Origin of the sequence: Microbispora sp. NPDC049125 (assembly GCF_040802045.1) — a bacterium.
Lineage (GTDB): Bacteria > Actinomycetota > Actinomycetes > Streptosporangiales > Streptosporangiaceae > Microbispora.
Genome location: NZ_JBEZDW010000050.1, coordinates 1 through 54,062 on the forward strand (window position 1 = coordinate 1; position 54,062 = coordinate 54,062).

A 54,062-nucleotide genomic window follows, 5' to 3' on the forward strand; every position below is an offset into this window, starting at 1 on the left:
CGACCCCCCGTGCGTCGGCCTGGCCACCCACGTCCCGTACAAGGTGTTCGTTGTACGGGACGTGGGTGGCCTGGCCGACCCGTTCGGGAAGCCGTCGTAGAAGGACCTGGGGGCGAACTGCGCCCACAGCCCTTGGTACAGCGCCGCGCCGGCGAGCAGCAGCAACGCCACGCGGGCGACAAGCCTCCGCGTCGGACCCACGCTTCCGATCCGGGCGGACGCGTCCTCACGTGAGGCGCCGGATGTTCTCGGATGCTCGCTCATCTCGGTATTCCTCCCCCCGATCCTGGGGCGGCCCATGCGATGACCTCGGAGATGCGCCGCGCCATGGGCCTCGTCCCGCAAGGCGTCGCCCCCTGCCCAGGACCAAAGTCGTGGCCGCCCTCATCCTTCGAGCGGCGGCGGCATCCCGCGTGCACCACTCGACCCGTACAGCCGCCGAAGCCGAATCGCCATCCGGATCTCGGGTGTGATCGAACAGGTGCCTTCGCCGTACGCCTTATAGCCACTATGCGCGCATGATCCAGCCTGAGACAAAGTTCTCGCCTGGCCGCCGCAGTCTCTGTTGCGAGTACGGCCGGCCAGGCCCGTCGCCGGCATGCCGCCGTAAGGCGACGTAGCCCGCCCCCGGCAGGTGGCCGGGGAGCGACACCCCACCGGCGAACCGGCGCAGGTAGGCGCGAGCTTCGGCGTAGGCCCGTCGGTGAGGCCGGTGGATTATGTTGCGAGATATGCCCGCCTTACCCACCGCGTTCCTGGTGTCGATCTTCTGCTGGTCCGCGTTCGAAGGGGGCCTCCTCGTACGTGACCTTGTCCGGCGGAAGGGTCGCCTGGGCCGGGACCGTGGCACCCGCGCGATCGTCTCCCTCTCTCTTGGGGGATCGATCTTCCTGGGGATCGTCCTGCGAGGATGGGTGCCGGCGCTGGGAACACCCGCGCCGCACGTGTTCGCCGCGGCGGGAATCGTCGTGATCTGGGTGGGGCTGGCCGTGCGGGTCTGGGCGGTGCTGACGCTCGGCGGGGCCTTCAGCACCTTCATCCAGGTCGACGCCGACCAGGTCGTGGTCACGCGCGGCCCCTACCGGTGGGTGCGGCATCCCTCCTACACCGGCCTGCTGCTGATCGCCCTGGGATTCGGCCTCGGCGCGGGCAACTGGCTGTCCTTGGTGATCTGCGCCGTCCTTCCGCCGTTGGGGCTGTTGCCGCGCATCGCGGTCGAGGAAGCCGAGATGATCCGGGTGCTCGGTGAGCGGTACCGCGGCTATCAAAAGACGACACATCGCCTCGTCCCGGGCCTGTGGTAGGCGGCCGAGCCGTCTCCCTTGATCCGGTTGGAGGTGATCGTTGCCCTCGCCACGAGGCCCGTATTCAATAACCGGTCGATGCCGATTCCAGCGACGCGTCTACTGGTCGGCCTGTCCGACTCGTTCACCCCACGTACTTCCAGTCACGTGCAAGTCGCGGGCCACCGGGCGGACCGCTGGAATTGTTCCATGGGGATGACCTCGGCCACGACCTGCTGCTTTTGATCGTAACGTTGGACGAGGACTTTACCGGGCTTGAGCTTCGCCGCGTCGCCGGCCTCGAAGCTGATGCTGCCGGTCGCGGTGGAGGCATCCCCATTGCCGCCGACGGCCGTGTAGGTGATCGCCGGGGTGAGTTTCGGCGGTCCTATGGTGGCCGTCCAGCCTCCCGACGGGGCGTCGAGACGGATTGTCCCGGATCGGCCTTTCATTTCAGGCCCCTCATAGCGGGCATCCCTAATCTCGTCGGGGGCGCTGCCGGACTGGCGGTCGTGGTAGACAACCGCAGAGCTCGGCCCCCTTCCGCACCAGGCGAAGACCAGGAGAAGGCGCCCCGCCTCGTCGACGCTGATCCCAGCCTCCCCGTTCACCTGCGGCGTACAGCCCAGCACACCCGCCGCCAGGACCCCTCCGAGCGCCACCCGCGCCGCTGACCTCGCCAGGACCGTACGCCGACGGGGTCGTCGGCCGAGGGTGACAGTCACGGCGCCGACCAGCGACGCTGGACGCGGCAAGTGAGCACAGCGGTCACCAAGGCCGGCCCAGAATCGATGGCTCCTACGCATAGGTCGTCATTCATCTCACGCCCTCTCGGTCGATGGTCTTCGTAGAGGATCCAAACTTCGTTCAGCCGAAGGTACTCAGGAAGAATCACTCCTCGGCCACGATTTCGACCGTGATTTCGGAAACAGCCGGCTCACGTCCTATCATGGCGATGAGCATCTGGTTCTTGACACGTTTCTTCAGCGCCATAAAGTTCGGATTACGTCTCGCCTCTTGCCCGGCGAACGGCTCCCAGTGATCCGATCTCATCTGGTCTGACACTTCGGTTACCGACCGGACGTTTTCCCCCATTGCTATGAGGACTGACGGATCATCCCAAGAGTCACAACCCGAAAGCTCATCTCTGTAGGGCGCCTCGCCTTCGCCGAACGAGTTCCTCGTCGCCTGGTCGACCAACGCGTAGAATTTCTCAGCCGAAGCGTTACAGCTGCCCGAACAACCCCCGCAGACGACGGCAATCGCCACACCGATCAAAGAGGTTAGGTAGACAGAGGAAAACGGACGCAAGCGACCTCGATCTGTTCGGCATCCACGATGTCGCTCGCATCATAGAGGATGTATAGGCCACCGAAAATCCCTCGCCGATCACAGTTCCAGAGGCACTCTGATCCAGCTCATGAGATGTCACACTACTTTCCGTACCATCGCTATCTGGACAGGTTCCCGTTTGCCGACAGTTTGACGATGTCGGCATCCCCCTCAACTGATCGCCGGTCGTTCGCGGTTACCTGACGCTCAGCTGACCAGCTCAAGCAGCCGATCCGCCTGCCGGTCCAGGGTGCCGTAGGGGTTGCGCTTGGAGAAAAGCCCGCCTGGACCGAGCGTGCACAGCCAGGTAAAAGCGAGCAGGCGCCGCAGGTCCAGGACTCGGGCCGCCTCCGCCACGGTCAGCTCGGCGTACGCCAGCAGCGCCGCCCCGTCGAAGACGCCATCGACGCGGGAGATGTGCTCCATGACCTCGGCGAGCTCGAAGGCACGGTCGCTGCGGCCGGAATCCTCCCAGTCGACCATCCGCACACGCCTGCCATCCCAGAGGTAGTTGGCCAGGTTGCCGTCCGACAGTCCGAGCACCGGCGTGAAGTCCGTCGCGGTCAGCCTGCCGAGTGGATAACTGTCGAGCCATTCGGCCCCTGCCGCGAAGGCCCGCTTCACCAGCGGGCCTTCACCCAGATCAGGCTCTTGCGCGCGAAGCCGCCGAGCCTTGGCCACGGCCACGCCCGGGTTCCAGGGAGAGGGAGCCATGCCGTCCAGCACGGACGCCGGGACCGACTCATGCAGGGCCGTGATCGCCTCGGCCATGGCTTTGACCTGCTCGGCGGTGACCGTCTGGCCCCTTAGTGGGACGCCGTCCAGCCGGGACATCGCGACGACTGGGGGCTCGGCGTACATATCCGCTTCCAGAGGGCGCGGTCCAAGATCGGGCGCGTACCGCGCGAGCAGATTCAGGGCCCGCCATTCCTGCTCGTGCTCGCCCCGGCTCCAGGAGGCATAGGTCTTGACGACCCTGTCGGGCAGCATCGTGACGACGTGGGTGCTCGACTGGCCGGCCATGTCTTCCTCCCACGATCCAGCCCGCGATCCAGAGCGCGCGGTGCTGACGCACCCCGGCGTCGCTCTTGCAGTAGGGTGCCATCGCGCTCAGCTCATCGGCCAGCACATGGCGACCATGGCCGCGGCCATCAGGGCATGGGGGAGGTGGGAGACCCGCTCGGCGAAGCCGGGAGCCGCGCCGCCCGAACCGCGACGCACGCCGCGATAGAGGAACCACAGGCCCATGACCGCGAAGACGAAACTCAATGGGACGGACTCGATCATTCCGGGGACTCCCGCGTAGGGGGTGGCGCCCCCCCGGTGGGCGCCACCCGGGTGCTCAGTGGTGCGCGTGCTGGTGGACGGGTGCCACGCCGCTGTCATAGGTGTCGTGGTAGGGGAACTCGTTGACGTAGCGCCGCCGGCCCAGGCCGACGATCGAGGCGGCGAAGGTTCCGCGCTGGTATCGGGAGACGTAGCGGGTCAGTGCGCGCAGGGGTCGCATGGTCATCACCTTGCACGAGCATCGGTGATCCATCATGAGTCCAGGTACTCAGATGGCGATGACTCGGCGAATGCCGGATAGCACAGGTTGACACCGCGGAGTGCGAGTGCGGCCGTCCGCCGCGGCGCCCCGTCGCGGCACACGCCCCGGAGGTCAGCCTCTGTAGGGAGGGGCCACACCCCAGCCCCAGTGCGGCACGGGAGCCTCTCGCATGGGCTCCGCGTCCGGCTGTGAATTCGCCAGCGCGAGACGCGTCCCCCACTCGATGTAGCCCGTGAACGCGGCGCGGAACTCGGGATCGGCGGGCAGCCCGACATCGTCGGCCGCGTCCATCAGCAGGCTCACCCACCGGCGTCGCATGGGTTCCGTGATGGCCTTGCCGAGGTGCATGGAGAGCATGTGCGAGTAGCCGCCCCGCTCGCCGGTGTAGCGAGCCGGGCCGCCGAAGACCTCTCCCAGCCACATCGCCACATAGCGCGGGTGATCGGGATCCATGCCCTTGAACAGGGGCCCGATCAGGTCATCTCCCGCGACGAGATCGTAGAACCTCTCCGTGAGCCGTTCGAGCGCACCGGTGCCGCCGGCCCAGTCGTACAGCGAGGGAATCGAACCGCCCGCTCCGTGCACCGCCGTGCGCTCGTAGTGACTCATCTCCTCGATGTCGTGTACGAACGAACCGATCGCCGCGTAGAACTCCTGGAACAGATCGCTGCGCCGGAACCCGTCCAGGTGATCCGCCACCGATGTCCACGTGATCCGCAGGATGTAGGACTCGGGCCGTTCGGCACTGCGGGCCAGCTCGTAGTCCACACACTGCGGGGCGCGGGACAGACAGCCGGCGGCCTTGCGGTAGGCCGCCTCGAAGTCCTCGCCGCGCCCGTCCGGGATGCGATAGCGGATGTACTCAACGATCACAAACGATCAACCCCAGGTTCGATACGGCCTCATCGTTGGCTCTCTCAGACATCCTGCCATATTTGTAATCATGTAATCGGTCGACTCTCTGTGAGCGCCTTACCCACATCGTCCCGAGCTGTGCACAGGATGTGGACAAGTGTTCGGCAGGTGCTCCGGCTGAGGCCTCATCTCGCGCCGGAGAGGCCGGCGACCCCGCGGCCCAGCACGGCCAGCAGGCACACCATGACCACGCCGACGGCCGCCAGGCTGGCGCGGTCGGCCGCTGTGTCGGTGTTGGAGATCAGGCCGAAGGCGGTGTGGGCGATCAGCGCGCCGGAGGCCAGGGCGAGGCTGTGCCGATCCGTCCACAGACCGCCGGCCGTCCAGCGGCGCAGGAGCCACGCGACGGCGACCGCCAGAACGACGGCGGCCGACATCGGCACGACCACCCATCCGCCGTGGGTGAAGGCGGGCTGGGTCGCGCCGCCGAAGGGGAACAGCGACGCCAGGTATGCGAAGGCGGCCACGGCGCCGAACACCCCGGCCATCGCGGGGGCGGGCGGCCTGATCGGGGACATGCCCGGGCGGGACTTCAGCCGCAACCCCGCCGCCGCCAGCAGGACCACGGCGACCGCACAGCCGGCCAGGATCGCCGGTGGCGCCTCGTACCCGGGGTCGACGGTCGTCACCACCGTCACCCGCAGCAGCAGTGCGCCGAGGACGAAGACCGCGCCGGCCAGCCAGGTGCCGAGCCTGCCCAGGTAGGGCCGGTCGCGCAGGGACGGGACGATCAGGTCGGTCAGGAGGATCGGGATCGCGGCGCTGAAGACCGCGTGATAGGCGATCTGCAGCTCGGCGTAGGCGCTGTTCAGGCCCAGGATCCGGGGCGCCCACCCGGCGGCGCCGTAGATCGTGGGGCTGCTCAGCGCCTGCAGCGCCAAGCCCTCCTCGACGATGCCGTAGGCGGCGCCGAGCAGCAGCACCCCGGTCCAGCCCGTCCCGGCCCGCCGTACCAGCTCGCGCACCAGGACGACGCCCGCGCCGTAGATCGGGATCCACAGCAGCAGCAGCCACGCCATGCGCAGCGGCGGGTTGCCGAGGGTGAACTCGGCCACGAGCGGTGTGATCACCGCGAGGAGCAGTGCGGCCCGGCGGCCGCGCGTCTTGTTCGCCGTCATACGGCCAGCGTGTTCTCCACTCACCACCCACGCTTCCGCCCCGGGTCCTGTCCGTGGCAACCCAGGTGGGCAACCCGGCGGCGACTTTGGTTGCTGCCGTCGGCGGGCCCGCCGTCATTACGCTGGGCGTCCGTGACCGCAGACGTACGGCCTGGCCCTGCCACGACCCGGCGGGACCGGTCGATCCGGGTGGGGGGCGTCGCCTGCGCGCTGACCGCGGCGGCGGTCGTCGTGCGAGGCGACCTCGGCGCGGCTTCCGGCTGGTACCTGGTCGCGGACGTGGCCGGCGGCGCGGCGGCGTGCGGGGCGCTGTGGCTGTCGCGCCGGTGGCCGGCCACCACAGCGCTCGCGGCCGTGGTGCTGGCCGTGCCCGCGGCCTCGGCGTCGGTTGCGGCCGGCATCGCCACGCTGATGACCGCCCTGTACCGGCGCTCGGTCGTCGCGGTCGGTGTGGGCGCGGCCTGGGTGGCCGCGATGCTGGCCCGGTTCTGGCTGCGGCCGCCGGGGCTGGCGCCGTACCCGGTGTGGGCGCTGGTCGCGGTGCTGTCAGGAGTGGCGCTGACCGGATGGGGGATGCTGGCACGGGCCCGCCGCCAACTGGTGCTGTCGCTGGCGGAGCGGGTCCGCAGAGCCGAGGAGGAGCAACGGCGGCGCGTCGAGCTGGCCCGTAACGCCGAACGCCTGGCCATCGCCCGAGAGATGCACGACGTGCTGGCGCACCGGCTGTCGCTGCTGGCACTGCACGCGGGAGCGCTGGAGTTCAACGCGCGGGCCGACCCGGCGGAGGTGGTCGAGGCGGCCGCGGTGGTGCGCTCCAGCGCGCACCAGGCGCTGCAGGAGCTGCGCCAGGTCATCTCGGTGCTCCGCGAGGCGCCCGTCCTGGCCGAGCTGGACCTGCGCACCTTGGTCGAGGAGGTACGGCGGGCGGGCATGGAGGTCGAGATGCACGACGGCGGCGTACGCCTGCCCGACCTGCCTGGCGCGACGGCGCGGGCGGCCTACCGGATCGTCCAGGAAGGCCTCACCAACGCCAGGAAGCACGCGCCGGCCAGGCCGGTGACCCTCCGCCTCGACGGCAGGCCGGACCGGGGGCTCGCCATCGAGGTGCGCAACCCCGTGGCAGGCGCTCCCGGGGGTGAGGGCGCCGGCCTGGCGGGGATACGGGAGCGGGCCGAGCTGGCGGGCGGCCGGGTGGAGCGGGCCGGAGTGGAGAACGGCGAGTTCCGCCTGGCGGTCTGGTTACCATGGCCGCTGTGAGCGCCGTACGCGTGCTGGTCGTGGACGACGACCCGCTCGTCAGGGCGGGTCTGACGCTGATGCTCAGGGGCGCCGACGAGCTCGTCGTGGTGGGCGTCGTGGCCGACGGCGCCGGCGTCGGAGCCGCGGTCGACGCGCACGCGCCCGATGTGGTGCTCATGGACATCCGGATGCCGGGCCTGGACGGGATCGACGCCACCCGGCTGCTGCGGCGGCGGCCCGACCCTCCCCACGTCATCATGCTGACCACGTTCGACGCCGACGAGCACGTCTTCGGCGCGCTGCGCGCCGGGGCCAGCGGGTTCCTGCTCAAGGACACCCCGCCGGAGGGCATCGTCGACGCGGTCCTCCGGGTCGCGGCGGGCGAGCCGATCCTTTCGTCCAGCGTGACCCGGCGCCTGATCGCCCACCTGGCGCCGGAGGCGGCCGACCGCCGCCGCGACGACGCACGCAGGCTGCTGGCCAGGCTCAGCGACCGCGAGCGTGAGGTCGCCGCCGCGGTCGGCCGGGGAAGGGCCAACGCGGACATCGCGGCCGAACTTCACATCAGCGTGGGCACGGTGAAGAGCTACATCTCCCGCATCCTCGCGAAGACCGACTTGGACAATCGCGTCCAACTCGCTCTCATCGCCCACGATGATCCGCTCTAGCGGGCCGGATCGATGACGAGTTTGCCGGTGGTCCTGCGGTTGCGCAGCTCGTCGTGGACGCGGCGGACCTCCGACATGGGGTGGTCCCCGCCGTGGACCACACGCAGGTCGCCCGCCATGACCTTGGTGGCCAACTCCGCGTATGCCTTGTGCAGCACCGCCGGGTGCGCGAAGGCGTGCATGAGCCAGAAGCCGGCGACTGTGGCGGATCGGCGCTGCAGGGTCCGCGGCGAAACCTTCGAAGGCTCGATCAGGCTGGCCATTCCGTAGAAGGCGAGCCGGCCGAAGGGTGCCAGCGCGTCGAGGCTCTGGTCGGTGACGCGTCCGCCGGTCATCTCCATCACCACGTCGACCTGGCGGCCGTCGTTCGCCTCGGACAGCGCGGCGGCGAGGTCCTCGGTCGCCGGGTCGACGGCGGCGTCCGCGCCGAGCTCGAGGGCGAGGTCGCGCTTCTGCGGCGTGCCGGCCGTGGCGATGATCCTGCCCGCGCCGCGCAGCTTCGCCAGTTGTACCGCGAGGGAGCCGACGCCGCCGGCCGCGGCATGCACCACCACGCTGTCGCCGGGCTGAACGTCGGCGGTGCGGTTGACCAGCCACCAGGCCGTCAGGCCCTGGGCGAGCAGCGCGACCGCCTCCACGTCGTCGATCCCGTCAGGTACGGCGAAAGCGGTGTCCTGCGGGATGACGGCCCGCTCCGCGTACCCGCCGTTTGGAATCATGGCGGCGAGCCGCCGACCGTCCGGGGCTCGGCCGACCACCTCTCCGCCGGGGATCAGCGGCAGCGTGGCCGCGGCGATGTAGGCGTTCTCCCGCAGCAGCGTGTCGGAGAAGTTCACACCGCAGCGCGCCACGTCGATGAGGATCTGCCCGGCCGACGGCACGGGCTCGGGCACCTCACGCACCTGCACGACCTCAGGCCCGCCGAACTCGGTGATCTGGACTGCTCGCATCAAGAACCCCTTTCTGGTACTCAATACTGAAGTGGTACGCAGTACCATACAGGTATGCTGATCGCGTGTCGGACTCCCCAGCGCGCTCGTTGCGTGCGCGCAATCAGCAGCGGGCCCGTGACGAGATCGTCGAGGCCGCCTACCTGCTGTTCGCCGAGCGCGGCTACACGGAGGTGACGGTGCCGGACATCGCCGAGCGGGCCGGGGTCGGGCGCACCACGTTCTTCCGGTATTTCGGCGACAAACAGGAGGTCGTCTTCGCCGGCGAGGAGGAGTGGCTGGAGACGGTGGGGCAGTGGCACGGGCAGTGGCACCGGGAGCGGACCGTCGCCGAGTCGCCCATGCCGCCGTCGTTGCCGGAGGCGCTGGCACTGGTACGCGAGACCGCGATGAGGATCTGCGCCAAGGTGACCCAGGACCCGGCGCGCTACGTGGTGCGGGAGCGGCTGATCGACCAGAACCCGGAGTTGGGCGACCGTGCGGCCCGTAAGCAGCGCCGGTTCGCCGAGACGATCGGCGAGATCCTCCGTGAGCAGGGCGCGTCGGCGCAGACCGTGGCCCTCGCCCCGCAGCTCGCGCTGGCCTGCTACAACGCCGGCCGTGAGATGGCGGCGGGGGATCCGGCGAAGCTCGGCCCCAGCGTGCGAGCCGCATTCGACCGGCTTGAGGTGGCCCAGGCCGGAAACAGTGAAGCGTCAGAATGAACCGGCCGGCGCCTTCCGTTGTGCGCTCCTGTTGGCCCGGTGGATCCCGATGTCTCCGTGCTACACGCGCCACATGGAGGCGAGTTGTCGCGTGGCGAGCCGCCGGGGCACCGCGCGCAGTGCGGCGTCGCGCAGCCACGCGGTGGCGCCGGTTCGCGACATCAACCACGCCTGCCGGGACGACGCCGCCATGAGCCGGCTGGTACGGGGCCGGCGTTCGGCGTCGTAACGGAGCAGCCGCTGCTCGACATCCGCCGGTCCCGCGCCGGCCAGGTGCCGGGTGACGGCGGCCGCGTCCTCGAAGGCCTGGCTGGCCCCCTGCCCGAGATCGGGGGTCATGGCGTGCGCGGCGTCGCCGAGCAACGCGACCCTGCCGATCGCGAACGACGGCAGCGGTTCGGCCAGGCAGGCGATCGCGTCGACGTAGATGTCCGTGGGTGAGGTGGCCTCGATCAGCGCCGGGACGGACGGGTGCCAGTCGGCCATCAGGGACAGCACATCCCGGCGCGCCTCATCGGCCTCCGGCGGCGCTCCGTGCAGTGCGGAGTCGGTGAACCAGTACAGGTGATCTCCGCCGACGGGGAAAAGGCCGAACATCGCCCCGGTGCGGCGGTCGATCATGATGCCGGCCAGTAGCCCGGTCACGTCGGGACTCGCGGGTCTGGGCAGCATGCCGCGCAGGTCCAGCCGGCCGACCCGCCGCAATCCGGGGTGCCGGGGAAACAGACGGCCGCGTATCGTGCTGCCGATTCCGTCGGCCACGATCACGGCATCGGCCTTGGTCAGAAGGCGGCCGTCGCCGATCACCGTCACTTCGGTGCGGCCGGGCCCCAGCCAATGGACGGGTGTCGCGGTACGCACCGATTGGGCGGGCAGCGGGGCGCGCAGTGCCCGGTGCAGCTCGGCCCGGCTCACGGCCACCGACGGCCCGACCGTCTGCTGCGCCTGCGCCACGTCCGTGACCAGCAACGGCCGTCCGCGCCAGTCTCGCAGTCCGCCGCTGACGGCGGGCATGGTCTGGCCGCGGACGTGGTCGCTCAACCCCAGCGCGTCCAGTGCCCGGACGCCGTTGGGCATGACCACGACGGCGGTGCCCGCCTCCCGCAGTTCGGCGCCGCGTTCATACAAGGTCACCTCGTGACCTTGCCGATGCAGCCCTACCGCCGCCGCCACCCCGCCTAAGCCGGCGCCCACCACCACGACTCGCATGACGCTCATCCACCTTGCCCGGCGGTCCCTATTCACTACAATCGTTCTACTACGCCTACCGTCATACCATGGACGCGTGCCGCCCACCAATCCAGCCCGCCGCCGAGCCTTGGCCGATGCCGCCATCGATCTGCTGGCGGCCTCCGGAGTGCACGGCGTGACCCACCGAGCGGTCGAGAAGGCCGCCGGACTTCCGTACGGAACGGCCTCGAACTACTTCCGCAGCCGGGAGGCGCTGCTCGTGGCCGCCGCGGAGCGCATCGTCGAGCTGCACCACGCCGACATGGACGAGGCCGCTCGGCAGTACAAGACCACCGCGGCGGACGTGGCGGGCACTCCGGCGCAGATCGCCGGACACTTCGTCGATCTGCTGACCGAGTCACTGCTCGGAGCGGCGACCACCTTGCGTACCCGCTATCTGGCGATCTTCGAGCTCCGGCTGGAGGCGGTACGCCGGCCGGTGCTGGCCACGGCTCTTGCGGGGCTGCAGGACAGCTCGATGAGGTTCACCACCGGTCACCACGCCGAGCTCGGCCTCTCCATACCCCGCGAGAGCGTTTCCGTCCTGGTCGCGCTCTACGGTGGTGCGCTGTTCACCTTGGTGACCGCACCTCCCGGCAGCGTCACCAGGGAGGTCGTCCAGGGTGTCGTTCACGCCATGGTGCACGGCGCGCTACCCGGCTCGGACGGTGCTCCCCCGGAGGAGCCGGAAGGCCGGTGAAGGGGGCACCAGCTGCGGCACCGGGCCCTGCTCGCGGTGAGATCATCGCGTTCACATCGCCTGGGCCGACGTGACGACCTATCTGTCGCCGCGGCCGGCGAGTGCCGCTCATGGAGGTCCGGCCCTGCCCGCTGATCGGCCTGTTCGCGGGCTGAGCGTGGCGGGAAGGGCCGGTCCTCGGTGCGGCGCGTCGATCAGCCGGTGACGCTGGCCTCTCCGGTCTCCAGGTGGCCGGTGAACCGCTGCGACCAGCTCGCGTCGCAGTCGGCCGTGACGGTCACGTCGTACCAGCCGCCGCTGACCCCCAGCGGGCTGACCGCCCACGCCTCCTTGCCGTGCGCGCCGACCTTCACCGTCTGCGGCCTGTCCGAGATGTAGTTGTTGTGCGTGATGGTGAACGTCACGGGCGACTGCCCGTTGTTGCGCAGCCAGAGCTTCAGCTTCGGCCGCGCGGTCGACTTGCCGTCGTAGTAGGCAGCCTCGACGACGAGGTCCTTGCCGGCGGCGGCGAGGTCACCGACGAAACGGCGCAGGAACCGGTTCGGCCCGGTGACGGTGAGGTCGTACGCGGTGTCGCCGGCCGAGGCGCCCACGGGGCCGGTTCCGGACGCCGTCGCCTTCGCCGCGACGGTGTACTGGCCCGGGAACGCGGCCGGGTACTGCGCCAGCGACGGGATCCCGGCCCGGTTGTTGTACACGGCGAAGTGGCTGGCCTTGGTCACGAACGGGGCCACGTTGCTGAAGGTCAGGTTGGCCACCGCGCCGGACGGCCCGCCGGTGAACCCGGCCAGGTTGGCGTTCGGCTGGTACGGCAGCGGGCGCGCCCGCTTGGTCCCCGCCTCCTGAGCCGGCATCGTGTTGTCGCCCGGCAGCGGCGTGTACCGGACCTCCGGGACGAGTGCCCCGGTGTCCGGAAGGTCGGGAAGGCCGTAGACCGGCTTGGTGAAGTCGAAGGCGGCCGTCAGGTCGCCGCACACCTTGCGCCGCCATTCGCTGATGTTGGGCGAGATGGCCGGCGTGCCCAGCGCGGTGGTCCACTTCTCGATGAACTGGATGACCGAGGTGTGGTCGGACACCTCCGAGGTCACCCAGCCACCCCGCGTCCAGGGCGAGATGAGGATGAGCGGCACGCGGAAACCGAGCCCGACCGGCAGGGGAGCGGTGACGCCGTACGCGGCCATGGTGCCGGAGACGAACTCGTCGGCCTCGCCCGGCGCCGGAGCGGGCGGCGGGACATGGTCGAACTGGCCGTCGTTCTCGTCGTAGTTGATGATCACCAGGGTCGAGTTGAACACGTCCGGGTCGGCGTTGAGCGCCTCGAGGACGCCGCGCAGGAAGTACGCGCCGTTGCTCGGCGCCGTGACCGGGTGCTCGGAGAAGAACTGGTTGTTCACGATCCAGCTCACCTGCGGCAGCGTGCCGTTCAGCACGTCGGCGCGGATCGCGGCGGTGATGTTGTCGGCGTTGCCCGACAGGCCGGTGACCGGCTCGGGGACGTTCTTCACGCCGTTGTCGTAGTAGACGTTGCCCGGAGCGGCCGTCCCGCCCTGGGTGGGGTCGAGCTTGGCGAAGGTGTTGAAGTACTCCAAGCCGTTGTCGCCGTAGTCGTCGGCGCACTGGTAGACCCGCCAGCTGACGCGCGCCGCCTGGAGCGTCTCCGCGTAGGACTCCCAGGGCAGGAACTTGCCGCGCTCGTCACCGCCGTCGTAGGCGGTGAAACCGCCGTGCCTGTGGTCGGCGTTGATCGTCCCGCCCCACAGGTAGGTGCGGTTGGGGCCGGTCGCGCTGAGCACGGAGCAGTGGTACGCGTCGCCGATCGTGTAGGCGTCGGCGAGGGCGTAGTGGAACGGCATGTCGTGACGGTCCAGATAACCGAGCGTGGTCGGCCCGCCCTTGGCGTAGTACCAGCCGTTCATCAGCCCGCCGTACCAGGCGCCGTGCTGGTCGGTCCAGCCGTGGCTGGTGCCGCCGTAGTTGGCGGCGCCGAGCTCGGGGCTGGGCGGCGTCGATCCACTCCAGGTCTTGGCTCCGCTCAGCCGCCATGGGTACTGCGTGGCGGCACCCGCCGTCAGCGACACCGGCTGCTCCCAGACGGTCTTTCCACCCGGGAGCAGGATGGTGGAGCGGTCACCGAAGCCGCGCACTCCCTTGAGGGTGCCGAAGTAGTGATCAAAGCTGCGGTTCTCCTGCATGACCACGATGACGTGCTTGATGTCACGGATGTCGCCGTGCGGCTTGCCGGACGGGGCAGGCTTGTTCTGCGGGAGAGCCGCGGCGGCGGCCGCACCGGGCAACGCGGCGCCGACTGCGGCCGCTCCGGTGACGGCGGCGGCGGTGCCGAGGAAATTCCTGCGAGACAGTTCAGACATGGCTCAAGACCTTCAGGTGCGGGGATGTGCCGCACGATCATGGCCTTATGACCTTGCCCGAAAGCGACAATAAGCCGAAGCCGAAATTGCCGGTGGCGCAAGACCTAGGGGGCCGGGGGTACCGGCCACCGGTCGCGGAGCGTGGCAACGACCCCGGACCGGACCCCGCCGGACCGGTGCGTGAGACCTGGTCCCTGAGGCGCGGGCGGTGGTGAGCCCAGGGGTGCGCCGCGGTTGCCTCCGCTTGACCGCCACGGGGCCGGCGACGACTTCGGCGACCCGTTTTTTGCCTGCGGTCTTACGATTCAAGAGCGCCGTCAGCCCTGACGTCCGTCGCGGTCGGGCTCCGAATTACTTATGTACGAGATCGATCTCCACACGGCATTCCATAATGCCTTCTTCTCTTGCGCGAAACTTTGGCAGAAGAATGGCCTTTAGCCGGTTAGCTCTCCGGCCCCCAATGCGACCGGGAGGAATCGGCGCTCCACGGCGACGTGCGTGTTTATCGATCGCAGGCGCGGGGACGGTTCCCGTCGAAATCGCCCATTTCGGGCGAAACGACAGATTCGGGAGGCGCACATGAGTGGATACCTACCGTATCGCGAGACCGGTCCGGCAGCCCGCGTGGGCGGCGTACGCGGCTGGCAGGCGGACATTCTTCGCGGCGAGTCGTAACTGAGCGAACCGAGGTGCTGCGGTGCGTCATGGCCGCAGTGCCTCTACACGTCGCAGGTGGGGCGATGCATCGGGGGGCGTTCGTGGCGCGACTGTCTTACCCTGCCGCCTGGCGGGGCGACGCGGAGGAGAACCTGTTCGGTCTCCCGGTTCCCGATCCTTACCGGTGGCTGGAAGACGCCGACGACGTGCGCGTACGGGACTGGGCCGAGGCCCAGGACGATCTCTTCCGTGCCCACCGCGCCGAGTGGCGTGAGCGGGGGTCGTGGGCGTCTCTGGTCGATGAGGTGTCATCCTTCGGCGTGTCGGAGCCTCCGATGGCGCGGGGCTCGGTCATGTTCCTCGCCGAGCAGTCGCGTGGGGACGAGCAACGGCGCCTGCTCGTCGTCGACGCCGCGGGGAACAGGCGGGTGCTCGTCGATCCGGTGGAGATCGATCCTTCCGGCCATACCGGCCTGTTCGCCTGGTGGCCATCGCGTGAGGGCGAACGTGTGGCCGTCCAGATGGAGGTCGCCGAGCAGCCCGGCAGTGACATCACGGTGCTGGACGTCCGTACGGGTGAGACGGTCGACGGGCCGTTGCCGCGTGCCCGTAACACCTCGCTCGCCTGGCTGCCCGGTGGGGACGCGTTCTACTACGTCAGCCGCGTTCCCGACGAGGAACTGGCCCCCGGCGACATGCGCCTGCAGCGGCGGGTGAGGTTGCATCGGATCGGTTCGCCCTGGCAGGCCGACACGCCGGTGTTCGGCGGGGACGACGCCCCGGACCACTACTACGGGCTCACGGTCAGCGCGGACGGCCGGTTCATGGCGGTCACCGCGACCGCCGGTCCCGCCTCGCACAACGATGTGTACGTCGCCGAGCTCGTCGATCCGCGGGCCCCGCGATTCGTCAGGCTCGTCGACGGGAGCACTCTGGGCGCCCGCGTTCTCCCCCGTTTCCTGGCGGACGACAGTCTGCTGCTGGTCACCGACTACCAGGCCCCGTGTGGCCGCATCTGTACGGCGAACCGGCACGACACCGACCCGGCCGCGTGGCGCACGCTGGTGGCCGAAGACCCCCATGCCCCCTTGGACGAGTGCCTCGTCCTGGACGATCCCGCACTTGAGCGGCCCCTGCTGCTGGTGGCGCGCTCCCGCCACGGCGCCTCCACCGTCACCCTGCACGACCTGGCCGACGGCCGGCCGCTCACCGGCCTGCCCCTCCCCGGCGCGGGCGTCGTGTCATCCCTGCGCACAAGGCTTCCGCACGGACATCGCGCATGGTTCAGCTACTGCGACGCGACCACGCCTCCCACCATCTACCGCTACGACGCCACCAGCGGGAGGACGGAACCGGAGACCGGCGCCACGACAAACGGGCACACTCCGCGGATCCGCAGCCACAGCGTTCGCTATCCCGCCGCCGACGGCACCGAGATCACACTGTTCCTGTTCACCCCGGCCGAAGAGCATCAGGGCCCTCGCCCCACTCTTCTCTACGGATACGGCAGCTTCGGCATGCCCATGCGTCCATGGTTCTTCCCCATGGCGGCCGCATGGGTCGGCGCCGGCGGCACCTACGCGGTCGCCTGCGTACGCGGAGGCGGCGAAGAAGGCCGGCACTGGCACGACGCCGGACGCGGACCACACAAACACCGCGCGATCAGCGACTTCAACGACGCCGCGGCCTGGCTCATCGACACCGGCCGCACCACCCGCGGCCAACTGGCGATCTTGGGTCAGTCCGCCGGCGGGCTGCTGGTGACCGCCGCCGCCGTCCAGCGGCCCGACCTGTACGCCGCGGTCATCGCCGAAGGCCCGCTCTGTGACATGGTGCGCTACGAACAGTTCGGCCTGGGATGCACATGGACCGACGAATTCGGCACCGCCTCCCGGCCCGAACAACTTCAATGGCTGCTCGCATACTCCCCGTACCACAACGTCACGCCTGAAACCCGTTATCCCGCATTCCTCTTCGCCGGTGCGGTGACCGATATGCAGACCGGAGAGGCCCACGTCACCAAAATGTGCGCGGCCCTCCAACACGCCACCGGCGGTGAACGGCCGATCCTCATGCGCCGGGAACCGGACACCGCCCACGCCGCCTTCTCCGCGAGCAAAGAACGCGCCCTGACCATTGACATTCTGGCCTTCGCCGGAAAATACACCGGCCTGTCGCCGCAGGAGGCGACCACGCCTTTTCGTGAGACCGTGGCGGAGCCACAGTGAGCCGATCTCCCGCGAGCAGGAGGTGAAGCCGCCGAGAGCACGGGAAGGGCACCGGTTGGTTCCCCACGGGTGCCTACCGTCGTCGCCATGAAGATCGGTGCAAGTGATCTGGATGTGTCCGCGCTGTGCCTGGGGGGCAACCCCTTCGGCTGGACCGCCGACGAGAAGACCTCGTTCGCGGTGCTGGACGCCTACGCCGAGGCGGGCGGCAACTTCATCGACACGGCCGACATGTACGGGCGTACGGCCGCGGACGAGGGCGGTGAATCGGAGCGGATCATCGGCCGCTGGCTGAGGGCCCGCGGCAATCGGGACCGGATGGTGATCGCGACCAAGGTGGGCGCGCTGCCGGGTATGGCCAACCTGGCACCTGACACGATCCGGCGTGGCGCCGAGGGCTCGCTGCGGCGGCTCGGCGTGGACCACATCGACCTGTACTACGCCCACCAAGACGACCCGGGAACGCCGCTCGCCGAGACCCTCACCGCGTTCGACGCGCTGGTACGTGCCGGCAAGGTGCGGCACCTGGCGGCGTCCAACTTCACCGCGAGCCGGCTGTCGGCGGCGTTGGAGACCTCGGCACGGGAAGGGCTGGCGGCGTACGTCGCGGTGCAGCAGGAATACAACCTGGTGCAGCGCGAGGGCTACGAACGGGGCATGGCCTCGACCGTGGCCGAGGCCGGTCTGTGCTGCCTGCCCTACGTTTCGCTGGCCCGTGGCTTCCTCACCGGGAAGTACCGCCCAGGCGGGCCCGAGGTGAACAGTCCCCGCGCCGGCCGGGCCCGTGCCCACCTGGACGGCAACGGCCCCGCGGTGCTGGCGGCGCTGGACGAGGTCGCCGCCGCGCACCACACCACCCTGGCCGCGGTCGCGCTGGCCTGGCTCGCCGCCCAACCCACCGTGGCCACTCCGCTGGCCGGCGCCCGCAACCCCGCCCAGCTCGCCGACCTGCTGCCGTTCCTGACGCTGAGACTCACCGCCGACGAGGTCGCCCTGCTGACCGAGGCCGGCGCCCAGCTCGTACGGCCGGCCGTCCCCGGTCCTGAAGGTCCAACCGGCGGCTTGCCGGCTTTCCGACCAGAACGCCAGCTTCCCTGATGATCCCCCACGTCTGGAGGTTCCTTGTCCCGCGTATATCCGCGCAGCTCAATCCTCTTCACAGTCATCGCGGCAGTCCTGCCCTTCGCCTCCCCCGCGCAGGCCACCGGGTCGCTCGTCACACAACCTGCGCATGTCCGGCCCCAGGCCCGCGTACGGATCTCCACGGCGTACGAACTGCCCGGCGATCGGGTCTACCCCGAAGGCATCGCGGCCGACCCCCACTCCGGCGACCTCTACTGCGGGTCGTACGTCGACGGAACGGTCTTCAAGATGACGCCAGGCAACCGCGCCGCGGAGGTGTTCCTGCCCGCGGGCGCCGACGGGCGAAGCAAGGCCCTTGGGCTGGAGGTCGACCGTGCCGGACGGCTGTGGGTGATCGACGCCGACACCGGAGTCACGGTGTACGACATCCGCAGCCGCCGCCTGCTGGCCCGATTCGACGTCCCCGGCCGGGACCCGCGTCTGGTCAACGACCTGGCCGTCACCCCGGACGGCAGCGTCTACCTCACCGACAGCCTGCGCGCGGTGGTCTACCGGGTCACCCCGCGGCAGCTGGCCCAGGCCCGCACACAGGGCGGCCACGCGCCGCTCACCCCCGCCTTCGACCTGACCGGGATCCTGGAGCCGCATCCACCCGGCACGGTCACCCTCAACGGGATCGTCGCCCACCCCTCGGGGCGATACCTGCTGACCGTCGACATGAACGGCGGCGACCTCTACCGCATCAACCCGTCCACCGGTGACGTCCACAAGGTCGGCCTGCGCGACCACGACATGTCCCAAGCAGACGGGATGGAGCTGCGGAACGGCACGCTGTGGGTGGCGCATCCCATTCCCGGCGCCAACGCCATCAGCCGATGGCGACTCGACCCCGACGGCGGCGCGGCCCGGATGGAACGGCGCCTCACCGATCAGGCGCTGCGACTGCCGACAACCCTGATACGCAGACACGGGAAGCTTTACGTCGTCCGCTCACAGTTCGACAAGGGCGGTCCGGTAGGACCGGGGACACCTCAGACCCCTTTCACCATCGCATCCGTAGAGGGCATCTGAGACGTAAGACGACGCTCCCGCCGAGATCGTGGATCTCGGCGGGAGCGCTGTGAGAGTAAGGGCTCTTCGGTGGGCGTCAGTAGGGACCGGCCGGCGCCCTTCCCCGCGCTCTCAGTCGCCGGAGCCGCCGTCGCCGAGCTCGTCCGCGTGCTCCTCGGCCCAGCGGGCGAGCACCGACACCGGCCCCAGGAGGCTCTCCCCCAGGGGAGTCAGCCGATATTCCGCGCCGGCGGGGGCGGTGGACAAGGCACGGCGCGTCACAAGGTTGTTGCGCTCCAGCTTGCGCAGCGTCTGGGTCAGCATCTTGTTGCTGATCCCGCCGATCCTGTCGCGCAGGTCGTTGTAGCGCCGCGGGCCGTGCCCCAGTCCGAACACCACGACGACCGACCAGGTGTCGGCGATCAGATCCAACGTGGTACGGGCGGGACAGTCGGCGAGGAACACATCGTGGTCAGTCATAACAGCCCCATCTGTCCGACGGAACGCCGAGCCCAGTCTGTCTCATGAGGTCCTCCCGTCGCTCCCGGCAGCCCGCCGGCACAGCGCCGCCGATTCCCGTACGGGTGCGGTCACGTGTGAGTGAGCCCACTATGCCGGGATTGAACGAAATACCTTAGGGGGGTATGGTGTTCGGACAGCTGGCCCGTGATCGATCTTTCTCGGAGGAGAAGCGCCATGACAACCGCCACCTACACCGTCACCGGCATGACCTGCGGCCACTGCGTCAGCTCCGTCAAGGAAGAGGTCGCGGAGGTGCCCGGTGTCACCGGCGTCGAGGTCGATCTGGCCACTGGACTGGTCACCGTGCAGAGCGACGGCCCTGTCGAGGCGGCCCGGATCGAGGCCGCCGTCAAGGAGGCCGGATACCAAGTGGTGAACAAGCCGTGAAGACCCCATTCAGGCTGGGGGCCTACCTCCTCGGTCTCGCCGTGGTCTTCGGAGGGGCGTTCAGCGCCGGCGGTGCCATCGGCGCCACCAGGCCCGCACCGGCGGACATCGGTCATCCGGCTCACGTGAACCCGTCCCAGGCCGAGCAGAAGACGGAACACCTGCCGGGAGGGCTCCAGGTCTCCCAGGACGGCTACACCCTGAATCCCGAGCTCACGACCGTCACACCTGGCGAGCAGGCCGAGTTCCGGTTCACGGTGAACGGCCCCGACGGCCGCGCGGTGACCGGCTACGAAACCGAGCACGACAAGAAGCTGCACCTGATCGTCGTCAGCCGGGACGCGACCGCCTTCCAGCACGTGCACCCTGAGCTGTCCGCCGAGGGGGTCTGGTCGGTGCCGCTGACGTTGCCCGAAGCCGGCGCCTACCGGGTCTTCGCCGACTTCGTCCCGCACGGGGGTGAAGGGCTGACCCTCGGCGCCGAGCTCTACGCCCCGGGCGACTACACGCCCCGGCCGCTGCCGGCGCCCAGCCGTACGGCGACGGTCGACGGCTACACCATCCGGCTGGACGGCGCTCTCACACCGGGCACCGTGAGCAGGCTCACCGCCGAGATCAGCAAGAACGGCGAGCCCGTCACCGACCTGCAGCCGTATCTGGAGGCCTACGGCCACCTGGTCGCGCTGCGCGTGGGCGACCTGGCCTATCTGCACGTCCATCCCGACGGCGTCCCGGGCGACGGTGTCACCCCCGCCGGCCCAGGCATCACCTTCTACGCCGAGGTCCCCAGCCGCGGCGACTACCGGCTCTTCCTCGACTTCCGGCACAAGGGAGCCGTCCACACCGCCGCCTTCACCGTACGGGCGGAGCAACCGGCGGCGGCCCCCACCGCGACCGCGGACCACGGATCCGGACACTCCGCATCGAACCAGGCACGGTCATAGCGTCAGCGCGCAATCAGCTCTCGCGTGATGTCATGAAGGCGTTGTGCGTCGTGCCGGTCGAATGCGCGGCCGGTCAGCGGCAGCCGGCGCTTCTGCCAATGCGCGGTGAAGGGCTCGGCCGGCGGGTCGTCCAGGAGCGCGGTCATAGGCGCTGTCGCCCTCGGCACCGATGTGGCGAACAGGGTGAAGAACGCCTTTGTCGCAGCACGTAGCGGTTGCGGCAGGCTCGCAGGCATGCCGGTGGAGACCACGCCGGGGTTGTAGCCGATGTAGGAGACGCCGCTGCCGGCATGCAGAACGCCGAAGGCGACCCCGAGGAGATCGTTGGCCCGGAAGGACTGCAGGGTGGCCCTCGTCCCGCTGTAGCTGCGCGTCAGCTGCAGGTCATCCCAGTGGATGCGGCCCAGCGGCACACCGGGCGTGCTCACGTTCATGATGACCGGACGGCGGGCGGCACGCAGCGCATCGTGAAGGCCGTGGCTCAGCATGAAACGGCTGAGGTAGGCGAGCGCGAAGCTGTGCTCGAAGCCCTCGCCGGTGGTCACGCGGCCGCCGAGAAGCCGGTATCGCTGGGCGCAGAGAATCAGCTTGTCCACGACCGGATGATCCTCGGTAAGGCGTTTGACGAGATCCCGGGTGGCGGCCACCGAGGTGAGATCGGCACGCACGAAGCCGGCCCGCCCGGACGGCAAGGCTTCGGCCTCCGCGAGCAGGGCCTGCCCCTTTTCCGCGGTGCTGCCGACGGCGATGACGCGAGCGCCCTGTCTGAGGTAGTGGAGGGCCAGGCCCTTGCCGAGCCCATCGGTGCCTCCGGTGATGACCACGGTCTGCATGCTTCACCTGCTCTCGCAGCATACCCACCAAAGTGGATATCGCTTATCCGCTTATGTCCGGCAGCCTAACACGAACCGGATATGATGTATCCAGTTAGCTGGACGGGTGGATGCCATGACCGAGAAGACACCGGCACTGCGCCGCGACGCCGAGCACAACCGGCAGCGCACACTCGCGGCGGCGCGGGAGGTGTTCGCCGCGCGCGGGCTGCAAGCCACGCTCAACGACGTCGCCCATCACGCAGGACTCGGTGTCGGTACCGTCTACCGGCGGTTTCCCAACAAAGAGGCCCTCGCCGAGGCTGTCTACACCGGCAAGCTCGACGACATCCGCGCCGCGGCACAGGCCGCGCTGGCAGGGCAGGACGCCTACGTAGCGCTGAGAGCCTTTCTCGAACTCGCTCTGGAGCAGGCCGCGGCCGACCGCGGGCTTCGCGAGCTGATGCGGCAGGGCACGAGCGACAACGAGCAGATCGCGCGCGCACGGCAAGGCATCATGGAGTCCTGCGGCCGCCTCATCGCCCGGGCCCAAAAACAGGGCACGATGCGCGACGACATCACGGTGGGCGACATCGCACCCATCGTTTCAATGATCGACTCCGTGATGGATCTGCCGCCCGCCGGCGCCGTGCGACCGTGGCGGCGCTATCTCGCGCTCATCCTCGACGGCCTGCGAACCAGGCCTGACCACGGAGGCCGTCGCCCGTCATAGAGGGAACGCGCCGGCGGACCGGCATCGAGGTGGCGGGCCGATGCCACGCCGCGGATCACGGCCCTGTTCTCCCGGGAGGCGATTTCTTGCCGGCGGTGTCGTATCGCGTGTGCGGCCAATCGTCTGTGAGGTGAGAGCCCCGGCCTGGGCCCCCTGCTTGGCTGATGGCCGGGGCGCGCGACAGGAAGCCGACCCCGAAGGAGCGGATCATGAATCCCACCCTGAACACCATCGACATCGTGGTGTCCGACATGGACGCCTCGATCGCCTTCTACGCCCGGCTGGGTTTGGAGTTCAAGCTCGATGAGCACACGAGCGAGCACGCCGGCTGCGACCTGCCGAACGGGCTGCACGTCATGCTGGACACCGAGGGCTTCCGCACTCCGTTCCTGCCCGGCTGGAGCGCACCGGTCGGCGGGCCGCGCACCATGTTGTGTTTCGAGTTCGAGTCCCCGGCGGGGGTGGACGCAAAGTACGGCGAGCTGGTTGAGGCCGGTTGTCGCGGGATCGCCGAGCCCTTCGACGCGTTCTGGGGGATGCGTTACGCCACGGTGGCGGACCCGGACGGCAACGGTGTCGACCTGTACGCCCCGCTTTCGGCAAGCTGAGACCGCACCTCACCAGGATCGAGGAGGGCCACGTGAAGTACGTGCTGATGTTCGTCGAGACCGAGGAGTTCGCCCGGCAACTGGAGGCGATGAGCGAGCTGGAGCAGCGGAACGCCTATGAGGCGGTGAGCCGGTGGTTCGCCGAGAACGCCGACAAGATCACCCATCATACGCATCTGGCGCCTGTGCACACTGCGACCACAGTTCGGCTGGGCCAGGAGGAGCCGGTGGTCACCGATGGGCCGTTTGTGGAGGGCAAGGAAGTCGTGAGCGGGTTCGCGGAGGTCGAGGTGGCGGACCTGGACGAGGCGTTGAAGCTGGCCCGCTCGTGGCCGGCCTGCCCGGTCGTGGAGATCCGTCCCGTTTCATGACCGCCTCGACAGGTGAGCCCGCGCACGGCTCGTCGGCTGCGCCGGCCGGTCAGGAGGTCCTCGCCCGCGTGGTGCGCGAGCACGCGGGCCGTCTGGCCGCGTCCCTGGTGCGGCTGCTGGGCGACTTCTCCGCCGCGGAGGACCTGGTGCAGGACGCGGTCGAGTCCGCACTGCGGCGCTGGCCGGCCGAAGGCGTCCCGGAACGTCCCGACGCGTGGCTGTTCACCGTGGCCCGGCGGCGCGGCCTGGACGTGCTGCGCCGCGAGTCGAACTACCGGGCCAAGCTCTCCCGGCTCACCTGGCCGGACCCCGCCCCGCGCGACGACCGGCTGCGGCTGATCTTCACCTGCTGCCACCCCGCCCTGTCACGCGCCGCGCAGATAGCGCTCACCCTCCGAGTGGTGTGCGGGCTGTCGGCGGCGCAGATCGCGGCGGCTTTCGTCGTGCCCGAAGCCACCGTGGCGCAGCGGATCACTCGCGCGAAACGCAAGATCGCCCAAGCCGGCGTCCCCTACCGCGTCCCGCCACAGGAGGAACTGCCGCAGCGGCTGAACGAGGTCCTGGCGGTCGTCTACCTGCTGTTCAACGAGGGCTACCTGTCCAGCACGGCCGAGCGGACCCAGGCGCGCGACCTGGTCGACGACGCCGAATGGCTGGCCGCGCTGCTGACGAACCTGATGCCGAAGGAGCCCGAGGCGGCGGGACTGCTGGCCCTGATCCGGCTGCACCGAGCACGCGGCGCGGCCCGCTTCGACGAACGCGGCCACCTGGTGCTGCTGGCCGACCAGGACCGCGGCCTGTGGGACCGGCAGGCCGTCGCCGAGGCCACGGCGCTGCTCACGCGGACGGCCCGCACCCACCACCGGCCGGGGCCGTACCAGCTGCAGGCGGCGATCGTGGCGTGCCACGCCGAGGCGGAGACCTTCGCCGACACCGACTGGGCGCAGATCCTCGTGCTCTACGACATGCTGCTGCACCTGGCGCCCTCGCCCGTCACGCGACTGCACCGGGCGATCGCGGTGCGCTACGCGCTGGGCCCTCGCGCGGCCCTGGCCGGGCTGGAAGGACTCGGCGGCACGCTGGAGCGCTACCCGCTCTTCCACGCCACCCGGGCCGAGCTCCTGCGCGATCTGGACCGCCGGGGGGAGGCCCGCCGAGCCGATGAGCGGGCGCTGGAGCTCACCTCCAATGCGGCCCAGCAGGCGCTGCTGGAGCAACGCCTGGGCTGGGACTGACGTCCGCAAGACCACGCTGCCACCGCTGACCCCACCTGACGGGCGTCTGGGGTCGCACCTTCAACCGGTGAGTTGGAAATCGGTTGCCTGGCGGATGAACAGGCGGGCGTACTCGCCGCCGAGGGCCATCAACTGGTCGTGGGTGCCCTGTTCGGCTATCTGGCCGTCGGCGAGGACGACGATGTGGTCCGCGCCGCGCACGGTGTTGAGGCGATGGGAGATGAGGAGGCTGGTGCGGCCGGCGCGGTAGTCGCGCAGGCGCCGGTGGATGGCATATTCAGCCTCGGGGTCGAGTCCCGAGCTGGGCTCGTCGAGGATGAGCAGGTCGGCGGCGTCCGCGCGGAGGAGCGCGCGGGCGAGGGCGACGCGCTGCCACTGCCCGCCCGAGAGGAGCACGCCCTGGCCGGGATCCTCGCCCGGGCCGGCGGCGAAGAACCGCGACAGGACGGTGTCGTAGCCGCGGGGAAGGCTCACGAGCTTGTCGTGTATGTCCGCCCGCTCGGCCGCCTCGTGGATCCGTTCCGGCTGATCGAGGGAGTCGACGTCGCCGACGGCGATGTTCTCCGCCGCGGTGAGGTCGTAGGCCATGTAGTCCTGGAACACGGCGCCGATCCGGCGGCGCAGGTCGGCGATTCGCAGGTCGCGTAGATCCGCGCCGTCCCAGCGGACGCTGCCGCGCTCGGGGTCGTACAGGCGGCACAGGAGCTTGACGATGGTGCTCTTGCCCGCGCCGTTCAGGCCGACCAGGGCGACGCTTCGCCCGTACGGGATGGTCAGGTTCACGCCTCGGAGCACATAGGGGTGGTCGGCGTCGTACCGGAACCACACGTCGCGCAGTTCGATGCCGCGCCGCAGTGGGGGCACGTCACCGCCGGTGACAGGTTCCGGCAGGTCGGGTCCGATGGTCACGACGTGGGCGTAGTGACCGGCCAGGACGAGTGCCTCGTTCAGGTGGGCCAGCTGGATCACCAGGCCGGAGAGGGAGGACTGGGTGCCCGCGAGGGCGGCGGTGAGAACGGCCAGGTCGCCGATTCCGGCCTGGCCCGCCGTTATCCGGGAGACCAGCATGATCAGCGCCGCACCCGCGATGACCGTGCTGAGGGCGGTGAGCGCCCCGTTGTAGCGGACGGCCGCCAGGTCCACCCGGCGTTCCGCCCGCTGCTGGGCGGTCAGCTCTGTCAGCATGCGTCCGCGCAGGAAGCCGCCGATGCCGAACAGCCGGATCTCCTTGGCCGCCTGATGGTCGAGCATCAGCGTCTGGTAGAACATCCGGCGGCGTTCCGCGGGGGCTATCTCCAGGCGGAGACGCGCGCGGCGCCGGCCGAGCCGGAGCTGGACCATCAGTTCGGGGACGGCGGCCGCGGCCACGACGGCGGCCAGGAGCGGGCTGAGCGTGGCGAGCGCGCCGAGGAGGCCGGTGATGGTCACACCGCCGCGCAGCACGCCGAGCGCCGACTCGGAGATGAGCTGCGGGGCGGTCTGGGCGGCCTGCTGGGCCATCTGGAGCCGATCGTGGAACCGCGGGTTCTCCAGCCTGGTCAATCCCTGCATCCGGCACACCGCGGCGAACAGTTCGTCGCTGGTGTGCCATGCGATGCGGCGCTGCTGCTCCCGCTGGACGTACCCGTTCAGGTGGGGAAGCAGCGCGCTCAGGGCTCCGAGTACGGCGATCGCGGTCGCCATCGGGGTCGTCGACGGGCCCGTCCCGGCGGTCAGGCGATCAATCAGTAGTTTGGTGAGCCACGTGACCGCGACGGGGGAGGCGCCGCTCAGCACCGCCGCGGCGATCTGAGACACGGCGAGCAGGGGTCCGGCGCGCCAGACGAGCGCCAGGCTGAGCCGCAGCGGCCCGGATCGTGACCTCACGCCGCTCAGATCTGGGACGGCGCGACCGGGGACAGCTCCGGCTTCAGGCCGCTGGCGGTCACGGTGCCGTGCGGGCCGACCAGGAAGAACGAAGGAAAGCCCGCGACCGCGAACGCGTCCACCATGGCGCCGCCCTCGCTCTCCACGACGACGCTCACGTCGTCCGTCAGCGCGGCGAGCAGGTCGGCAGGCTTCTCCTCGCCCTCCACCACCACGGCAATTGCCCGTACGCCGTCGGCCGCGGCGTCACGGGCCGCCGCGACGAAGGCGGGCACCTTCGGCAGACAGTGCCGGCAGTCGGTGCTGAAGAACCCGACGAGGGTGCTGGCGCCCGTGAAGTCATCCGTGGTGACTTTCGTGTCCGTGACCGTGAGCGCGGAGAAGGCCGGGACCTCGGCGCCCACGGCCAGTCCGAAGCTCGCGGGCCCCCTCCCGGCGGGGGACTCCTTGGTGATCTTCCGGAGCTTTCTGATGACCGCGCCGGTCAGGAGCAGGTTCACCAGCACGAGGCCGCCGAGCAGGATGACGGCGGCGACCAGGACGGCCATGGGCGTTCCCTTCGATTCGAGGGTCAGCGGAGTTCGAGGGTCAGCGGAGGAGGTGGAGCAGGTCGTCGAGGAGCACGACGGCGGCGACGGCGACCGATGCACCGATCAGGCAGAGCGCGGCGGCGGGCCGCGCGACGGACGCGCCGCCCCCGGCGGCGGTCATGGCGGTCCCGGCGACCGCGCACGCGACGAGGACGGCGTTGCGCGCCACATGCCGGCGGCCGATCGGCTCATCCGATCCGCCGAAGCATCGGCAGCGTTCGGCCGTCCCCCGCCGCAGCGCCGCCATCAGGACCACGGCGAACCCGAGGAGCAGGCACCCTGCGAGCAGGAGGCCCGCCCTGCCGTCGCCGTCGAGGCCGGGCGCCGCCAGCATGACGACGGTTCCGGCCTCGACGGCGACGACCACCACGGCGGCGGGCGCCGCGAGACGCGGTGGAACGCCGCCGAGCCGCCGTACCGCCGTGGTGAATTCGCCGAAGGCCCGCCGCGTGCGCAGCTTCGTGAGGACGGAGACCAGGAAGACCCCCATCAGCACGAGCCGGACGGTGAGCACGGCGTAGACCATGGGACCTATCGCCCCGGCCTCAGCAGTAACCGATGTTCTGCCACGCACCACCACAGCTGCTGCGCCAGTACGTGATGCAGATGGAGCCGGTGGGGTTGGGGCGGCAATCCTTGAAGCGGTTGCAGCCGCCCGCCGGCCAGTACTCGAAACACGTGTCGGCCTGGGCTTCGGCGCCCGGGAGGAGCTTTTCGAGCAGCCGATCTCCAAGGCGGTTCAGCGTCCGGATCATGCGGTCTCCCTTCAACGGGGTTCGGGCGTGGTAGGACGCCCGCCCTGTGAGGATGCTCAACGTGACCTTCGCCGCGGTTGCGCCCGGTTGCGGATACGCCGCAGGTGCCGCGCAACCACGGCGCAACCGGGGCCGTTCACAATCGCGATCGGCAGACGTGCCGGAAGGGTGATCATGCGATTTGTCGTGATTCTGCTGCTCTCGCTGACCGTGGCCGCCGGGGTGGCCGCGGCCCGGCGCCGCTTCGTCGTGGTACGGGTGGCCGGAACGAGCATGATCCCGGCGTACCAGCCGGGCGATCGGGTGCTCATACGGCGCGGCGCGCGGGCGGCCCTGCGGCGCGGCCAGGTGGTGGTCTTCCGGCACGCCCCGCGGCACGGCACGGGCTTCCAGGAGGGCACCGGCTTCCAGGAGAGCAGGGGCTTCCCGGACGGCGGGGGCCCTCCTGGACGGGCGCCCCGGCTGCGCGGGACGTTGTGGCTGATCAAGCGGATCGCCGCGCTGCCCGGCGACAGCGTGCCCGACCAGGTCGTGGCGGGCGTGCGCGCCGCACCGGGAGACCTGGTGCCCGCCGACCGGCTCGTGGTCCTCGGTGACGGCCCCATCAGCAGCGACTCCCGGCACTGGGGTTACCTGCCCGTGAACGAGGTCCTGGGCGTCGTCGTGCGCAGGTTGTCCTAGACGGATGCGATCCCGCTCGACGCGTCCGAGGGGGCAGGCGGGGGCCCCGGCCACCGAAGCGCCCTAACCGGGGACGCGAGCCGTGGGGGTTGCGGCCAGTGGGGCCTGGTCCGCCGGCGACCCGGCGATCTCGCCGATCTGGGCGGCTTCTGCGGTGTTGCCGAGCCGCTGGAACAGCCGATGGGCCGCCGCCCAGGACCGCGCCGCCGCCAGGCGGTCGTCGCGGTCGTGCTGGGCACAGCCGAGGGTCCTGAGCGCGAGCGCCTGCTCGTGAGGGTCGTGCAGGCCGCGAGTCACGCCGACGGCGTCGGTGAGCGTGCGTACCGCCTGGTCCGACCGGGCGTTGCGACGGTGGGACTCACCCAGGACGCGGAGCCCGACGGCCTGTCCGTACGGGGCCGTGAACTCGTCGAACACCGTCAGTGTCGGCTCGATCAGCGTCGCCACGTCGAGGCCTCCGATACGCAGGAGCAGATCACCGAGGGCGAGCAGGAGATACGCCTCGAGCAGCCGCTCCCCTCGCCTCCGGCAGATCTGCAGGCACTCCCACAGCCCGCGGGAGACGCGTTTGAACGCGGTGTGGTCGCGGCAGGCGGCGGCCGCCTCCCACAGGGCGAGGGTCCTGGCCTGGACGCTGCCTTCGCGGATCGCCAGGCCGAGCGAGCGTTCCGCGCAGGCGGCCGCGTCCTCGTAATGTCCCTGCTCGCGGTGCATGACGGAGCGGACGTACCAGAGGCGGGCCTGGGCGAGCTCGTAGCCGATCTCCTCGGCCGTGACCATGGCCTCGTCCGCCACCTCGCGAGCCTGGTCGGGGTCGCCCGCACAACGCAGCGCGAACGCCCGCTGGCACAGCAGATCGACCACGCCGTGCCGTTCCCCCGCCGCCCGGAACACCGCGAGGGCCGCTTCGGTCCTTTCCTGACCCATGCCGTGCCGGGGGTCCACTCCGGTCATGCGCAGGTAGCCGAGGTCGCGCGCCATCACCGCCTCGCCCCACTGGTTGCCACCCGCCGTGCACGCCTGCAGCGCCAGCTCGTGTGAGGACGACCAGTCCCGGTAGTGGCCGCGGAAGGCGTAGTAGCCGACCGCCCGCCCGGACAGCTCCCAGGCCAGTTCGTGCAGACCGAGCCGAGAGGCCTGCGCCACCCCCGAGAGCAGGGTCGGCCGCTCGCTGTCGAACCAGGCCAGAGGGTCTCCCACCAGGGTCCGGGTGGTGGTGGGGTCGATATACCAGCGGGGGGCCACGCCGCGGATGTCGGCGGCCACGTGTTCCGGTAGGCCACGGTCCGCCGCCTCGGCCATCGCGAGCAACGCGCCGAGAACACGGATGATCGCCTTCTCCCGATCGCCGGCGGCCTCCTCCAGCTCGGCGCGTTCCCGTGCGTAGAGCCGTACGAAATCATGGAAGCGGTAGCGGAACTGACCGTTTCCGTCGCTGCCGTCGCAGCTCAGCAGCTGGGCGTCGACGAGCAGATCGGCGTACGTCTCGGCCTCGCGCACCGTGGTGTCGAGAGCCGCCGCGAGCATCCACGCGGTGAAGGTCGGGGCGTCGAGCAGGCCGAGCATCCGAAGCGCCCGCCGGGTGGCCTCGTCGAGCATTCTGTAATCGGCGGCCAGGCTCGCCCGTACCGACAGGTCGCCGACGACGAGCTCGTCCAGGCGCCGTCGCTCCACGCGCAGACGATCCGCCAGGTGTTCGAGACGCCAGTGCTCGCGCAGCGCCAGCCTCCCGCCGGCGACTCGTATCGCCAGGGGAAGATGCCCGCAGAGCCGGACGATCTCGGCCGCGACCGCGGGCTCGGCCGCGACGCGGCCGGGCCCGGCGATCCGTCCGAGCAGCGCCGACGCGGACGCCGGGTCCAGCGCGTCGACGCGTACGAAGCGGGCGCTCAACCCTGCCGGCCTGCGTCTGCTCGTCACCAGCACGGCGCAGCTCGGACTGCCCGGCAGGAGTGGCCTGATCTGCTCCTCGCTCGCGGCGTCGTCCAGCACCACCAGCATGCGGCGACGGGCCATGACGGCACGGAACAGCTTCCCGCGTTCCTCAAGCCCGTCCGGCACCGCCCACGCGTCCACCCCGAGGGCGATCAGGAACTGCGCCAGCGTCTCGGCCGGGTCGACCGGCCGCGGGTGGGTCCCGTGGAGGTCGATGTAGAGCTGCCCGTCGGCGAACGTCTCCCGCAGGCGGTGGGCGGCACGGATCGCGAGCGTCGTCTTGCCGGTGCCCGCCCTTCCGTACAGCGCCACGACCGGCATCGTGTGGGAGTCTCCCGCACCGGTGAGCCACAGGCGCAGCGACTCCGCCGTCTCCTGGCGGCCGGTGAAGGCCGCGATGCTCGGCGGCAGATGGCACGGAGCGACCGCCGCGAGCCCGATCCACCTCTCGCTCGCCGGATCCTCCGCGTCACTCTCTCCGTCACTCCCGGCGCCGTCGCCGGCATCGGGTCGCGCGGCATGCTCGTCTCTGCAGGTCATCCCCTCCGGTCCGATGATCTCGTCGACCACCCGGCCGGGCTCGTCGCCCCGCAGGATCGCCTCGTGAACGCGCCGCAGCATCCGGCCGGGTTCCACGCCGAGTTCCTCGCCGAGCACGGTTCGCGTACGCCGATAGGCCTGTAACGCCTCGACCTGGCGTCCGGCCTGGCAGAGCGCCAGCATCAGGCAGGCGTGCAGCCGCTCCCGGTACGGATGCAGCCGGGCCATCTCGGTCAGGTCGGTGAGCAGGTCCATATGGCGGCCACGAGCCAGGTTGACGACGGCCAGTTCCTCGTAGGTGAGCAGCCGCTCCTCCTCAAGCCGCCGCGCCTCGTCCGCCACCGGCGCCGCGTCCGCGACGTCGGCGTAGGCCGGCCCCCGCCACAGGTCGAGCGCACGCTGGAACAGCGCGCCGGCCTTCGCCAGGTCCGCCGTCCTCCTGGCGGCCCGCCCCGCCACCGTCAGTTCCCGGAAGCGCAGCGCGTCCAGCTCGGGCGGCAGGACCACGGCGGCGTAGCCCCCGGTGCCGTGGACGATGCGATCGCGCTCGCCCATCGCCTGCCTGAGCCGCACCACGTACACCTGAAGGGTCTTGTGCGCGCTACGCGGTGGATTGTTCCCCCACATGGCCTCGATCAGCTCGGGCACCGCGAGGGGTCTGCCCGGCGTGCACAGCAGGGTCGCCAGCAGGCGTCGCAGCATCGCCGCGCCCAGCGGAACGGGTACGCCGTCACGGCTGGCCCGCAGCGGCCCGAGAACATGGAACTCGAACACCTCATCCCCCGATGCTGTTACCGCAGGCCTCGGATCAGCCTGGGCCTTCGGCTCCCTCTCCCGGCCGCCTGCCCGGCGGCCCCCCTCGGTCTCGTCGTGTGAGTTTCCGGGGTCTGGGGCTGAGCATCGAAGACGCCGGTATATGCGAGGTATAGGCCCTGGCAGAGACGCGCTTCGGCGGCGAGGGCCGACGGTGCGGGGAGCACCACGGCATCGCCCGGGTGACCGGTTTTCAGGCGGGTTCGAGCCCGATGAGCCGGGCGAGGACGGCGATCCGGCCGGCGAAGCGCGCGACGAACTCGGGGGAGTCGGGATCGCCGCAGACGCCTTCGATGACGTCGTGCCACTGCGCGGCGTTCGCGGGAGCCATCGTCATGGCTTCCGCGCATGCCGACGGCCGCAATGGGACGCCGGCATGCGCCGGCCGGGTCTCACCCCGAGGGAGACCGCGCGGCAAGTGTGCGTTGGGTCCAGGCGATGATGCCGCGGTAGGCCAGTACGGCGTCGCGGTGCAGGTTGATCGCGTGGCCGGCGTGGGGAATCACAACGGCGTCCAGACGGGCATGTGGGTAGAAGGGACGTTCGGCTGCTGCGAGGGTCGCGGCCGAGGAGCAGTCGGTGGCGTCAGGTGCGCAGGCGAGCTTGTCGTCGGCTCCGTCCGCGATGAGGATGGGGGCGGTGATCCGCTCGGCCATGCCTGGCGCGTTGGCGTCGCCGATGGTGCTGAGCTCGCCGATGGTGTTGGTCTCTTTCGTCGCGATGTCGAGTGCGATGACCCGGGGGTCGGCGTCGGCCACGTTGTACATGAACGCGGGACGTTGCGCGTCCTGGACGGTCACGTAGCCGTTGTCGCCGGCCGGCACCTCCGCGGCCAGGCGTGGCACCTGGTCGACGGGTTGGCCGAGCTGCGCCAGGCCCTGCTGGGCCGTAGCCGAGATGGTGTGGGCGCTGCCGGTCAGCACCAGCGCGTCCGCATCCCGGTACTTCGCGGACTCGAGCTTGGCGATCTCCGAGCCGTAGGAGTGGCCGACGAGCATCACGGTGCCGAAGCCGCGCCCGGCGATCGCGCCGCCGCGCAGTGCGGCGATCACCTGGTGGATCGTGTACGCGTTGGACTCCAGGGTCACCTCGTCGCCGGCCGGGTGCGAGCTGCGTCCGATCCCGATGCGGTCGAGGTCGAACGTCGCGTAGCCGGCCTGGTTCGCCTGGCGGACGTAGGAGTAGTGATCGGGCTGGAATGGGAAGTCCCAGTACACGTGGCTGTAGTTCAGACCTGATATCAGCACTTGTACCGTGGCGGTCGGCCGGTGGCCGGGGGTGCACAGCCGGCCCCAGATCCGTTCGCGAGCCGGTTGGCCGTGGGCGAGCGAGACAGGGACGGTGACGTCCCGGCAGTGCGTGGCGGGCGCGAACGCGTCGGCGGCGGCCGGGAAGCTGACGAGCAGGCCGGTGAGCATGCTGGTTGCGGCGACCGCGCGGGTGATGCGGCGGATCACGGTGATTCCTCCTCGGTGGGGTGAGGCGCGGTCACGGTCGCAGGACCGTCTTTCCCGTGGTCGCGCGCGATTGCAGGGCGGCGTGCGCGTCAGCGGCGGCCGCCAGGGCGAAGCGCTGCCCTATGACGGGGACGAGTTTCTTGCTCCGCGCGGCTTCCAGGGCGCTGCGTTCCAACATGTGGGTGCCGCCTGGACGCTGAATGAGCCGGGCGCCGATGGCGGAGGCGGCACTGATGCCTCGGCGGAAGAGGTCGTCTGCCGAAAGCTCGGTCAGGGCTCCGGAGGACGAACCGAACATCACCAGGCGTCCGGCCACGCCGAGCAGTTCCAGCGCGTTTCGCCCGATCTGGCCGCCGACGCCGTCGAGGGCCAGTGTCACCGACCTGCCCGCCAACGCCTCGCGTACGGCGTCGGGCCAGTCGGATCGGCTGTAGTCGACGGCGTGGTCGGCGCCGATCCGGTCGACGAGCGCCACCTTGCCGGGGCCGCCCGCGACGCCGACGACCGTGGCGCCGGCGGCTCGCGCCGCCTGGACCAGCAGGGTGCCGATCCCCCCGGCAGCGGCGGTGATCAGGACGACCTCACCGGCGGCCGGCATCGCGAGTTCGAGGATGGCCATGGTCGTCCGGCCGGTGCCGACCATGGTCACGGCGGAGTCGGCGTCGACGTCGTCCGGTATGGCGTGGACGGCCGCCGCGGGTGCCAGCGCGAGCTCGGCGTACCCGCCGCTCGCCAGGCCGAGATCGACGACGACGCGCCGGCCGACGAGGGCCGTGTCGACATCGGCGCCGGCCTCGTCGACGACCCCGGCGACCTCTCGGCCCGGCGTCATGGGCAGGCGGGGCGCGAACCGCGGCCCGCCTCGCCCTTGACGGATCATCGTGTCCAGCAGGTGGACACCGGCCGACTCGACCCGGATCCGCACCTGCTCACCGCCCGGGTGAGGGTCGGGCACCTCCTCCAGGCGGAGCTCCTCGGGGCCGCCGAACGCATATTGCCGGATCGCTCGCATCGTCCTCAGCCCTCGCCGCGAGAGAGCAGGTCGTGCTTGTCCATCCAGGCGACGAGCGATGTGGCGATGGCCTCGGGCTGGTCCTCGGGGGTGTGATGACCGGCGCGTCCGTGTGTGTGTATCTCCAGGCCGGACACGTGGGCCGCACACCAGTCGATGATTTCCGGGCCCATCATCGCGCTCGGGCCCGGCTCGAATGCGAGCAGGAGCTTGGGTACGTCGGCGCTGGCCGCCAGCCACTCGTCGTACGCGCCGACCCTGGCGACGACATCGGCGGGCTCCCCGCCCAGCGGCATCGACCGCGGCCATTGCAGCAACGGCAGCCTGCTCTGCCTGGTCGGGTACGGCCGGCCGTAGACCGCGAGGTCCTCCTCGCTCAGCCCCCGGGCCGTGGTGCGTGGCAACGTCCGCTCGATGAACACGTTCTGATCCAGCACCATGCCCTCGCCCACTCCGGGCGTCCGCATCGATTCGAAGAGCGGCCGGGCGGCGGCGGGGAACTCCTCCCAGGACATCGGTTTCACGATCGTTTCGGTGATCGCGATGCCGCGTACCCGTCCTGGGTGGCGGGCGGCCCAGTCCAGGGCGAGGGCACCACCCCAGTCATGGCCGACCAGTACGACCTGGTCGAGCCCGAGCACGTCGTACCACGCGTCGAGGTATCGCGCGTGGTCATCGAAGGTGTAGGCGATGTCGGGCTTGCCCGAGTCACCCATGCCGATCAGGTCGGGCGCCAGGCAACGGCCGGACTGGCTGACGGTCGGCAGGATATGCCGCCACAGATACGACGATGTGGGGTTGCCGTGCAGGAAGACGATCGGGGTCGGCCCCGCACCGGCCTCCCGGTAGAAGATCGTCGAATCCAGAACGTTCGCGGTGGGCATGACACGCTCTCCCTGGGCAATGGCACACTAGACAGGTGCCTGACTACATCCGGCATCACATTAGAAACTAGACAGGCACCTGTCAATATGCGCGCCTGGTCGACCGCCGTGTGTGCCCATGGGTGCGAAATCCGCGAAGCCGCGCCGTCCTCCACGCTTCCGCCTGCTCGATGCCGCCGACCTCGACGAGGCGATCGAGCCGGCGGCACGCATCCCGGCCGCCCGGCTCGGCGGCGCCGTGGAGATCAGGCCGGTGGTGGCCGGTGGTGCAGCTGCGGCCGGCCGCCGTCGATGATCGGCATGGGCCCGGATGGAACTGCGGATCGGGCCTGATAGGGGTTCGTCGGTCCCAGGACACCCTGCGGCGGACATGACATGCTCCCCCTGGACGATGCCATACTAGACAGGCACCTGATTACACGAGAAATACGGACAGGTGGCTGTCAACATGACACGAGACCCCTCCGCGAGACGACTGCGGCTCTCCCTCCTCCTACGGCTGCTCCACCGCGAATATGCCGTCGGCATCGAGACGGCCCTCGCCGAGGCGGGCTACGGTGACATCCGGTCCGGGGACGCGAAGGTGTTCCCGTTCGTCCCACCCGAGGGAATCCAGATCCGCGATCTGGCCGCTCGCGCCGGCGTGCGCAAACAGACCATGGCGCAGTCGGTCGACCAGCTGGAGCGGGCCGGTTATCTGGAACGCCACCCGAACCCCCAGGATGGCCGGTCCCGGCTGATCATGCTCACCGAACGAGGAGCAGCGGTACGACCGCTGGCGGCGGGCGCGGGCGACCTGATCGAGAAGCGATGGGCCGAACTGACGAGCCCCGAGGACTTCGAGACCCTTCACGCCCTCCTGCACCGCCTGCTTGACCGCATCGGCGAAGCGGATCCCGACGCGGCCGAGCGCCTGACTTCGATCGACGAGGACCGGTTCGACTGACAGCACTCGCATGGCGGTCGCCGCGTCAGCAGGAGGCTGTGGATGCTCGCACGTCGTTGAGCGCCTGTCGCGCGATCTCGCTGAAGTCGTCACCGGCGGTCGTCTGACTCCAGCGTTCGTAGGCGATCGTGGAGGCGAGCGCGCCGAGCTCCGCGGCCACGCGAGCGGTCAGGTCGGGAACGCCGCGCTGTCTGAGCGCGTCGGTCATGGATGCGATGAGGGAGAGGTTCTTCAGCGCTTCGCGTTCTTGCAGTTCGGGGTTGGCGGCGATCACCGCCTGTCTGCGGGCGGTGAATTCGCGGCGTGCGGACGTGAACACTTCTCTGCCGGCCGCGTCCAGCGCGTGAGCGACCGCCTCAAGCGGGGCGGCGGTTGACGGCGCTGCGGCTATCGCCTCGGCGAGCAGTCCGTTCATCGTGCCGCGGCCGAAGAGCACTTCCCTCTTGTCCTGGAAGTGCCGGAAGAAAGTGGACTTTCCCAGCCCCGCGCGCTGCGCGATGTCGATCACGGTCGTGTTCTCGTAGCCCCGCTCGGCGAACAGGTCGAGGGCAGCGTTAGCGAGCCGTTCTGCCGCGTTCGGTTCCCAGCGAGCCATGAACACAGTGTACGGGACTTGGTCCCGTGAACTCATGCTACGGTGATGGCACCAAGTCCCATCACTTCTCCTGTCAGGAGTCCCCAGTGAGCCGAGCTGTGATCTACGAAGCGTTCGGAGGCCCAGAAGTGCTGGAGCTGCAGGAGGTTCCCGAGCCGCACGCCGGCCCGGGTGAGGTCCGCGTCCGCGTGACGGCCGCCGGGCTGAACCCGATGGACTGGGGTATCGCCTCGCGGCCGGAGGCGGCGGCGCGGTTCGGCATCACCGTGCCGTCCGGCTTCGGGTTCGACCTCGCCGGGGTGATCGACGAGGTAGGCGACGGCGTCACGGGCTTTGCCGTGGGCGACCGCGTCTACGGCGGCGCCCTGGGCAGGGCGGTCGCCGACTTCGTGGTCGTCAGGCCCCCTGCCGATTCGCTGTGGCATACGCCGGAGGGCATCAGCGATGAGGTGGCGAGCACGCTTCCGGTGGCCGGCCTGACTGCCGCCGCCGCCCTGGCCGCGATCGGTCCGGGGCCCGGCGACACCGTCCTGATCGGGGGAGCCGCGGGCGGTGTGGGCGTGTTCGCCGTGCAACTCGCCAGGCTCGCCGGCGCCGCCGTGATCGGCACCGCCTCGCCAGGAACGTTCGAGTTCCTGCGGCAACTGGGCGCCGAGCCGGTGGCCTACGGCGCCGGGCTGTCCGACCGGGTCCGGGCACTGGCGCCCGGCGGGGTGACCGCCGCGACCGACCTGTTCGGCACGGAGACGGCCGAGGCGGCGCTGGCGCTCGGCGTGGCGCCCGAGCGGATCTCCACGGTCGCCGCGGGCCCCAACCCTCCCGGCGGCGTACGCGCCACCGGGGCCGCCGACGCGGCGCCGGACGCCCTGGAGGAGATCACCGACGCGATCCTCGCCGGCAGGCTCACCGTCCCCATCGCCGCGGCCTTCCCGGTCGAGAAGATCCGCGACGCCGTGACGCTGCAGGCCGGACGCCACGTCCACGGCAAGGTCGTGGTCACGCTGTGACCGCGCCTGAAGGACCTCATGTGGAAGCGATGAAGGGATGACGACGATGAAGCGGATCCAGTACCACCAGTACGGCGGGCCGGAGGTCATGCGGCTCGAAGACTTCGAGCCGGCACCGCTCGGCGCCGACGAGGTCCTTGTCCGTGTGCGCGCGGCCGCAGCCAACCCGATGGACTTCGGGATCCGCGTCGGCCGCATGAAGCATGTGACCGGCCGGCGCTTCCCGCGCGCCATGGGTTACGACTTCGCGGGCGTCGTCGAGGCGGTCGGCGACCGCGTCACCCGGCTGCACGTCGGTGACGAGGTGCTCGGCGGGACGTCGATCAAGTCCGCAGGCGCGTTCGCCGACGTGGTCGTCGCCAAGGAGAGGGGCATCGTGAAAAAGCCCGAGAACCTCTCGTTCGAGTACGCCGCCGCGATCCCGACGGTCGGGATCACCGCCCAGCAGGCCCTGATCACGAAGGGCGGGCTGCAGCCGGGCCAGGCCGTGTTCGTTCACAGCTGCCTCGGCGGGGTCGGCCGCTCCGCCGTGCAGATCGCCCTGGCACACAAGGCAACGGTCGCGGGTAGCTGCCGCGACACCGCCAGGTCCGAAGCACGCGACCTCGGTGTCGACCCGGTCGTCGACTTCGGCTTCGACCCCGCCTCGCTCGCAAGACGGTTCGACCTCGTCCTCGTCACTGCCGGCACGCTCCCGGTCAAAACCGCGCGGACGATGCTCAAGCCCGGCGGCCGAATCATCAGCGTCCACCCCACCCCGGCGAACCTCGCAAGAAGTGTCCTGCCCGGGCCGTTCCACGTCCTGATCGCCCGACCGGTCACCGAAGACCTGGAAGAGGTCGCCCGAGCCGCCGGCCGGGGAACACTGCGGCTGCCGATCGCCCGCACCGTCCCGCTCTCGCAGGCCATCCCAGCGCTCACCGAACTCGAACTGAACGGCACGGCCAAGCGGGGCAAGCTGATCATCACGCCCGGATGACCCTCAACCGACGAGGGCTGCGTCTCATCCCGACCTTGGGCGATCATCGATGAGGCAGGAGCGGCCGGCGCTCACCATCAAACAGGTCTTCGTCCTCCTGCTGGGTGGATGGTGAGCGGAGTGAGTTGGTGGATGTCGTGCCGGGCTCGGAGCGCCGCGATCTCGGCTTGGTCCGGTGGCCCGGAGGCGGCGAGCAGGTCGGTGAGTTCCTGGAGGTAGAGCTCATGGCCGGCCGGGGACACGAGGAAGAGCATCCGGGCGGGTTCGGGCCCTGGGTTGAAGAAGGCATGCGGGCATCCGGCGGGCACGAACATGAAGCTTCCCGGTCCGCCCCGGAACACCGTGGCGCCGGTCTCCGACTCCCAGGTGCGCCAGTCGCCGCCGGCGGTCGCGGTCGGCCGGAAGGCGAGCAGGTCGAGCTCGCCTTCGAGCACGTAGAACACCTCCTCGGCCCGCTCGTGCAGGTGCGCCCCCACGTCGAAACCGGGGGCGACCTCGGCCTCGAACGTCGACCAGATCTGCGACTGCTCGGCGCCCGCCTTCAGGGTCATGGTCTGGATTTTGCGGCCGCCACCGGGCGGTAGCAGCAGTCCGTCGGTCATTGATGCCTGCTTTCTGCGCTCAGGGTTTCCAGCCGGTCGTCCGCAACCAGGTCTCCAGCCGCATCAGGCCCGGGTGGTCGGCCCGCAGCGTGGAAAGGTCGGACAACTCGGAGGGATGCTCGTTGAAGAACGTGAACATCTGGGCCAGCTGGTCGTCGAAGGCGCGGATCTGCTCGATGGGCGTCTGCCGGAAACGCGCCGGCAGGCCGCAGACACGGCCGAAGGTCTCGGCGATCTCCGGAGGTGTGATCGCGTCTCCGGCGAGCTCGACGGTCCGGCCGATGAACCGGTCGGGCCGGTCGAACGCGATCGCCGCGAACGCGCCGATGTCGCTCACCGAAATCAGCTGCATCGGAAGCTCTGGTCGGACGGCGAGGTTGACCACCAGCTCACCATCGACGAGCACCGGGCGATTGTAGGTGGCGAAATTGTCCATGAAGGAAACCGGACGCAGGATGGTCGCCGGAAGACCGAGCGCGTGAATGTGCTTTTCGATCCGCGACTTGCTCTCGTAGTACGGGATGCCGGAATCGGCGCCGGCGCCGTTGAGCGAGCTGTACACGAGATGCTCGACGCCGGACTTCCGAGCAAGGTCCGCCACGGCCTTTCCGCGCCGTTCTTCCGCCACCACGCCTTCGGGGCTGATCCTGGGGCCGACCATCATGGTCAGTACGAGGAAGATCCCCTGCACGCCCTTCATCGCCGCCGGGAGCGAAGCCGGATCATCCAGGTCACCGACGATCAGCTCGGCTCCCGCCTCCCGCAGCGCCTGGGCGGCGGGCGAATCGGGGTTGCGCACCAGAGCGTGCACCGTCCGGCCGCGTTTGAGCAGGTGCCGCGCGGTCGCGCCACCCTGCTGGCCGGTGGCGCCGATGACCAGCACCGGCCCCCTGTCATCGGCCATAAGAAGCTCCTCATTTCCGGCTTCCGTCGAATGGTTATGATCGCGAGAGTAGGCGAACACGACCGGCCGGTCCTGGTGCCGATACTGCTAGCCTGCGCCTTGTCAGCCGCCCATTCCGCGCGGGAGTCGAATCGGCGTGACGAACGGCCACGAGAGTGCGCGGTCCGCGCGCCGTACCGAGCTGGCCGCTTTTCTGCGCGCTCAGCGGGCCCGGCTGCGGCCGGTCGACGTGGGACTCCCGGAGGACTTCGAATCCGGCCGCCGGACTCCCGGCCTGCGGCGCGAAGAGGTCGCCCAGCTCTCAGGTGTCAGCGTCACCTGGTACACCTGGTTGGAACAGGGCAGGAACATCTCGGCGTCGGAACAGGTGATCGATGCGCTCGCCCGTGCACTGCTGCTCGACTCCGACCAGCGCCGGCACCTCCGCAGCCTGTCCGGCTTCGCCACCACCTCGGGTGAAACGCACGTCGGCGAGGTGCTCCCCCGACTGCAGCGGCTGGTCGACGCGGCCGCCCCGAACATCGCCTCCATCTATGACGTACACCTCGACTACCTCGTGTGGAACACGCCCTACGCACGGATCAGGAATGACCCCGCGAAGCTGCCCGACGATCGGCGCAATCTCCTGTGGATGATGTTCACCGACACCGAGAACCGCGCCCGCATGGTCCGCTGGGAGCCGGCCGCGCGTGCCCTACTCAGCCAGTTCCGAGCCGCTGTCGGCCGGCGACCGGACGATCCGCGATTCGTGACGCTGGTGGCGGCGCTGACCGACGCCAGCCCGCATTTCCGGGAGTGGTGGGGGGAGTACCCCGTCCGCGACTTCAGATCCGCGACGATCAAGCTCGATCATCCCCAGATCGGTCGGCTCGACCTTGAGCTGTTCCAACTTCGCCCGGCCGACCACCCGGACCTGCTCATGGTCCTGCAAGTACCCGCAAGCCAAGATGATCTGCGGCGTCTCACCTCGCTGCTCGGCCGCCCGTGACGGGCCCAGAGCCCTCGGCGAAGGCGGGTGACCGGCACGGCACCAAGGGCCCTAGGTAGGGAATGCGGGCGTTGGTTCCCCGCTGACGTCGGGAGCCTGGTGGCGTTTACGACGGATTGAGAAACCGATGACTTGCCCTGCAAGACTAAGGATCTTGTGATGCTGAGCGACAAACCGACCCTCACTGGAGACCGTGTGGTTCTACGGCCCGTCGCGCCTGAGCACGTCGACGGCTTGTGGGATCTCGTGCGGGACCCTGAGACCCGGCGACTGACCGGTTCCCAGGGGGAGGGAGACTTCACCTACGAAGCCGCCGCCGCGTGGTACGCCACCCGCGCCGGCCACGACGACCGGCTCGACCTCGCCATCTGTGACGCGGCCAGTGGGGCGTACGTCGGCGAGGTCGTGCTCAACGAGCTTGACGCCGGCAATCTGGCCTGCAACCTGCGGATCGCCCTGGTCGGCCCGCGCGCGTACGGCAAGGGGTACGGCACCGAGGCGCTGCGACTGGTGCTGGCTCACGCGTTCGAGACAGTAGGGCTGCACCGGGTCGGCCTGGAGGTGTACGCGTTCAACACCCGGGCCCTCCACGTCTACGAGAAGATCGGGTTCGTCCGCGAGGGGATCAGAAGGGATGCGCTCCTGTGGGACGGCCACTGGCACGACGCCATCGCGATGTCCATACTTGCCCCCGACTGGCACGCCCACCACGACGGGGCTGCCCAGGCCGTACATGAAAAGGAGCCACTGACGGACGTGACCTGCGTTTAAGGTCCGTTTCAGACTCCGGCCGCAGGACGCCTCCGTCACATCCCGCCATCCCGGTGCAGTGATCAGAACACGTCTAAGCCTGACGGGCGGTCGACGGGCTCACCGCGATCTGGTCCAGGGGTGTGATCCGGTCTGGTCCGGTCGTGACGGGCCCGGCCCACCTGCGGAGAAGCTGCACGGCGGCCTCGGTTGCGCTCTGTTCTTCGGGGATGAGCGTGACCAGACGCTGGCGTGGCTCGTCCACCGGCACGACATGCTGGTACTGCAGCCGCAACACGCCAAGGGCAGGATGACGCAGGCTCTTGGCGCCGGAGGAGCGCTGTTCGACATTCCCGACGATCCACAGTCTGCGGAAGTCCTCGCTGCGTGCCGTCAGTTCCGAGATCAACGCCGCCACGTCGGGGTCGTGGGGGTACTGGCCTACCGTCAGGCGCAACTGCCCGACCGTGGCGATGGCGACCTCATCCCATTCGACGTAGAAGTCATGCGCGCCGGGGTCGAGGAAGAGGTAGCGGGCGAGGTTGGGCACCCCGCTCCTGGGCGCCGTGACGTCGACGAGCAGGCGGATGGCCAGTGGGTTGGCGGCCAGCACGTCGAAGTGGTCATTGATGATCAATGCCGGGATGCGGTCCATCAAGGAGAGCATGCGTCGCAGTTGTGGCGGCGGTGTGGCGCTCGCCTGACCGGCGGAGCGGGGAGCGATACGGCGTGAGGGATGGGCCAGCGAGTTCAGATGGGCGCGCTCCACCTCGGCCAGGTCGAGTGCCCGTGCAATGGCGTCCAGCACCTCGTCCGAAGGCCGGGTGGCCCGGCCCTGCTCCAGCCGCTGGTAGTACTCGACGCTGATCCCGGCGAGCTGGGCGAGTTCCTCCCGTCGCAGCCCGGGCACGCGGCGCCGCGAGCCGCCAGGCAGGCCGACGCTTTGCGGGCTCACCCGGGCGCGCCTGGCCCGCAGGAACGCTCCCAGCTCCTCGTGATCGCCCATGGCTGTCAGTATGCCCGCCGACAGCCGGGCGAAGGTGGCCCTGCCGGTACCCGTAACAGCGATATCTGGATCACATGGCGGATGCCTCGGCAGGCTCTGATCCGTACGAACGCCACGCGACGGAAGAGACCGACCATGTGCCATTCGACCGACAGCCGCCCGCCCGCCCCGCCCGTCATCACCGGGCAGGTCGCCGAACACGGGCGCCTGGAGATCACCGCCCGCGACGGCAACCGCCTGTCCGCCTACCGTACGACCCCCACCAACCCGAACGGAAGGAACGTCGTCATCCTCCCCGACGTTCGCGGGCTGCATCCCTTCTACGAGGCCCTGGCCCATCGCTTCGCCGAGGCCGGCTTCCGCGCCATGGCCATCGACTTCTACGGGCGCAGCGCGGGCACGCTGCCGCGCGATGACTCCTTCGATCCGATGCGGCACCTGGCACTGCTCGAGGCCCATCACGTCGACGCCGATGTCGCGGCGGCCGCCGCACGACTGCGCCGGGAGCAGCCGGGCCCGGTGTTCACCGTCGGGTTCTGCCTGGGCGGAGGACACTCCTGGCGGCAGGCTGCCACCGATCTCGGCCTCGCCGGGGCAATCGGCTTCTACGGGCCTCCCCGCTTCTTCGGACAGGCCACCATGGCGCTGTCGGCGCCGTTGCTGATGCTGCTGGCCGGCGACGATGTCGCCACTCCGCAGGCCGAGTTCCAGGCACTCGCGACCGGGTTCGACCAGGCCGGCAAGACGTATGAGATGCACGTCTATGACGGGGCCCCGCACTCGTTCTTCGACGTGACCTTCGATGACTGGGAGCGGGAGTGCACCGACGCCTGGCACCGCATCCTGAGCTTCACCTCCCGCAACAGCGGCCAGGTGGCGGCATGAGCGCCCGCTATGACCGCGGCCTGGCCCGCCAGGCCGAGTTGGGCGGCCCCGGCCAGACCCGCCGCGGCGTCTACGACACAGTCGCCGAGGTCGCCCCCGACCTGCCGCGCTTGGCGATCGAGTTCGCCTACGGTGACATCCACGCCCGACCCGGCCTGGACGCCGCCCGCCGGGAACTCGTCATTCTCGGGGTCTTGATCGCCCTCGGAGGCGTCGATCCACAAATCGAAGCCCACCTCGAGTCCGCATTGACGGCCGGACTACGACCCGGCGAACTGGTCGAAGCGATCATGCAAGCCCTCCCGTACGCCGGATTCCCCCGAGTGTTCGCCGCCATGACCATCGCCTGCCGCGTCTTCCAAAGCCGCGACCTGCTCCCCATCAACTGAACGCCGCCCATCGGCCGACCCCCAGCGCGGTCAGGTTGCGACAAGAGCACCGAGAAAACGCTCGAAGGCGCCGCCGTCACCGATGAGTTCCACCCGGTCCCCCAGCTGGCTTACGGGGACTCCATCGATCACCAGCGCCTTGAAGGTCGCGGGGTCTGTGCGTACGGCCGCGTCCCACCGCTGCGGCTCGCCCCGTTGGATGGCGAGTACGCCGTCGGAGATGCGGAGGGTGAAGACGTCCTCGTCAATCTCCAGCCGGAAGAGCGCCTCAAGACCGGCCAGGAGACCAGGGTTGAGATGGCTCTTCACAGCCAGCATCAGGGAGTCCGTGCCCAGCGTCATGGTCGTGTGCGTCAGCGGCGGGGAGCTGCGGCCCCAACGGCCCAGGTAGATGAGGACGGGCTCGAGTTCGTGCCCCCATTCGGTGAGCTCGTACACCCAGGCCCGTGCCGGTGGGCCGAGCTTGCGCCGCAGGATCACCCCGCTTTCCTCCAGATCACGCAGCCGTTGCGACAGCACGGTGGGGCTGGCGCCGGGCAGGCCGGTCTGCAGGTCGCTGTACCGCTTGGGGCCGAAGAGCAACTCTCGGATGATCATCAGCGCCCAGCGCTCGCCGACCACGTCGAGGGCGCGCGCGGCGGCGCACGGATCACCGTACGTACGGACCGTTGTCATCGGCTTCTCCAGATCTGTCGTCGGCCCGTCCCGAACTCCGGCCCCGGACGGCATCGCGTCACCGGGCGGCGTGCCGGGGCAGGAGCGCGGAGGCGAGCAGCCGCCAGTAGGGCATCGCGGACTCGCCCGGGCAGATCCCGATCACCTGTACCGCGACGTGCTCGGCGCCGGCGTCGACGTGGGCGCGCAGCTTGCGGACGATGGTATCGAGGTCGCCCCGGAACACGAAGTCGTCGACGAGCCGGTCGCTGCCGCCGCCGGTGATCTCCTCCTGCGAGTAGCCCAGCCGGCGGAACTTCGCGATGTTGTACGGCGTGTTCAGGTAGAGGTGCCTCCCTCTTCTGACAGTCGGAACTCACGCAGCCCTCACAAGAGGCATGACCTGCACAAATGAATTATCGGCACGCACAGGGCACCGCCTACGTCGTCGACCGATCAAGTTCACTTGTTAGTTTGTAGTACTTACTACTAAGATTGTAGTGTGATTCTTGTTACTGGAGCCACTGGGCTGGCCGGATCGGCGATCATCCGTGAGTTCGCCCGGCAGAACGCCCCTGTCCGAGCACTGTTCAGGAGCCCCGACAAAGCCCGGCCTCTGCACGGATTGGCAGGCGTGGAGTTGGTCGAGGGCGACATGCTGCGCGCCGAGTCGCTGAGGACGGCCTTGCGCGGCGTGGACCGTGTTCTCATGATCTCTTCCGCCGACAAGCGGATGGCGGAAACGCAGTACGCCTTCATCGACGCCGCCAAGGCGGCCGGCGTCCCCTACATCGTGAAGCTCTCCGGGAAGGAATCCGGGATCGGCTTCGATCCTTACAAGTTCCAGGGAACCCGGGAACACGTGGAGATCGAACGCCATCTCGAAGCGTCCGGCCTGGCGTGGACACATCTGCGCCCCTCCCAGTTCATGCACCGCTACCTGCCCGGAGCCCTCACCGGCGTGGATGCCGCCCGGCGGGAACTCCGCCTGCCGATCGGCGACATCCAGCTGTCACCTGTCGATGTCGAGGACATCGCCAAGGTCGCGGTCGCCCTGATGCGCTCCGACGGCCATGAGGGCATGGCCTACGACATGACGGGGCCGGAAGCCCTGACGATGAAGGAAGTCGTCGAGCACATCTCACAGGCCACGGGGACGACCTTCACCTATGTACCTGTTTCCTTGGAGGACAAGCTGCGGGAGTTCAGGGACCTGGGTGTGCCCGAAGCGCTCGCAGGGATCATCAAGGACCAACTCGCCGAGCGCAGCCGCCATCCCGAGTCGTACGTACGTACGGAGATCCATGACGCGTTCGGCATACGGCCCACCAGCTTCGCCGAGTTCGCCCAGCGCCACGCCAAGGCGTTCCTCGGCCGGTGACCGGGTCAGCGTCGACCGCTCCACTCAGGATCGACGTCGAGGCGGCCGGTAACCAGGCCGCGCCAGCAGGTGAGGAGTTGGCGGGCATCGTCCCTACGGACGCCCGTCTGGTCAGGGCGTACCTGAAGCGGGAGCGCGGGCTGCTCGATGGTCGCCCAGATGCCCGGGAGGACGGCCAAGCGAGCGGCCGTCAGCCGGTGGGGCCGTTCCCGCCCAGCGTGTAGAGCGGCCCGGCGGGGCCGGGTAGGCGATGAACGCGGCAGTTGGCCGAGATCGGAGCCATACAAGTCGAACCAGCACGCGAGTTGAGAATCAGGAAGGACAACATGAAGCTCAAGATTGGTGCTCTAGTCTCGCTGGGGGCGGCCGCCGTTATCGCCCAGGCGACATTCACCGCACTCCCGGCTTCTGCCTCACTCCAGTACATGATCAAAAATGTCGCGACGGGAAAGTGCCTCCAGGGAAATGACAATGGGACAACCAACGCTTACCAAGTGAAAATGGCGACCTGTAACCCGAACAACGCCGCTCAATGGTGGGGAGGAGTCGCTCACAAGATCATGATGGTGCGGGCTAGCGGTACTGCAAGCCAAAGATGCCTCAGCGTGCCGACAAGCCCAAGCGGACAGTTCGCTCGCGATGTGTTCACTGCTCCATGCGGGGCGGCAGGCTACAACCAAACCCTGTCGTTCGGGGTCACCTCGAACTATCCGCTCTATTCAGGTAGTACGACTTGCTACATCGGGCACTATTCAGCCTCCGACACCTGGCCCTCCTGCTACGTGAACAGCGGCAGCTACACGCGCTGGACCTGGGTCCCTGCCTAGCCTCGATCTTTCGTGCTCATCCGGTGGCTGGCTGAGCGGTTCGGCTGGAGTTTGAAGGCTGTGGTCAGCGCGTCGGCCCGGCTGTCGCACCGGGTGCTCGGGGTTCCACGGGCCCGCAGGGCCAGTGGTTCCCCGGCACCTGCAGGGCCGTGGTCGGCGAAGACCGTCGTGGCCCATATACGGAACCTGTCGTAGACGGTGGACCAGGGGCCGTACTCCACAGGCAGATCCCGCCAGGGTGCCAGTGCGAAAAAGGCCACATCACGGCGTTGAACTGCTGCCGCATGTCCGGGATCGGACCTCGCTCGCCCAGGGGCAGGTGAGGTTCGATCAGGGACCATTCGTCGTCGGTGAGGTCGCCACTCGCCATGACGATGGCCTACCAGGATCAGAAACCACGGCGCAGGCGAACCTTGTGATCTCAACTCCGTACAGGCCCTAGCTGTTCAAACTCCGCCGGTTTCTGCTTGGCGGCGCGGGCCGTGCGCCACTGCTCGGCCGCCTGCAGCATCGCCTGGCCAACGTGGTCGAAGAAGTCGCCGATGTCCCGCAGCGTTCGGGAAGGTCTGCGTCCGGAAACAAGCCGATGTCAACCAGCCAGGGCGTCAGCGTCCTGAGTCTCACGCGCCCCCGTGAACGCCGCGATCAAGGTGCCCAGCAGATTCTCTTGAACGCGTTGGTGCCCGCTGGTGACGGCTGCGGCGACGGTCAGATGACGGTCAACGATCAAAGGCCAGACCCGCATCTCGGGATCTGGCCTTGAGCTGGGCATTCGTGGTGGGACTACCAGGACTTGAACCTGGGACCTCTTCCTTATCAGGCAACGACAGCAGTGGTGCTACTGAGGTTGAACTCGTGATGTCGCCGGGTTGCTCAGGTGAGGCTGATTGTCGGGCCGGTCTCGGCTAGGCAGCCGTCTGTGACCAGACCGCCGGCCGCCGCCGATTACCGGGTGCGCTCAGTGCGGTGGTCGTAGTCTTCGCGGGCGGTGATGACTTCTTCGATGTGCAGCACGGACCACTCCGTGAGCGCCTTCAGCGGTTCCCGCAGCGTCTGGCCGAGCGCGGTGAGCTCATACTCCACGTGCGGCGGCACCTCTGGGTAGACGGTCCGGCTGATCAGCCCGTCGCGTTCGAGGGTGCGCAGCGTCTGGGTGAGCATCTTCTCGCTCACGCCCGCCAGCGCCTGCCGGAGCTGGCTGAACCGGGAGGTCCCGTTCCGGCCGAGTTCGCCGAGCACGAGGACCGCCCACTTGCTGCCGATCTGGTCGAGTAGGTCCCGCGACGGGCAGCCGCGCTCGTACGGATCGAATGACGGTATGGGCCCGGTCACGTTCTCGACAGAAGCCATACGGCTCACCTCAATGCTTTCGAATCGGTAAGTACCGTACCAAGAAGTAGCTACTCCCCAACAGGGAGTGTCCAGGTCATTCTGTGTTGCATCCCGCCGCGGACGGAGCGCGGCAGGCGTGCGAGGCACGCGCGGAAGGAAGGATTGACCATCATGCCGATCGTCGTCACTGGAGCCACCGGCCAGCTGGGCAGGCTCACCATCGAGGCACTGCTGCGGCGCGGGATCCCGGCCGCGGACATCATCGCGACCGGCCGGGACATCGCCAGGATCAAGGACCTGGCCGACCGAGGCATCACGGTACGCCGCGCCGACTTCGTGGACACCGACGGCCTGGTCGAGGCATTCACGGGGGCGGACAGGCTGCTGCTGATCTCGGCCTCGGTCCCCGTAGGCGAGCGGGTCGCCAACCACCGCCGCGTGATCGACGCCGCGGCGTCCGCAGGCGTGTCGCTAGTGGCGTACACGAGCACGACGCACGCGGACACGGCCACCACCGTCATCGGTGCCACGCACGGCGAGACCGAGGAGTATCTGCGGGACCGCGGAATCCCCAGCGTGCTGCTGCGCAACGGCTGGTACCTGGAGAACTACACCAGCCAACTGCCGCAGATCCTGCAGAACGGCGCCGTCGTCGGCGCCGCGGGCGAGGGGCGGATCAGCGCCGCGTCCCGCGCCGACTACGCCGAGGCCGCAGCGGTCGTCCTCACCGCTGAAGGCCACACCGGCGCCGTGTACGAGCTCGGCGGCGACGAATCCTTCACCCTGACTGAGCTCGCCGCCGCGATCTCCGCTGCGGCCGGAAAGCAGGTTACCTACGCTGACCTCCCAGTGACCGACTTCGCTCAGGTCCTGGCCGCCGCGGGCCTGCCCGCCGAACTGGCGGAGGTCCTCGCTGACGCTGACCGCGGCATGAACCGCGGCGAGATGTACACCGACTCTGGCGACTTGCGCCGCCTGATCGGCCGCCCGCCCGTGACCCTGGCCGAGGCACTCGCGGTCGCCCTGCATTACCGCGGTTGAACTCGTGATGTGGCCGGGTTACTCAGGTGGCTCTGATTGTCAGGCCGGTCTCGGCAAGGCAGCCGTCTATGAGTTCGCTGCGGTACTGGATGTGCCGTAAGCCGCGCCGGATGCGCTGCACGAGGTGTTCGGGGGTGCTGAAGGCGACGTTGGAGAGCCAGCCGCGTCGCAGGAAGGACCAGATCCCTTCGACAGGGTTGAGGTCGGGTGCGTAGGGCGGCAGATAGTAGATGGTCAGCCAGTCCCGGGCCTCGGCGAACTTTTGCAGGTCGGCGGCCTTGTGGACGTTGAGGTTGTCCCAGACGAGCACGATCGGGCCGCCGAGCTGCTGATGTGCTGCGATCAACAGGTCCCGGTAGTCGCGCCAGGAGAAGCTCTTGCGCCCATCGCGACGGCCGTCGTCATGGCGGGGCCGGTAGATGAGCCTGGAGCGGTGACCGGGTATATAGCAGGTCAGCGCGGCGATGGAAATCCGTCTGCGGGAGCGGCCGCGGACCCGCACCACCGGGGTCCGGCCGCGCTGTGACCAGGTCTTTGCGTGCGGCGGCGTCATGGAGAATCCGGCTTCGTCCTCGAAGACGAGCCAGGCTCCACGGGCCGCCGCGAGACTTCCGCGCAGGGCCACACCTCCTTCACCCACCCGGCCACCGTCTCGTCGTCCCGCTCCATGGCCCGTCGCGCCGGGACCTGCCAGGACCAGCCGTTACGCGCCAGCAGTTTCCGCACGCCCTGGATCGTGTAGGCCATGTGGAAGCACCGACCGATCACCGTCTTGATCCGCGCCAGTGTCCAGCGCTGGTCCTCCCAGCCGTGCGCGGCCGGCCCCTTGGCCAGCTCCGCCTCCAGTTGCGCGAACTGCTCCTGGCTCAACCTCGGCAGCGATGCCGGCCCCCTCGACCGCAGGGCCCGCGGACCGCCCTCCTCCCACTTCTGCCGCCACCGTTGTACCGAGCGGACGTTCACGCGCAGGACCTTGGCGATGACCGAGGTCGCCTCGCCCTGGGCGAACCGCTCGGCCGCCTTGAGCCGTACCTCCTCGCGGAACTGCTGCCGTTCGGCAGTCAGCCCGCCTCCTTGTGCATACCGCATGCCCCGGTGATACCGCACGGACGACGAGCCATCAGCCCCTACGACACCGCGAGTTCAACCTCAGTAACTGCTCTTACAAGCTCTCCACCTGCGGCCGTAGTCCATGGCTGTCCATGTGTGTCCATCATTATTCGTGGGCGTTGTCACGCAGTTGGTGACGCAGCAGGTTCAAGGCTGCTGGCGAGTCAAGATGACGAAGCTGCGGCCGTCTGTTGTGGCGTTGAAGGTTCTATTGGGCACGAAACCGAGTCCCTGAACGACCCGCTGGGCACGGATGTTGAAGCTGGCGACAGTCACCCGAAAGGCCGTGGGCCGGAAACGCGCAGCGCCGTACTCCAGGCCGGTTGCGATTGCTTGCTTACCGAGACCGCGGCCCGTCAATTCGGGACGTAGACCTCCACCTGTGTCAAGCGCCGATTCGTCATACTCGCCGCCTGGCACGCGGCCATCAGGGCCGAACACGCGATAGCCGATGAGTTCCCCCTTATCCACGAGGGCGACATATCCGTTTCGCGGATCTGCAAAAAACCCTGCATCTGTGCCAACGAGGTCGTAGCAGTCATACTGCGCGGGATAACGCCATGTGACGATGTCCGCCGCGTACTCGTCGGTCATATTGACGATCTCCACGACACCCATAGGAGCAAGTTAGGCGCTGTCGAGTCAACAGGCGCTTCTGCCCGTAGTGGGCGGTCACCGCGTTCAGCCAGCAACCTGTCCTGATCTCTCGACTGCCGTCGACCTATCGCGAAGGGGCAGCGGGCCGGGGACGGAGGGTCAAGCCCGGCCTTGCGTGTACCTGTGCCCGGTGACCTTCTTCGCGCGCTGGTTGTCCTGCCGGTACGGCTGGGCTTGACCTGGAGGAGCCGGGCTGCCGGGCTCTGCCTGGGTCGATGGCGGGCGAGCGATCGGGACTTCCAGCCCAGATAGCTACGGCGCAGTACTTGCCACGCACATTAAGTACTGATCGCATGGGCAGCGGCGACTCCAACGGGCCATACGAACGGCCCCACGCGCGAAAGGGAGGGGTGTCATGTTCGGGCTAGTAGTCCGGTTCACCTGCAAGGACGAGGCCGCCGCCGAGGCGTTCGACCAGCTCATCGGCGAGACCATCGAGGACATCAAAGCGCACGAGCCGGGCACGCTCGTCTACACCGTCCACAAGGTCGACGGCGAACCGCTGCTGCGGATCTTCTACGAGCTCTACCGTGACCGCGCCGCCTTCGACGCCCACGAGGATCAGGAGCACATCAAGCGGTTCCTCGACGCCCGTGACGATCTGCTGTCCGGCGTCGAAATCGACTGGCTCGACCTTCAAGTGGGCAAGGTCATCACCCCATGAGCGACGAGTACCAGCGCCTTGGGCCGGCCAGCTCGACGGTGCCGGCGCGGGTGTCCCACTCGCGGGTGCGGTAGCCGTTGCGGGAGTTGGTCCGCTCGTTACTGCGCTCGCCGTAGGAGGCGCCGCACCGGATGTCGGCCTCGGCCGACATCAACGCCTCGGCCATGGTCTTCACAGGACGGAGGGTCAAGTCCTGCCTCGCGTGTACCTGCCTCCCGGTGACCTTCCTCGCCGGCTGGTTGTCCCGTCCGCACGGCTGGGCTTGACCTGGAGGAGCCGGGCTGCTGGGCTTGCCTGGGGCGATGGTGGGGAGCGATCAGGACTTCCACCTCACCCAGCTACGGCGCGAGCTGCGCGGTCCCCTCTCGGAGTCGGAGGCCCCGGGGTTTGGGGCAGCGCCCCAAGGTCTTCCCTGTACCTTCCGCCCGCCTCTTCTCCTCGCTCCTTCTTCCTCTTTCCCTCGCCTGCCAGCCGTCGCCCTCTCGGTCTCCGGGTTCTTCGGCTCGTGGTGCCGCTCGTGGCCGATGACCGTTCACCACTTGGGGAGAGAGATCATTCGTTGCGCATTGCCGCTATGCCGCCATCGGTTGAACACCGCGCCGCTTGTCGGCGCAGGTGCGCGCCGCCGCCGGCACGGCCCTGGACGCCGCGAACGTCCGCCGGGCCTTCCGCCGTGTGCTCAAGGGCACGAGCTTGGACTCTGACGAGTGGACACCTCGTGAGCTCCGCCACAGCTTCGTGTCTCTCCTGTCGGACTCCGGGGTCCCTCTGGAGGAGATCTCGCGTCTCGTCGGGCATAGCAGTACCGCTGTGACAGAACTCGTCTACCGCAAGCAGATCCGGCCCGTTCTCCAGGGCGGCGCGGTGGTCATGGATCAGATCTTCAACCGCTGATCCAGAAGCTTAGTCACGCAGTTAGACACGCGGACAGCAAAAAGGCCGCTTTCCCACGATCGGAAAACGGCCTCTGATCTTTGGTGGGGCTACCAGGACTTGAACCTGGGACCTCTTCCTTATCAGCTAGCGGCGCGCCTTCCGTGACCTCCTGATGCACCCGTTCAAGCGTCATCTTGCGTCCATAGACGTTCACGGGCGTCTACCCGTGCTGCTGTACTTCCCCGCTGTACTTCTGGTGAGACCAGTTGGGCGTATGCCCAGGCTCCGGTCCCGGCGGCGACGCTGCGGGGGACGGCGACGCCGTTGTGCGTCACGGCCGGGAGGCCTCGAAGAATGTCCGTGGGCTTCCCCGACTTGTCCGCCGCCGCGACCAGCACCTGGGCGGCTGCGATCTTCTCGCTCTCCGGCCACGTGAAGTCCGGCGGGACGGAGGGCTCAGTTCGACCGTGTCCCCACAGAACAGCAACTGGGTCGTCACCGACGACCGGTAGCATCGAAGTAGGCGGCCGCGGTCGTCCAGTAACTGGAGGCATTTCGCCCTGTCACCCTTTAGGAGACCCCCGGGCACGTCCACGCCGACGGACGCCCGGGGACCGTGTCGAGTTTCCCCGGCTGACCCTGATGGCTCATCCCTACCGGCGATGCGATGGCGCGCACGTAGAACAAGGCCGCCTACGGCACCGGTCACGGATTCGGCCGCCGGGACCCGCCGCGGGGCCGGTTCACGACGTGCCGCGTTCGGTCGTATCTGACGGCCCGGTCCACCTCTCTCCATTCTCGGCGGCTCGTGGAGGCGGGGTCGCCTACGGACGGAAGTGCGTGTCAACGTCGCTCCAATGTGGGCTCTGGCACTGATTTCGTGCGTTGACCCGTCTCAGTCGGCGAGGAGGACGCGTTTGCGCAGGAGGTCGGGGTTGGCCCGGCCATACATTTGCCACTTGAGCATCTTGACTCGGTTGACGTGCCCTTCGACCTTTCCCGAGCTGTGGGGCAAGGCCAGGCCTGCTTTGGCGGCGTCGAAGGCGCGCCGCAGCCCTGTGACGAAGGAGTGCAGTTCCGGCAGGTCATCAGCCTGAACTCGCTTCATCCACTGCTGCAGGTCGTCACCGGTGAGGTGCATCATCATCTGGGCGAAGGCGCGAACGTGCTCGCGGAGCGCGGCCAGGGCCGGGCAGGCCGCGGTTAAGGTCTGCAGGTGCCGGTGTTCGTCGGCCTCGAGGGTGTCGGG

Annotated in this window: 62 protein-coding genes and 2 pseudogenes (1 of these 64 running past the window's edge); 29 read left to right on the plus strand and 35 right to left on the minus strand. The window is 69.2% G+C overall.

Annotated features, from left to right (window positions below; all coding sequences use genetic code 11):
• Positions 1–264, minus strand: a 264-nt coding sequence (locus AB0B72_RS36170) for a hypothetical protein (protein WP_367744009.1), incomplete at its 3' end; no start/stop codon positions are given.
• Between the two features lie 467 nt (positions 265–731).
• Here AB0B72_RS36170 and AB0B72_RS36175 point away from each other — a divergent pair.
• Entirely contained in the window at positions 732–1,304 is a 573-nt protein-coding gene (locus tag AB0B72_RS36175; RefSeq protein ID WP_367744010.1) for an isoprenylcysteine carboxylmethyltransferase family protein, read from the plus strand.
• Positions 1,305–1,447: 143 nt separating this feature from the next.
• Here the strand turns inward: AB0B72_RS36175 and AB0B72_RS36180 are convergent, their stop codons facing one another.
• From AB0B72_RS36180 to AB0B72_RS36210, 7 genes are all read right to left on the minus strand, one after another.
• A complete protein-coding gene (locus AB0B72_RS36180; protein ID WP_367744011.1) occupies positions 1,448–1,945 on the minus strand; it encodes a hypothetical protein in 498 nt (165 codons plus the stop codon).
• Between the two features lie 229 nt (positions 1,946–2,174).
• Complete coding sequence (locus AB0B72_RS36185; protein ID WP_367744012.1) at positions 2,175–2,561, minus strand: hypothetical protein; 387 nt, start codon at positions 2,559–2,561, stop codon at positions 2,175–2,177.
• Between the two features lie 261 nt (positions 2,562–2,822).
• Positions 2,823–3,638, minus strand: coding sequence for a phosphotransferase family protein (locus AB0B72_RS36190; RefSeq protein WP_367744013.1), 816 nt, complete (start codon positions 3,636–3,638; stop codon positions 2,823–2,825).
• 87 nt (positions 3,639–3,725) lie between these two features.
• On the minus strand, positions 3,726–3,902 hold the full coding sequence (locus AB0B72_RS36195; protein WP_367744014.1) for a hypothetical protein: 177 nt from the start codon (positions 3,900–3,902) through the stop codon (positions 3,726–3,728).
• Between the two features lie 55 nt (positions 3,903–3,957).
• Positions 3,958–4,122 carry a hypothetical protein gene (locus AB0B72_RS36200; RefSeq protein ID WP_367744015.1) on the minus strand — a complete coding sequence of 55 codons (165 nt, stop codon included), beginning with the start codon at positions 4,120–4,122 and terminating at the stop codon, positions 3,958–3,960.
• Between the two features lie 153 nt (positions 4,123–4,275).
• Positions 4,276–5,037, minus strand: a complete 762-nt coding sequence (locus AB0B72_RS36205) for an antibiotic biosynthesis monooxygenase (protein WP_367744016.1) — start codon at positions 5,035–5,037, stop codon at positions 4,276–4,278.
• A gap of 167 nt (positions 5,038–5,204) precedes the next feature.
• Positions 5,205–6,197: a hypothetical protein gene (locus AB0B72_RS36210; protein WP_367744017.1), complete on the minus strand. Its 993-nt coding sequence runs from the start codon at positions 6,195–6,197 to the stop codon at positions 5,205–5,207.
• A gap of 132 nt (positions 6,198–6,329) precedes the next feature.
• On the opposite strand from AB0B72_RS36210, the gene AB0B72_RS36215 reads away from it, so the two are divergent.
• Positions 6,330–7,454 carry a sensor histidine kinase gene (locus AB0B72_RS36215; protein WP_367744018.1) on the plus strand — a complete coding sequence of 375 codons (1,125 nt, stop codon included), beginning with the start codon at positions 6,330–6,332 and terminating at the stop codon, positions 7,452–7,454.
• Positions 7,442–8,104, plus strand: a complete 663-nt coding sequence (locus AB0B72_RS36220) for a response regulator (RefSeq protein WP_367744020.1) — start codon at positions 7,442–7,444, stop codon at positions 8,102–8,104. The genes AB0B72_RS36215 and AB0B72_RS36220 overlap by 13 nt, the downstream gene beginning before the upstream one ends.
• Here the strand turns inward: AB0B72_RS36220 and AB0B72_RS36225 are convergent.
• The gene (locus AB0B72_RS36225; RefSeq protein WP_367744021.1) at positions 8,101–9,054 is read right to left on the minus strand and encodes a zinc-binding alcohol dehydrogenase family protein; all 954 of its coding nucleotides are present in this window, start codon (positions 9,052–9,054) and stop codon (positions 8,101–8,103) included. The genes AB0B72_RS36220 and AB0B72_RS36225 overlap by 4 nt on opposite strands.
• Positions 9,055–9,119: 65 nt before the next feature.
• Between AB0B72_RS36225 and AB0B72_RS36230 the strand changes: the two genes are divergently transcribed.
• Positions 9,120–9,758: a TetR/AcrR family transcriptional regulator gene (locus tag AB0B72_RS36230; protein WP_367744022.1), complete on the plus strand. Its 639-nt coding sequence runs from the start codon at positions 9,120–9,122 to the stop codon at positions 9,756–9,758.
• A 60-nt stretch (positions 9,759–9,818) separates the two neighbouring features.
• On the opposite strand, the gene AB0B72_RS36235 is transcribed toward AB0B72_RS36230, so the two are convergent.
• A complete protein-coding gene (locus AB0B72_RS36235; RefSeq protein ID WP_367744023.1) occupies positions 9,819–11,093 on the minus strand; it encodes an FAD-dependent monooxygenase in 1,275 nt (424 codons plus the stop codon).
• On the opposite strand from AB0B72_RS36235, the gene AB0B72_RS36240 reads away from it, so the two are divergent.
• Positions 11,044–11,688, plus strand: a complete 645-nt coding sequence (locus AB0B72_RS36240) for a TetR/AcrR family transcriptional regulator (RefSeq protein ID WP_367744024.1) — start codon at positions 11,044–11,046, stop codon at positions 11,686–11,688. The genes AB0B72_RS36235 and AB0B72_RS36240 overlap by 50 nt on opposite strands.
• A 194-nt stretch (positions 11,689–11,882) precedes the next feature.
• Here the strand turns inward: AB0B72_RS36240 and AB0B72_RS36245 are convergent, their stop codons facing one another.
• Positions 11,883–14,057: a phosphocholine-specific phospholipase C gene (locus tag AB0B72_RS36245; RefSeq protein WP_367744027.1), complete on the minus strand. Its 2,175-nt coding sequence runs from the start codon at positions 14,055–14,057 to the stop codon at positions 11,883–11,885.
• A gap of 758 nt (positions 14,058–14,815) precedes the next feature.
• On the opposite strand from AB0B72_RS36245, the gene AB0B72_RS36250 reads away from it, so the two are divergent.
• The 3 genes from AB0B72_RS36250 (at position 14,816) to AB0B72_RS36260 (ending at position 19,096) form a co-directional block, all read left to right on the plus strand.
• On the plus strand, positions 14,816–16,942 hold the full coding sequence (locus AB0B72_RS36250) for a prolyl oligopeptidase family serine peptidase (protein ID WP_367744029.1): 2,127 nt from the start codon (positions 14,816–14,818) through the stop codon (positions 16,940–16,942).
• A gap of 87 nt (positions 16,943–17,029) precedes the next feature.
• Positions 17,030–18,040 carry an aldo/keto reductase gene (locus tag AB0B72_RS36255; protein WP_367744031.1) on the plus strand — a complete coding sequence of 337 codons (1,011 nt, stop codon included), beginning with the start codon at positions 17,030–17,032 and terminating at the stop codon, positions 18,038–18,040.
• A 24-nt stretch (positions 18,041–18,064) separates the two neighbouring features.
• Positions 18,065–19,096 carry an SMP-30/gluconolactonase/LRE family protein gene (locus AB0B72_RS36260; RefSeq protein ID WP_367744033.1) on the plus strand — a complete coding sequence of 344 codons (1,032 nt, stop codon included), beginning with the start codon at positions 18,065–18,067 and terminating at the stop codon, positions 19,094–19,096.
• A 111-nt stretch (positions 19,097–19,207) separates the two neighbouring features.
• Here AB0B72_RS36260 and AB0B72_RS36265 read toward each other — a convergent pair whose 3' ends face one another.
• Positions 19,208–19,555, minus strand: a complete 348-nt coding sequence (locus AB0B72_RS36265; protein WP_367744034.1) for a winged helix-turn-helix transcriptional regulator — start codon at positions 19,553–19,555, stop codon at positions 19,208–19,210.
• Positions 19,556–19,771: 216 nt separating this feature from the next.
• Between AB0B72_RS36265 and AB0B72_RS36270 the strand changes: the two genes are divergently transcribed.
• Together AB0B72_RS36270 and AB0B72_RS36275 are read left to right on the plus strand one after the other, a co-directional pair.
• Entirely contained in the window at positions 19,772–19,984 is a 213-nt protein-coding gene (locus AB0B72_RS36270; protein WP_367744035.1) for a heavy-metal-associated domain-containing protein, read from the plus strand.
• On the plus strand, positions 19,981–20,928 hold the full coding sequence (locus tag AB0B72_RS36275; protein ID WP_367744038.1) for a hypothetical protein: 948 nt from the start codon (positions 19,981–19,983) through the stop codon (positions 20,926–20,928). The genes AB0B72_RS36270 and AB0B72_RS36275 overlap by 4 nt, the downstream gene beginning before the upstream one ends.
• Before the next feature lie 2 nt (positions 20,929–20,930).
• On the opposite strand, the gene AB0B72_RS36280 is transcribed toward AB0B72_RS36275, so the two are convergent.
• The gene (locus AB0B72_RS36280) at positions 20,931–21,761 is read right to left on the minus strand and encodes an SDR family NAD(P)-dependent oxidoreductase (protein WP_367744039.1); all 831 of its coding nucleotides are present in this window, start codon (positions 21,759–21,761) and stop codon (positions 20,931–20,933) included.
• A 115-nt stretch (positions 21,762–21,876) separates the two neighbouring features.
• Here AB0B72_RS36280 and AB0B72_RS36285 point away from each other — a divergent pair, with 115 nt between their 5' ends.
• From AB0B72_RS36285 to AB0B72_RS36300, 4 genes are all read left to right on the plus strand, one after another.
• Positions 21,877–22,473: a TetR/AcrR family transcriptional regulator gene (locus AB0B72_RS36285; protein ID WP_367744040.1), complete on the plus strand. Its 597-nt coding sequence runs from the start codon at positions 21,877–21,879 to the stop codon at positions 22,471–22,473.
• A gap of 209 nt (positions 22,474–22,682) precedes the next feature.
• On the plus strand, positions 22,683–23,081 hold the full coding sequence (locus tag AB0B72_RS36290; protein WP_367744042.1) for a VOC family protein: 399 nt from the start codon (positions 22,683–22,685) through the stop codon (positions 23,079–23,081).
• A gap of 32 nt (positions 23,082–23,113) precedes the next feature.
• The gene (locus AB0B72_RS36295) at positions 23,114–23,452 is read left to right on the plus strand and encodes a YciI family protein (protein ID WP_367744043.1); all 339 of its coding nucleotides are present in this window, start codon (positions 23,114–23,116) and stop codon (positions 23,450–23,452) included.
• Positions 23,449–24,687, plus strand: a complete 1,239-nt coding sequence (locus AB0B72_RS36300; RefSeq protein ID WP_367744044.1) for an RNA polymerase sigma factor — start codon at positions 23,449–23,451, stop codon at positions 24,685–24,687. The genes AB0B72_RS36295 and AB0B72_RS36300 overlap by 4 nt, the downstream gene beginning before the upstream one ends.
• 60 nt (positions 24,688–24,747) lie before the next feature.
• On the opposite strand, the gene AB0B72_RS36305 is transcribed toward AB0B72_RS36300, so the two are convergent.
• Genes AB0B72_RS36305 through AB0B72_RS36320 form a run of 4 tightly spaced genes read right to left on the minus strand, consistent with a single transcriptional unit; the run spans position 24,748 to position 27,898 of the window.
• The gene (locus AB0B72_RS36305; protein WP_367744046.1) at positions 24,748–26,553 is read right to left on the minus strand and encodes an ABC transporter ATP-binding protein; all 1,806 of its coding nucleotides are present in this window, start codon (positions 26,551–26,553) and stop codon (positions 24,748–24,750) included.
• Positions 26,554–26,558: 5 nt separating this feature from the next.
• Positions 26,559–27,101 (minus strand): TlpA family protein disulfide reductase, encoded by a 543-nt coding sequence (locus AB0B72_RS36310; protein WP_367744047.1) that lies wholly within the window; start codon positions 27,099–27,101, stop codon positions 26,559–26,561.
• Between the two features lie 40 nt (positions 27,102–27,141).
• Positions 27,142–27,669 (minus strand): MauE/DoxX family redox-associated membrane protein, encoded by a 528-nt coding sequence (locus AB0B72_RS36315; protein WP_367744048.1) that lies wholly within the window; start codon positions 27,667–27,669, stop codon positions 27,142–27,144.
• A gap of 19 nt (positions 27,670–27,688) precedes the next feature.
• Complete coding sequence (locus AB0B72_RS36320; protein WP_367744049.1) at positions 27,689–27,898, minus strand: hypothetical protein; 210 nt, start codon at positions 27,896–27,898, stop codon at positions 27,689–27,691.
• 174 nt (positions 27,899–28,072) lie between these two features.
• Here AB0B72_RS36320 and AB0B72_RS36325 point away from each other — a divergent pair, with 174 nt between their 5' ends.
• Positions 28,073–28,579, plus strand: a complete 507-nt coding sequence (locus tag AB0B72_RS36325; protein ID WP_367744050.1) for a S26 family signal peptidase — start codon at positions 28,073–28,075, stop codon at positions 28,577–28,579.
• Positions 28,580–28,642: 63 nt separating this feature from the next.
• Here the strand turns inward: AB0B72_RS36325 and AB0B72_RS36330 are convergent, their stop codons facing one another.
• The 5 genes from AB0B72_RS36330 to AB0B72_RS36350 form a co-directional block, all read right to left on the minus strand.
• Positions 28,643–31,828 (minus strand): BTAD domain-containing putative transcriptional regulator, encoded by a 3,186-nt coding sequence (locus AB0B72_RS36330; protein ID WP_367744051.1) that lies wholly within the window; start codon positions 31,826–31,828, stop codon positions 28,643–28,645.
• Positions 31,829–32,060: 232 nt separating this feature from the next.
• Complete coding sequence (locus AB0B72_RS36335; protein ID WP_367744052.1) at positions 32,061–32,198, minus strand: hypothetical protein; 138 nt, start codon at positions 32,196–32,198, stop codon at positions 32,061–32,063.
• 61 nt (positions 32,199–32,259) lie between these two features.
• Positions 32,260–33,324: an alpha/beta hydrolase gene (locus AB0B72_RS36340; RefSeq protein WP_367744053.1), complete on the minus strand. Its 1,065-nt coding sequence runs from the start codon at positions 33,322–33,324 to the stop codon at positions 32,260–32,262.
• A 31-nt stretch (positions 33,325–33,355) separates the two neighbouring features.
• Positions 33,356–34,336, minus strand: a complete 981-nt coding sequence (locus AB0B72_RS36345; protein WP_367744054.1) for a zinc-binding dehydrogenase — start codon at positions 34,334–34,336, stop codon at positions 33,356–33,358.
• 5 nt (positions 34,337–34,341) lie between these two features.
• Positions 34,342–35,220, minus strand: a complete 879-nt coding sequence (locus AB0B72_RS36350; protein ID WP_367744055.1) for a haloalkane dehalogenase — start codon at positions 35,218–35,220, stop codon at positions 34,342–34,344.
• Positions 35,221–35,338: 118 nt separating this feature from the next.
• Between AB0B72_RS36350 and AB0B72_RS36355 the strand changes: the two genes are divergently transcribed.
• Both AB0B72_RS36355 and AB0B72_RS36360 read left to right on the plus strand, forming a co-directional pair.
• Entirely contained in the window at positions 35,339–35,515 is a 177-nt protein-coding gene (locus tag AB0B72_RS36355; protein WP_367744056.1) for a hypothetical protein, read from the plus strand.
• Between the two features lie 153 nt (positions 35,516–35,668).
• Complete coding sequence (locus AB0B72_RS36360; protein WP_367744058.1) at positions 35,669–36,166, plus strand: MarR family winged helix-turn-helix transcriptional regulator; 498 nt, start codon at positions 35,669–35,671, stop codon at positions 36,164–36,166.
• Between the two features lie 25 nt (positions 36,167–36,191).
• Here the strand turns inward: AB0B72_RS36360 and AB0B72_RS36365 are convergent, their stop codons facing one another.
• On the minus strand, positions 36,192–36,761 hold the full coding sequence (locus AB0B72_RS36365; protein ID WP_367744060.1) for a helix-turn-helix domain-containing protein: 570 nt from the start codon (positions 36,759–36,761) through the stop codon (positions 36,192–36,194).
• A gap of 86 nt (positions 36,762–36,847) precedes the next feature.
• Here AB0B72_RS36365 and AB0B72_RS36370 point away from each other — a divergent pair, with 86 nt between their 5' ends.
• The gene (locus AB0B72_RS36370; protein WP_367744061.1) at positions 36,848–37,768 is read left to right on the plus strand and encodes an NADP-dependent oxidoreductase; all 921 of its coding nucleotides are present in this window, start codon (positions 36,848–36,850) and stop codon (positions 37,766–37,768) included.
• Between the two features lie 46 nt (positions 37,769–37,814).
• On the plus strand, positions 37,815–38,747 hold the full coding sequence (locus AB0B72_RS36375; protein WP_367744062.1) for an NADP-dependent oxidoreductase: 933 nt from the start codon (positions 37,815–37,817) through the stop codon (positions 38,745–38,747).
• A gap of 77 nt (positions 38,748–38,824) precedes the next feature.
• On the opposite strand, the gene AB0B72_RS36380 is transcribed toward AB0B72_RS36375, so the two are convergent.
• Both AB0B72_RS36380 and AB0B72_RS36385 read right to left on the minus strand, forming a co-directional pair.
• A complete protein-coding gene (locus AB0B72_RS36380) occupies positions 38,825–39,349 on the minus strand; it encodes a cupin domain-containing protein (protein WP_367744063.1) in 525 nt (174 codons plus the stop codon).
• Between the two features lie 19 nt (positions 39,350–39,368).
• Positions 39,369–40,313: an NmrA/HSCARG family protein gene (locus AB0B72_RS36385; RefSeq protein WP_367744064.1), complete on the minus strand. Its 945-nt coding sequence runs from the start codon at positions 40,311–40,313 to the stop codon at positions 39,369–39,371.
• Between the two features lie 76 nt (positions 40,314–40,389).
• Here AB0B72_RS36385 and AB0B72_RS36390 point away from each other — a divergent pair, with 76 nt between their 5' ends.
• Together AB0B72_RS36390 and AB0B72_RS36395 are read left to right on the plus strand one after the other, a co-directional pair.
• Entirely contained in the window at positions 40,390–41,241 is an 852-nt protein-coding gene (locus tag AB0B72_RS36390) for a helix-turn-helix transcriptional regulator (protein ID WP_367744065.1), read from the plus strand.
• A gap of 159 nt (positions 41,242–41,400) precedes the next feature.
• The gene (locus AB0B72_RS36395; RefSeq protein ID WP_367744066.1) at positions 41,401–42,012 is read left to right on the plus strand and encodes a GNAT family N-acetyltransferase; all 612 of its coding nucleotides are present in this window, start codon (positions 41,401–41,403) and stop codon (positions 42,010–42,012) included.
• Positions 42,013–42,085: 73 nt separating this feature from the next.
• Here the strand turns inward: AB0B72_RS36395 and AB0B72_RS36400 are convergent, their stop codons facing one another.
• Positions 42,086–42,997, minus strand: coding sequence for a helix-turn-helix transcriptional regulator (locus AB0B72_RS36400; protein WP_367744068.1), 912 nt, complete (start codon positions 42,995–42,997; stop codon positions 42,086–42,088).
• Positions 42,998–43,132: 135 nt separating this feature from the next.
• On the opposite strand from AB0B72_RS36400, the gene AB0B72_RS36405 reads away from it, so the two are divergent.
• Both AB0B72_RS36405 and AB0B72_RS36410 read left to right on the plus strand, forming a co-directional pair.
• A complete protein-coding gene (locus AB0B72_RS36405) occupies positions 43,133–43,882 on the plus strand; it encodes a dienelactone hydrolase family protein (RefSeq protein WP_367744069.1) in 750 nt (249 codons plus the stop codon).
• Positions 43,879–44,271: a carboxymuconolactone decarboxylase family protein gene (locus tag AB0B72_RS36410; protein ID WP_367744070.1), complete on the plus strand. Its 393-nt coding sequence runs from the start codon at positions 43,879–43,881 to the stop codon at positions 44,269–44,271. Before AB0B72_RS36405 ends, AB0B72_RS36410 begins: the two co-directional genes overlap by 4 nt.
• Positions 44,272–44,301: 30 nt before the next feature.
• On the opposite strand, the gene AB0B72_RS36415 is transcribed toward AB0B72_RS36410, so the two are convergent.
• Together AB0B72_RS36415 and AB0B72_RS36420 are read right to left on the minus strand one after the other, a co-directional pair.
• Complete coding sequence (locus AB0B72_RS36415) at positions 44,302–44,946, minus strand: winged helix-turn-helix transcriptional regulator (RefSeq protein ID WP_367744072.1); 645 nt, start codon at positions 44,944–44,946, stop codon at positions 44,302–44,304.
• A 58-nt stretch (positions 44,947–45,004) separates the two neighbouring features.
• Positions 45,005–45,172, minus strand: a complete 168-nt coding sequence (locus tag AB0B72_RS36420) for a hypothetical protein (RefSeq protein WP_367744073.1) — start codon at positions 45,170–45,172, stop codon at positions 45,005–45,007.
• Positions 45,173–45,427: 255 nt separating this feature from the next.
• On the opposite strand from AB0B72_RS36420, the gene AB0B72_RS36425 reads away from it, so the two are divergent.
• The 3 genes from AB0B72_RS36425 (at position 45,428) to AB0B72_RS36435 (ending at position 47,133) form a co-directional block, all read left to right on the plus strand.
• Entirely contained in the window at positions 45,428–46,306 is an 879-nt protein-coding gene (locus AB0B72_RS36425) for an SDR family oxidoreductase (RefSeq protein ID WP_367744074.1), read from the plus strand.
• Positions 46,303–46,530: a hypothetical protein gene (locus AB0B72_RS36430; RefSeq protein ID WP_367744075.1), complete on the plus strand. Its 228-nt coding sequence runs from the start codon at positions 46,303–46,305 to the stop codon at positions 46,528–46,530. Before AB0B72_RS36425 ends, AB0B72_RS36430 begins: the two co-directional genes overlap by 4 nt.
• A 102-nt stretch (positions 46,531–46,632) precedes the next feature.
• On the plus strand, positions 46,633–47,133 hold the full coding sequence (locus tag AB0B72_RS36435) for a ricin-type beta-trefoil lectin domain protein (protein ID WP_367744076.1): 501 nt from the start codon (positions 46,633–46,635) through the stop codon (positions 47,131–47,133).
• 89 nt (positions 47,134–47,222) lie between these two features.
• Here AB0B72_RS36435 and AB0B72_RS36440 read toward each other — a convergent pair.
• Positions 47,223–47,375: pseudogene (locus AB0B72_RS36440) on the minus strand (transposase); the annotation flags it as partial.
• Between the two features lie 703 nt (positions 47,376–48,078).
• On the minus strand, positions 48,079–48,483 hold the full coding sequence (locus AB0B72_RS36445; protein ID WP_367744077.1) for a winged helix-turn-helix transcriptional regulator: 405 nt from the start codon (positions 48,481–48,483) through the stop codon (positions 48,079–48,081).
• A gap of 153 nt (positions 48,484–48,636) precedes the next feature.
• Here AB0B72_RS36445 and AB0B72_RS36450 point away from each other — a divergent pair, with 153 nt between their 5' ends.
• Positions 48,637–49,506, plus strand: coding sequence for an SDR family oxidoreductase (locus AB0B72_RS36450; protein ID WP_367744078.1), 870 nt, complete (start codon positions 48,637–48,639; stop codon positions 49,504–49,506).
• A 22-nt stretch (positions 49,507–49,528) separates the two neighbouring features.
• On the opposite strand, the gene AB0B72_RS36455 is transcribed toward AB0B72_RS36450, so the two are convergent.
• From AB0B72_RS36455 to AB0B72_RS36465, 3 genes are all read right to left on the minus strand, one after another.
• Entirely contained in the window at positions 49,529–50,131 is a 603-nt protein-coding gene (locus AB0B72_RS36455; RefSeq protein WP_367744079.1) for an IS630 family transposase, read from the minus strand.
• Positions 50,056–50,595: a transposase gene (locus AB0B72_RS36460; RefSeq protein ID WP_367744080.1), complete on the minus strand. Its 540-nt coding sequence runs from the start codon at positions 50,593–50,595 to the stop codon at positions 50,056–50,058. Before AB0B72_RS36460 ends, AB0B72_RS36455 begins: the two co-directional genes overlap by 76 nt.
• 168 nt (positions 50,596–50,763) lie before the next feature.
• Positions 50,764–51,234 carry a GNAT family N-acetyltransferase gene (locus tag AB0B72_RS36465; RefSeq protein ID WP_367744081.1) on the minus strand — a complete coding sequence of 157 codons (471 nt, stop codon included), beginning with the start codon at positions 51,232–51,234 and terminating at the stop codon, positions 50,764–50,766.
• Between the two features lie 394 nt (positions 51,235–51,628).
• Between AB0B72_RS36465 and AB0B72_RS36470 the strand changes: the two genes are divergently transcribed.
• A complete protein-coding gene (locus tag AB0B72_RS36470) occupies positions 51,629–51,937 on the plus strand; it encodes a putative quinol monooxygenase (protein ID WP_367744082.1) in 309 nt (102 codons plus the stop codon).
• A 16-nt stretch (positions 51,938–51,953) separates the two neighbouring features.
• Here AB0B72_RS36470 and AB0B72_RS36475 read toward each other — a convergent pair.
• A pseudogene (locus AB0B72_RS36475) lies at positions 51,954–52,241 on the minus strand (transposase); the annotation flags it as partial.
• 299 nt (positions 52,242–52,540) lie between these two features.
• Here AB0B72_RS36475 and AB0B72_RS36480 point away from each other — a divergent pair.
• Entirely contained in the window at positions 52,541–52,831 is a 291-nt protein-coding gene (locus AB0B72_RS36480) for a tyrosine-type recombinase/integrase (protein ID WP_367744083.1), read from the plus strand.
• An 877-nt stretch (positions 52,832–53,708) separates the two neighbouring features.
• Here AB0B72_RS36480 and AB0B72_RS36485 read toward each other — a convergent pair.
• Positions 53,709–54,062: the 3' portion of a transposase gene (locus tag AB0B72_RS36485; RefSeq protein ID WP_367744085.1), read on the minus strand. 63 nt of this gene lie beyond the right edge of the window; only the last 354 of its 417 coding nucleotides appear in the window; its start codon lies beyond the right edge, outside the window — the gene reads right to left on this strand; it ends in the stop codon at positions 53,709–53,711.

Bases quoted from the DNA above. Each gene is read 5' to 3' on its own strand.
- AB0B72_RS36175 (WP_367744010.1), top strand. From the start codon at position 732: ATGCCCGCCTTACCCACCGCGTTCCTGGTGTCGATCTTCTGCTGGTCC.
- AB0B72_RS36190 (WP_367744013.1), bottom strand. From the start codon at position 3,638: ATGGCCGGCCAGTCGAGCACCCACGTCGTCACGATGCTGCCCGACAGG.
- AB0B72_RS36195 (WP_367744014.1), bottom strand. From the start codon at position 3,902: ATGATCGAGTCCGTCCCATTGAGTTTCGTCTTCGCGGTCATGGGCCTG.
- AB0B72_RS36200 (WP_367744015.1), bottom strand. From the start codon at position 4,122: ATGCGACCCCTGCGCGCACTGACCCGCTACGTCTCCCGATACCAGCGC.
- AB0B72_RS36210 (WP_367744017.1), bottom strand. From the start codon at position 6,197: ATGACGGCGAACAAGACGCGCGGCCGCCGGGCCGCACTGCTCCTCGCG.
- AB0B72_RS36220 (WP_367744020.1), top strand. From the start codon at position 7,442: ATGGCCGCTGTGAGCGCCGTACGCGTGCTGGTCGTGGACGACGACCCG.
- AB0B72_RS36225 (WP_367744021.1), bottom strand. From the start codon at position 9,054: ATGCGAGCAGTCCAGATCACCGAGTTCGGCGGGCCTGAGGTCGTGCAG.
- AB0B72_RS36235 (WP_367744023.1), bottom strand. From the start codon at position 11,093: ATGGCGGCATCGGCCAAGGCTCGGCGGCGGGCTGGATTGGTGGGCGGC.
- AB0B72_RS36245 (WP_367744027.1), bottom strand. From the start codon at position 14,057: ATGTCTGAACTGTCTCGCAGGAATTTCCTCGGCACCGCCGCCGCCGTC.
- AB0B72_RS36255 (WP_367744031.1), top strand. From the start codon at position 17,030: ATGAAGATCGGTGCAAGTGATCTGGATGTGTCCGCGCTGTGCCTGGGG.
- AB0B72_RS36265 (WP_367744034.1), bottom strand. From the start codon at position 19,555: ATGACTGACCACGATGTGTTCCTCGCCGACTGTCCCGCCCGTACCACG.
- AB0B72_RS36270 (WP_367744035.1), top strand. From the start codon at position 19,772: ATGACAACCGCCACCTACACCGTCACCGGCATGACCTGCGGCCACTGC.
- AB0B72_RS36280 (WP_367744039.1), bottom strand. From the start codon at position 21,761: ATGCAGACCGTGGTCATCACCGGAGGCACCGATGGGCTCGGCAAGGGC.
- AB0B72_RS36285 (WP_367744040.1), top strand. From the start codon at position 21,877: ATGACCGAGAAGACACCGGCACTGCGCCGCGACGCCGAGCACAACCGG.
- AB0B72_RS36290 (WP_367744042.1), top strand. From the start codon at position 22,683: ATGAATCCCACCCTGAACACCATCGACATCGTGGTGTCCGACATGGAC.
- AB0B72_RS36300 (WP_367744044.1), top strand. From the start codon at position 23,449: ATGACCGCCTCGACAGGTGAGCCCGCGCACGGCTCGTCGGCTGCGCCG.
- AB0B72_RS36310 (WP_367744047.1), bottom strand. From the start codon at position 27,101: ATGGCCGTCCTGGTCGCCGCCGTCATCCTGCTCGGCGGCCTCGTGCTG.
- AB0B72_RS36315 (WP_367744048.1), bottom strand. From the start codon at position 27,669: ATGGTCTACGCCGTGCTCACCGTCCGGCTCGTGCTGATGGGGGTCTTC.
- AB0B72_RS36320 (WP_367744049.1), bottom strand. From the start codon at position 27,898: ATGATCCGGACGCTGAACCGCCTTGGAGATCGGCTGCTCGAAAAGCTC.
- AB0B72_RS36325 (WP_367744050.1), top strand. From the start codon at position 28,073: ATGCGATTTGTCGTGATTCTGCTGCTCTCGCTGACCGTGGCCGCCGGG.
- AB0B72_RS36335 (WP_367744052.1), bottom strand. From the start codon at position 32,198: ATGGCTCCCGCGAACGCCGCGCAGTGGCACGACGTCATCGAAGGCGTC.
- AB0B72_RS36345 (WP_367744054.1), bottom strand. From the start codon at position 34,336: ATGCGAGCGATCCGGCAATATGCGTTCGGCGGCCCCGAGGAGCTCCGC.
- AB0B72_RS36350 (WP_367744055.1), bottom strand. From the start codon at position 35,220: ATGCCCACCGCGAACGTTCTGGATTCGACGATCTTCTACCGGGAGGCC.
- AB0B72_RS36355 (WP_367744056.1), top strand. From the start codon at position 35,339: ATGGGTGCGAAATCCGCGAAGCCGCGCCGTCCTCCACGCTTCCGCCTG.
- AB0B72_RS36360 (WP_367744058.1), top strand. From the start codon at position 35,669: ATGACACGAGACCCCTCCGCGAGACGACTGCGGCTCTCCCTCCTCCTA.
- AB0B72_RS36365 (WP_367744060.1), bottom strand. From the start codon at position 36,761: ATGGCTCGCTGGGAACCGAACGCGGCAGAACGGCTCGCTAACGCTGCC.
- AB0B72_RS36375 (WP_367744062.1), top strand. From the start codon at position 37,815: ATGAAGCGGATCCAGTACCACCAGTACGGCGGGCCGGAGGTCATGCGG.
- AB0B72_RS36380 (WP_367744063.1), bottom strand. From the start codon at position 39,349: ATGACCGACGGACTGCTGCTACCGCCCGGTGGCGGCCGCAAAATCCAG.
- AB0B72_RS36395 (WP_367744066.1), top strand. From the start codon at position 41,401: ATGCTGAGCGACAAACCGACCCTCACTGGAGACCGTGTGGTTCTACGG.
- AB0B72_RS36400 (WP_367744068.1), bottom strand. From the start codon at position 42,997: ATGGGCGATCACGAGGAGCTGGGAGCGTTCCTGCGGGCCAGGCGCGCC.
- AB0B72_RS36405 (WP_367744069.1), top strand. From the start codon at position 43,133: ATGTGCCATTCGACCGACAGCCGCCCGCCCGCCCCGCCCGTCATCACC.
- AB0B72_RS36410 (WP_367744070.1), top strand. From the start codon at position 43,879: ATGAGCGCCCGCTATGACCGCGGCCTGGCCCGCCAGGCCGAGTTGGGC.
- AB0B72_RS36415 (WP_367744072.1), bottom strand. From the start codon at position 44,946: ATGACAACGGTCCGTACGTACGGTGATCCGTGCGCCGCCGCGCGCGCC.
- AB0B72_RS36435 (WP_367744076.1), top strand. From the start codon at position 46,633: ATGAAGCTCAAGATTGGTGCTCTAGTCTCGCTGGGGGCGGCCGCCGTT.
- AB0B72_RS36445 (WP_367744077.1), bottom strand. From the start codon at position 48,483: ATGGCTTCTGTCGAGAACGTGACCGGGCCCATACCGTCATTCGATCCG.
- AB0B72_RS36450 (WP_367744078.1), top strand. From the start codon at position 48,637: ATGCCGATCGTCGTCACTGGAGCCACCGGCCAGCTGGGCAGGCTCACC.
- AB0B72_RS36460 (WP_367744080.1), bottom strand. From the start codon at position 50,595: ATGCGGTATGCACAAGGAGGCGGGCTGACTGCCGAACGGCAGCAGTTC.
- AB0B72_RS36465 (WP_367744081.1), bottom strand. From the start codon at position 51,234: ATGGGTGTCGTGGAGATCGTCAATATGACCGACGAGTACGCGGCGGAC.
- AB0B72_RS36470 (WP_367744082.1), top strand. From the start codon at position 51,629: ATGTTCGGGCTAGTAGTCCGGTTCACCTGCAAGGACGAGGCCGCCGCC.